This window comes from Parashewanella sp. 2304DJ23-3, from assembly GCF_056591695.1.
In genome coordinates, this window is sequence record NZ_JBWQOH010000003.1 from 1 (window position 1) to 57,549 (window position 57,549).

Sequence of the window (57,549 nt, forward strand, 5' to 3'; positions counted from 1 at the left end):
GCTATTAACTGGACAAATACTGGTTGGCCTTTGCCGCTGTGCTTCGGATTATAGCCAATCAGCATTTGCCTGTTAAGCAGGCGTTATATTTTTAGGTGTATACGGATATGTCATTTATCAGATTATTTTTTTTATTATTAATTATTGGATTAAGTGGTTGTAGTTCCAAGCCTGACAACAAGTTACCTAGTTGTGATCCTAATGGTCCAGGGGCGATCTTATGTCTAGCTTCAGTCATAGCTACAGGTGTTGATACCAACTCTTCTCAAAAATGTTCCGATATGACAGGAAAGAAAAGAAAATCCTGTGAAGCGCAGGTAGAATCTTTAAAAAAACATATAAATGATGCAAGTCAAAAATAAATATAACAAGAGACTATGGCGTCAAGGGTGAATAATAATTTTATTTTCATCCCATTTTATTCCGCCTCTCGACATTGAATTTAGTATCACCACCATCTTTCTCAGACATGCCAATGAAATTGCTCATATCGTCACTATTGTTATTACCTTTTACTTTCGATGCTTATGCATTATGTGATGACACGATAGATCAGGTTGGATATAGAATTTGCCAGTCCCCAAAAGCGGAAAGTTCACAAAAAAAAGTAGAGGCAAAACGAGCTGAGCTTCTAATGAAAATTAAGTCTTGGGATCAGGAGCCAGAATTCAGAGATGAAACTATCAAGTTGTTTGAAAATGCAGCTAAATCATTTGAATCATACAAGCAACATCAATGTAATTACGAATGGTCTGCCGCAGCAGGTGGAAATGGGTCAAGCTCTATGGCTTTTCACTGCATAATTAAGCTTAATAGCGAGTATATTAATTCATTAGAGACTCAGCTGAATTGGTATGAACCTTACTAATAGTTAAAGGTATACTTAGTATATGAATCGGCTTATGGAGATAATTATTTGTATGACAATCGATAACCCCTTTAAGCTCAAAGGTGTAAAGTAGAAACATGAAACAAGCAATAGTGGGGTACCACCAAGATGAAGAACAACACTGGGTCGCTGAGCTAGCATGCGGTCATTTTCAACACGTTCGGCACAAACCACCTTTTATCAATCGACCTTGGGTGACATCCATTGAAGGGCGTGACGATTATCTGGGGTTCGAGCTAAAGTGCAAGAAATGTGATTTTGGCGCTCCTAAAGATCATGTGCATATTTGTTCTAAATAAAGTTTATTGTTACGACATTAACTATGAGATAGCAAATACAAAACCTGTTAACTAAAGCGTTACAAACTGATATTTGGATATGTGCGAAAGTTAAAAACGATGACGGATTTCAAAATAAGAAAAATTGAAAACTCGGATTGGCAAACCTATAAAAATCTCCGCTTGCGATCACTTGAAGAGTCTCCTAATGCATTCGGTGCAACTTATTCGACAGAAATTACTCTGTCCGATGATGATTGGAAAATACGTTGCCAATTACAACATCTTCATGCTCTAAGTTACCCGTTAATAGCCGAGTTTAATGGCCAGCCGTGTGGATTAGCTTGGTCAGTATTACATTGCACTACAGACGAAGCTGCATGCATATATCAAATGTGGGTTGCACCTGAAAAGCGTGGTTATGGCATTGCTCGTAAGATGATAGAAGCAATTCTCTATTGGGCAAAGGAGAACAAAATATACCAATTACACCTCTCTGTATCAACAAGCAATACTGCGGCAATAGCTCTCTATCAGTCTCTTGGTTTTTTCATCTATGGAGAACCTGTACCACTTCGTTCGGGATCCAATTTAACCATGCAGCCAATGCGTAGAATAGTAAACTGAACTAAGTCAACACCATTCCTTCTGCTAAATAACAACTTTTTAGGCTGTTAAAGTATTTATAAAATAGAACTGAATCGACCTTAAAGATATCGATGATTATGATAGGGTTTATGACAGTAAGTACTCAAATCCAAGATTAATAAGTTCATGTATGATTGAGTACTCAATATGCAAACTACATTGAATGATTAATGAAAGATTTCGTTTGTTTTAAGGGTCTTTATTACTCAGCGAATTTTTACGAGCTCACAATGAATTTAAAATATGCGAATAACTTAGTAATCTTTTTATTAACGCTAAGCTTATTAACACTAGGGTTGTCGTTTGTTTTAGGTGCGAATCCTAATACATTAACTGCTACATATAGTTTTTATGGTCTTGATACCGCTCTAAGTCTTAGCACATTAGGAGTGCTGACTGGATCAGTAATGATTGCTTTAGTGCTTGCAACATTAGCCACTTACCTAAAATTGATGAAACCAACAGTTGCACTATTCCTTGCTGTATTAGTAAGCATAGTACCTTTGTTAACTCTATTTGCTAGCAATCGATGGGTTGAACAGCTTGGTGGCTTCCCTATTATTGGTAGCGGACAGGGCATTATTAAGTACTTTGCTATTGTTCCTCTTTATCTGTTTTTATTCTATAAAAGTAAGTTTACCGATAAACAACATGTAATTTTCAACTTTATCCCTGTTGCAATGGTTTTATTGTGGATTGGCGGCATGAAGTTTTATGAATTCGAAGCTAAAGCTATTGTAGGACTTGTTGAGACATCTCCTTTCATGTCTTGGTTATATGCGTTATTCAGTGTACAGGGTGCATCAAATGTAATTGGTGGATTCGACGTATTATTTGCAGTGTTGTTAGGTGCAGGCATTTTGATGAATAACAAGAAGTTGATCATTGTCAGTGGGTTAGCTTGTCTTAGCGTTTTTCTAATGACTCAGACATTCTTATTTACAACACAAATTGCTTTCAGTTCAACGACCTTGTTTCAACGCTTAGGTCAGTTTGTCATTAAAGATTTGTGGTACGTCGCTAATTTAGTGGTAATTGCAACGTTAATGGTTGTTCAGCCTGCAAAGTCGAAATAAATAGCGAATTCAAATTACTATTTCAATGAACTAGATATATAAAACAAAACTACTTCTCATACGGAAGGCTAGTTTTGTTTTAATATCTCTAATCTTGTTAAATAACAATTAATTAGCATGGGTATCAATCAACCAATTCAATTCCTAAACTCTCTAGTAAATTTATGGCCTCTGCACGTGAGAATTTAGCTCCTTTGATATTATTTTCAAGCACATCAATAATATAATCTTCTGATTCACTAAAGTTGACACCTTGCAGATTGGTTCTCATAAATAGTGCATTTCTAAATTCACAGAAGAGCATTGAAGAATTCGTAAAATCACCTTCACGAAAGTCAGCATCATGTAATTTACATTCATTAAAGGTTAATTCATGAAGAGTGAGCCCAAAAAACGAGGAGTCGTTCAAAATGCAGCGAGTAAAACAAAGATCAAAATCTAGGTGATAAACAGGCCACTCAGCTTTGGTCCAATCGACTCCTGTAATTTTGCAATCTTCAAAGTTAAGTTCAAGTAACTTTGAACCTGAAAAGTTTACTAAACTCAGGTTGCAGTTTTCAAATATGCAATTGATAAATTTACAATTTTTAAAGATAACTTCTGAAAAGTCACAGTCCCTAAACTGGCAATCTTCAAACTCAGTGTTGCTGCATTGCTCGTGAGAAAAAGAAAGTTTTGTAAAGGAGGTATCAAAGTATTGTTCATTATTTTTCAATGTGTTCATTAGTGTTTTATCGATTCTTTATTAGTTTCTTACTCAGCGTTCAGAGATGTTGAGAGTTGGTGATAGGGCTCAAGTAATGTTTCAGTACCTTATTCTCACATCAGCGGTGATAACCTTTTGAACATAAAAAGTCTTACCTAGCGTTTATAGCATCTCATAAATAAACTCATTTTGTATCAAATTTAAACCTTTGGTCAAAAAAGGGAGTAGTGATTCTATGTTTGTACCTCTCATAGGCCATATATTGTTGATATACGTGTTGTAGCCTGATTACCTCAATTATCCATGTCATTAAGGTTTAAAAAGTTTCTATGGTCATGGCCCTTTTTAAGTATGCATTAACTTAATGCAGTAACTTCCTTCTAATTATGAGCCAAAGTCACATTTAGCAATGCAGACACTGTTCGATACGCCTAGAAACTGCGAGGATCCATAAAATGCGTTTAACAACATACTGAATATCGGTAGATAGTAATGAAAAATAAAAGGTTGTGGTGGTTATTGTATGTGTTTACAGCATTTGTGCTGTATTGTTTAGGTTTTGATGTAGATGAATCTCTATCTGGAAGCATAAGAGAAGCTATCAGCATCGGAATAACAATGATGGTATATGTTCTGTGTCTGATGTATATATTCAAATTAGAAAAATTTCTGAATTTTCGTTTTTGTTTATTATTCCTGTTTGTTGCTTTATTTGATGAGTTCTACGAATATTTCGAGTCATTTCATTTTGATATTTCCGACTTAATCACTGCTTTACTGGTTATCCCAAGTTTTATCATCCTTGGACTCTTATGCGCTGCAATAAAAACGCAGAAACCGAAGAGGTTGTTCTATTAGACGTTATTTATTTCAAAATTAACTAATTTCGCCTTGCTTTATTAACGGTAGGAAGTTTAAAAGACGTATTTAAATCCCTAATTTAGCCATTCTGTTCTTACTGTTGTGCTTGTACAATGCGTTGTAAACATTGAAACGTGGCCATGTTTTGCTGCAAAAGCACCATCAAGACTATTTGGCACCTTTCTGGAATATTATTTAATACTTTTAGCGACAACAGTGATTCCTAATGATGAAATATCGTGAAATGTATCGCCGGTTAATGGCCACACATAGTGAACATTTTAATACATGCTTTTATTGCGGCTGCATTGCGACAGAATATGATCTTGTCCCGCCAGTAAAACTTGCAGAGTTTTACTTAACAACAGGTGAAGAAGCAGATTTCTATGAAGTTCCATCCTGTAAAGAATGCTTTGATTTTTTAAAGGCAGACAAGTCCTCATTATTAGGTCAGCGAGTTGATGTTGCTAAAGCAAAATTGTCAAAAAAATACGCTAAAGCGATTAGAGTATTCCAGTTGTGGGATCCCGACGAGTTTACCGAGTTTGATTACAACCTTCGAACAAGTTTGAACGCAGGAATTCAACTAGGTGAAGAATCCTATACTCGCGTTAAATATAAAAACTTCACGTTCGAAGTTGATGGACAAAAACGTCATGCCAATTACGTGAAGGCAGAAAAACTCAGTGTATTTGGTGAAGAGTTTGAACACTTCCCAGAAGCATTGGCCCACGCAAGTAAAGCGTATCGAATTCCTAAGGCAAAAATGAGAGACTTGTTTGCTGAGCACGGGAATGATTTCGATAACGCCATTAAAGCATTTCATGCCGAGGTAGAAGAAAAAGCGATTGAAAAGCAATGCCGTGACTTCTCGAAGCAACATAAGCTGAATTTGGGTTTCATAATTCGGATTGCAAAATTGTATATGAAGCAAGATGATGAGCTCACGCTCGAAGCTGCATTGGGTAAGCTGTATGAGAATTATATCAAAAAATCATGATGTTTCTTTTGACATTAAAACTGTCAGCACCACGCCAAATGTTTGATTAAATGCGTATTAATGTAATCTGAATTTTGTATGTAGGAGAGGTTTATTATGGTTAATAAACTGAAGGAAAGACATGCCAATACGGTTGTTGTGTTGGATTTTGAAACCACTGGTTTATCTCCAAATATGGGTGAACGTGGTATCGAAATCGGAGCCGTGTTAATTGAAAATGGCAAGATAACAGACAGTTTTCAAAAACTAATGAATCCGAACCGAAGAATAGATTCATTTATTGAAAGCTACACAGGTATTACTAATAACATGATAAGAACTGCCGAGCCATGTGCTGTAGTCATGCGAGAGTTCGCTGAATTTATTAACGGGCACAATCTGGTGGCTCATAATGCATCGTTTGATAAGAAATTTCTTGATGCTGAGTTTAAATACGCTAATGCAGAGTATAAAGGCGCTTTTGCATGTTCAATGCTACTGGCAAGAAGATTATATCCACTTTCTCACAATCATAAATTGGGGACGCTAGTCAAATATAAGCAATTACCCACGGACGGAGTGTTTCACCGAGCGCTAGCGGATGCACTAATGACAGCGCATTTGTGGCTAGCAATGTTGGAAGACTTGAAGGATGACTATGCTTTAGAAAATGTGCCATTTTCGTTTATGAAAACGCTTTCTCGCATGAAAACGAGTGAAGTACCTAATTACTTAATAAAGCAAAACAAGTAATTATCTTCCGAACAATTATTAGAAATAAAACATCAAACCACTAACCTTGAGAGAATTAAGCTGACTTTCTATTGATTTCTTTGAATGAGTGGAATTATCAAATTACAGAAGCTACTTGCACAAGATGAAGAGTGAATAGTCATACTTAAAAATAGAAAATTACTAAGCTGAACATGTTTGGCTTTTGCTTTTAAAGCACTGTTCAGCCAAACAGTGCATGTGTATTTGCTGAAGAGTTAATCTTTACCGCAACACTTCTTAAATTTTTTTCCGCTTTTGCAGGCACATAGTTCATTTCTGTTTTGCTTTGCTACAACCTTTACCGATGTCGGTTTATTTAATATCTCATTGAGTTCCAGTAGGTACTCAGACTCAGCGATTGTAATATTAATAGCAATATCATGCTCAGCAGCAATAGCCTGAATTTCTGAGCGTCGCGCTTCAGATTTAACTGTGACATTGATAGGTAATGAGGCAGTACCTGGCTTGATCACGCGCTTGGTATTATAACCGCTCATACCATATGCAGGTTTTGGCGTTTTGCGGCCTTTAAAAAAAAATTTGTCAGACATAAGACTACTACTGATTGAATTGAGATTGTGGGTGCAGCTTATACAGCAAAAGACACGATGAGGGTATAGCTTAACAACAAAATATCTATTCTTTGTAAATTAGATGTGTAATGAAGAGTTATGAACGTAGCGGTGGAAATGAATCGACTTACACAAATGACTTTTTTGATTGAAACTTAACTTAGACAAGGGTCAAGAAGGAAACATAAGTAAATCTAGAGAATATGAAATTGTTTCTTGTTCGCTAAAATTAAAAATATAACTAGGGATGATATTGAAATCGAACAAAAATTGGTACAACCGAGTGGATTCGAACCACCGACCCCTACCATGTCAATACGTTACTACTATCATATCACAAATAGATAACAATTGCTAATAAATCTCTGAAAGCCTTTAATAGCAAGGGATGTGGAGACGCATCCCTTGCTATTATTTTGTGTAATTGCGTTTATTTGGCGATAACGTCTAAATTTATGGTCACTAAATGGGCACAAGTTCAAAATTCCAAATTTGACCACTTTTTAATATAAAATTATATGCTTATCTCTGCGGTAAACTAACTAAATTCGATTAAAACGTGAGGTAAAGTTCTATCGTTTTAGTATGAGAGTAGGGAAGAACGGTTAGGCTAGTTCAGTTCATTGTTAGCTAACCTTTATCGTGGTTATTCTGAGTACAGACAAATCAGTTAAAGGATCAACACTAGTCAATCCGGCTGCATAGAAACTGGTAGCTGTACATCAAATTGACGAAGGCAATAAAGCATATAGAAGCATCTTAGTAGTGCAAAATCATCTTCTTGTTTGAGTTGGTGAGCTAATTGATATAAGCCGTATTGTTCTAGTCGGTTTTTCCACTGTATTAGTTTACTTGGTTCAATGTGAGGGTAAGAGCTAAGCCAGATACTCAATTCAGAAAGTAAGTGTTGAAGATGAGTCACTTCTTTAGTCGAGAGCGCTTTTTCTGTTGAGATAAGCTTAGACAGCCATTGCTTAAATTTTGATGACTCAGGCTGCTTCATTCTTTCAAAATATAGAGAGTGCCACTTATTTTCTTCATCTTGAAATGTAAATGGCCTCAGTTGAATTTGATTTTGCTCTCGCACTATTTGACAAGATATCATGCTTATTTTCAAATGTTCTAAGACAGCTAGATTCTCCATCAGAATTGGTTGTAACTCATCATATGGGATGGAAAAAAGTACTCGATTATTAGCTTTATCATTGTACTCAATAAAAAATGTTTGCAGTGCCTGATTAAACGAGAAACGATGGAACGACTTAGGCTTGAGAATGACGTAGTCATTATCGAACCAATTGATCTCATCAAAATTATCATAAACTCGATAAGGCGCAGCAGAAGCAATGTTTGTAATTGAAATAGATTGCTTACGGCTGATACGCTGATATTCATTTAGCTCTAACTCATTGAACGACAAATTTTTCCCGATCATATCCATGGCCGGAAGAGCATTGTTCCAAAAGCATTCATGCCATGCCGTTCGAGACACGGAGAGTTCTTGCTTTGAAGATGATCTGGCTTCTGAAGCTGTGAGGTATGATCCATTCGACGTTTGGAAAATAATCGATAAGCCATATGCGCCGCCTATAGAACGCCATGGTAGAGGACCTAAACAGAATAATGTCGAATTTGACTGAGTGGAGTCCTGCACGGCTTTGTTTGAAGTACCTTCAAGTAGGGCGAGTAATTTGGCGAGTTCTAGCAACACAATTTGCTCATCTCGAATACCTACGCCACTTATGTAACGCTGATAACAGTCAATTATTCGTTTAGCCGATAAACTATGAGTTTTCAGTCCAGCTTTTGCCAAAGGCACGACGAGTAGTTGAAGATCAAGAAGATGCAGATGTCTCACTTGAGGAATACCAGTCCACCATAATGCAGATAAAGCAGAGCGTAACTCAGATAACAAATGCTGAGTGTTTTCTTCACTATTTTGCTTTTGCTCTGAGTGTTCGTCGAGTAACCACTGAGGCCATGACCATATGTCTTGTTGGTGACAGTATTTGTAGAAGCCCCAAAGTTTATTCAGTGTCGTCATATCGGAATTAATAAAGTCATCGATATGCTGTGCCTGCATAAAGCTATACGTTTGCCCGTTGACTTCTATATGCTGTACTTGCCCATCACAGTGATGATTAAAGTCAACGTCAAGTGAATGCAACTGATACAGTTGGCGGACAGTTTTACGCCCGGCACTCATTAGAACTGCAGCAAGGTTTATTTGTAATTCATCCTGTGATGGAAGATCGTTAGTATCAAGTAAGAATAGAGCGGCTGCGATTATATGTTTACAAAGTGAAGTTGAGCTGCAATCACAAACGCTCGCTTGTGGATTTTTAGGATTCAGCAGACCTTGTTGTTGCTCAAAAGAAAACGTCCACCCATTTTGATGTTGCTCCAACATAGGCACTGATTTACTGAGTGATTTTCGCACTCGTCGAAGTAATCCTGTACTGGTTAATTGCTCTAATAGCGCTTCGTTCATTTCATCAGCCCCATTGTTTTTGCTAACCATTCAGAGAATTGATCTGGACTAAGTGCCGCTATATCCATCCCGAGGCTAGCAAGACGCTTGGTTGCGAAACTATCATAAAATGGACATCCAGACTCATCCATTGCCGTCATGCCGATCATTCTTATGCCACTGGATATCATTGAGTTCGCTTGAGCAAAAAGTTGTTGATTAGAGCCGCCTTCACAAAAGTCTGATACTGTAGCAATGACAGTGCGGTGAGGCTCAGAGACCATTTGTTCTGCGACTTGCCAAGCTTTTGTTATCATGGTGCCGCCGCCGAGCTGTGTAGACAATAATACTTGAACGGGATCATTGGCTTCATGAGTCAAGTTGACAACTTGAGTATCAAACACCAGTAAGGTTAAAGATATTGATGGCAGGCCATGTAATATACCCGCGATCACGGCTGAATAAATTATGGACTCAGCCATTGAGCCAGACTGATCAATACAAATCACAACATGCCAAGGTAAGCTTCGTTGATGACGACTATTAAAATAAATTTTCTGAAAATAGAGCTGTTGTTGCTCTACACTGTAATGTTTTAAATTCGCCTTAATGGTTTTTTGCCAATCTAAATTGGCAAGTTGGCGGCGCCCATTCTGAGAAAACCGATTTAATCTTCCGTTAAGTTTCTGCTCAAAGATTGGGCGTAGTTTCTTCAGCATTTCCGATACGACAGATTCGATAATTCGTTGAACTTGTGCTCTGATCTTTGGGTTTTTATGATGCCCTAAGCTAAGGAGGTGTTTGAGTAGATTTTTACTCGGCTCCATTTTTTCCAGTATTTGAGGTTGCTGTAATAATTGATTAAGCCCAAAATCTTCAATTGCCTGTTGCTGCATCTGTTGGTAAACCGATTTGGGAAACAGTTTTTCAATATCATTTAACCATTCAAGAGCTTGAGGGTTACTTTTGTCTAACCCCGCATCAAGTTTATGACCACGCCGCTCAAGCCCATGTTGATAGAGTTGGGTCAAACGTAGATCTTGTTGTTGTTGACGGTCCGAAAGATCAGAAGTCAACGAATCTTCAGCATAACGTCCCAAGGCTAATCGCCAACGTTGTTTTAATTGGTTAGCCATTGAGATAATCCTTGTTTCTTGATGTGCTGCATCATTGCTTTCTGTAAAACGCACGCTTGCTCAACACTAACTTTAGAAATACCGGTAGGTTGCCAATTCACACCTTCTTGCCACTGGTTTATTTCTTTAATGCGTTGCGAAATCACATCAATTTCTTTGCTATCAAGCATACAAAAGAGTTTGCGCAAAGCAGCGATATGCTGCTCGAATTGTTCATCGCTTAGCTCATTTAGCCAATGATTCAATAACTCCAATATTACGGGTTGTTGATTCAACCAATGAGGCATCAGTTTAGATATCACTTCAATTGCCTCAAACGTTGCGTGTGGATCTCGCACATATTGAAGTTTTAATTCATTGAGTAATATTTCTGGTGTATTTTCAAAGTCAGCAACAATAGCGCTGAGTGCAAAATATAACCATGTCTTGTGTGGATTTTGATTGATAAGAGAGTGTACTCTTTCATGCCATGACTGCGAAAGCTGAGTGTTATAGCGTTGAGCTAACGCTTGTAACGAGAGTAGTAATTCAATTGCAGGATCAGATTCGATGCTATTGAGCTGAGGTAATTGAACTCCGATCTGATACCAGATCTTTTCCCCAATTTTTTTAAGTAACAAAGCATCACTTTTAAATAACGGATGCCCAGCTAAAGATAAAATGTGAGTAAGCGCTGAAATCAATTCAGTTAGCGACGTTTGTTGCTGCAATATTACATGATATTGACTAAAGTGCTGTTTAATCCAAGCACCTTGACCGCTTTGTACTGCATCAGCAATCGCGCTAATGACTAGTGAAAAGTCATCTGACAATAACTGTTGTTCTAAATGAAGTTGCACCAATGCGACTAACTCATCGCCTTTTGTAGCGAGCTCAATCAATGCCACTTCCATTTGAGGAGACCAGTGATACTGCCAATATTCATGTTGACGATCTAAATCTTGACCGTGAGAAAAATTTGGTCCGGCGATGCATTGAGAAAAAGGTAAGCTTAATAAACGGCAACTGAATAAAAATTGGCGGCGCCGTTGAGCCGTTTTAGTTGGATTAAAAATATCAATACGTGCTTGTTTACTATCGGTGAAATCTAAACTTAGGCGGTGTTGCTGAGCTTGTTTACGGACATGATCTATTAAAGGTAATAGCGGCAAACCTGTCGGTACTTGTCCTATGACATTCCCGCACCACTGCTCCTGTATTTGTTGTAAATTAAACGCGGCTTGCCCGCCTTCTAACCAACAACTGCTGATACTGTCACTGAGATCGTAACAACTCGGCTGCTCAAGGCTCCGTAAACTCAATAATTGCAATAAATGTGTAGTCGCTTTAATTTTATCCGCTACAGATAAACCGGGTGGACTACTGAATTGCAGGAACTTACGGGTAATTTCATCACTGTGACTCAATTGTTTTTGCTTCAAGTTGAACCAGTATTGAGTCAATGAAGGGTAAGGCATTCCAGAATGGTAACCCAATAGTGCGTCTAATTGAGGTTCACTGTATCTGATTAAATAACTTTGCTCTGAAGTCAGTGGGGGAGACTGGTTATCTTCATTGAAACTGAATAATGCAGGCATATGAAATCCGCCAGTGATGACCACCATATTCGTGCTTTGTTGAGAGATTTCACTGATACAGTGTCGCATATAGCGCTCACGCTTAAGATCTCTTTGTTGCTCTAGTTTATCCTCGGTATAGCAACGACGACTGGCGGCGCAAAATGAAAGAATATCGAGGAAAAACTGATGGTGAGTATCGAACCCTCGCTGCTCAAAAAGGCGCATCCATAATTCGTCAGCATCACGGCAATGATAATGACGTTGCAGTTCCATACTGTATTCTGAACTCTTCAGCCAAGAGTCATCCCAGCTTAATTGAGTTTGCTCAGCATCATCATAAGGTAAATCAATACAATGCAGCTTTTTACCATTTCGCTTAGCCCAACAAATGGCTTGATATTCGGGACTATTTTCAGCTAATGGAAAATAACTACCTGTTTGATAAATTGCGATAGGAGGAACAGTCTGGCTCGATGCGATGTGCTCAAGGTGCTCATGGTAATTCGCGGGAGCTTCAATTAATACGTCATCAGGCTGAAATTCATCGAGCAGTTTTAATAAATGATAACTACAAGCGGGGCTGTGATGCCGGATAGGCACCCAACGAATTCGATCATTAGCTAAAAACTGTTTACTGACGTCCTTTAAATGCTGCTCTAACTCATCCACAAGGTTTTTCCAGCATTAAAGAAATCTTGCCAATGAGCGTGCTTTTTAGCACGTTCTCTTACAATCATATCCAGATAACTGGCCAACTTTTTCATGTCATCCTGATTATCTTTAATCAAACTACCATGCATTTGTTGCGCAAGTTGGGCTGTTGTCATTGGTTCTTGCATATAGTGACTATGTAATGCGCAGGAATGAACAATATTAACGGCTTCAGCTGTAGATAAAACTGCGTCCATCTGCTGGAGTTGGCTCTGACCGTTTTTACGTAGGTCATGAAATACTTGAACTAAAACGTTTACCAACTCAGGTTCAATCTTAATTGATAAAGTTTGTTGCTCAAGTTGTTGTTCAACTTGCGACTTAATTAATGATTGTTCTAGTTGCAGATCTTGTATTACTGGTACTGTTTCAAAATTAAACCGGCGTTTTAAGGCACTAGACATGTCATTCACACCGCGATCGGATAAGTTTGCAGTACCAATAAGGTTAAATCCTGGTTTAGCTTGAATACTAATCCCTAATTCAGGCACCGTAAGTTGTTTTTCTGACATTATAGAAATTAATGCATCCTGAATTTCTTGAGGACAGCGTGTAATTTCTTCAATCCGTGCAATTTTACCTTGCTCCATCGCCAAATAAATTGGGCTTTTTATTAACGCTTCTAAGCTGGGGCCTTGAGATAATAATTGTGCAAAGTTCCAGCTATATTTTAACTGTTCTTCACTTGTACCAGCAGTTCCTTGTATTAATAGTTCACTTGTACCACTAACAGCACAAGCTAAGAGTTCAGAAAGCATAGACTTTGCCGTCCCGGGTGGGCCAACTAGCATTAAGCCCTGATTTCCCATGAGACTGACGATTGCACGCTCAACCAGTGCTGTTTCACCAAAATATTTTTGACTTATATCTAGTGACTTATCACCGATAATAAACTGCCTAACAGCGGGCGCAGAGAGAGACCACCCTAATGGTTTTGGTGCGGAATCATGCTCGCTAAGACGCTGAATTTCATCTTGGAATTTTTGTTCAGCACGCTGACGTAAAGGAGTTACCATGGCAATTTGCTCTCCCATTGTTCATCATAGGAGCATTTTGCTGCTATCTGTTCATAATCTAAGGTCATTGCATTGAATAAACTTGGAGTGAGTTTTTTTAATGGAATATAATCTTTATCAGACCACCACTTCTTATTTAATGAAACTACACCAACATGATAAATTGCTGCTGTAAGGTTCTCTTCTGGTAGATAACTTCCTGAGAATTCAAAAACAAGCCTGTATCCTAGAGATTGAAATTCTTTATGGTAATAAAAGAAGCTTCCACCATCTTCTGCTTCGCCACGTTTATAACCTCTTTTAGTTAACAAACCTCTTAAGGTAAAAGTATCAGTAATGTGCCCTCGATAGTGATCTATCACCAAAGCTTTTGGCTCAATTTTATTAATTGCAAACTCAGCGGTTGCTAACTGTTCAAATAACGGTTTAACCTTGTAATCTTTAAAATGTTGGCGCCACGCAGTTGTCTCTTCGATTGACAAATAGCACCCATTGGCTAAACGTACTTGTGAGATATCTTCCGGCGTTAGTTCGTCATCGTCTAAGTCAAGTAGGGCACCATCATCACTTGGACGGGCAGTAAGCCATTGTTCATCAATTTTAAACTGCCACAACAAACGTTGTAATAGGTAGTTCATCAAAGGGTGCTGCCATAAATATTGTTGCCAATCATCCATGCTCCAAATACGATCGCAACACATAGCTTCAAACAAACGATTGGCTTGCTGTTCTTCTACTTGTTTGAGTTCTTTTTTATTGGCGGTAAATTGTTTTTTAGCTGCACTTACAAGCTCTCTATCATCATTCTGTCTTGCTTGAGGCAGTGATTTGAGTGTTTTACCTTGCTCGTTCAAAATTGAAATTTTTAGTTCGGAGCTTAACCGAAGAGTTAAGTTACGGCCACCATACAAAAGAGTTTGAGGTTGACCAACTTCTTCAAATCCAGCGGATGGTATAGTTCGGTCAGCAAGTTCATCAGGACTCCAACCATTTCGGTCTGCTATCAAAGTAACTAATTCTTTAGCACACTCTTGAACCGAGCGAGTTCGATGTCTGCGTGCGGTGCTTAATAAAAGTTGAATGATGGCCATATCGTCACTGTTAGCCAAACTCAGCATTATTGCTTCGATTTGATGTCGTCGCATATAGTGGTCTTTCATGTAGCGACTTAATATTGCGACGGCCTCTGAGCCGATCATTCCACTGATCAGACAAAGCATGCCTTTTTCTTTGATAGCTGTACTTAAATAAATAGATTTATGCTCAGCGAACAAAGCGTTGTAGGCATCGTTAATATTCTTATTTTTGTATGATTCGCCCCAATCATATTGTTGCCATTGTTTCCAATTGTTTAATGTATTGTTCTTATGAGCTTCGGCATATTCATGCGCCTGTTTATCAGTAGGGTTGCTGGTATCGTGTGCAATAAAACAGGATAAAATAAACTTCCCTAGCTCTTGTTGGCTTTTTATGTCGAGTAGTTGCAAGTATTGACTCAACAATGGGTTGGAAGAGGGGGACTTTAGTTTAACGGCTAAGATTACCCACCACTCAATAATCTCAGTAGCAACAGGTTTACCATTATTGAACTTGAGTTTGGGTAATAAGGTTAGAGGAACCCAGGCCATCGATTTAGGTGGTGATTTTTTTAACCCCTGCTTCGCTTCTAGAAGAAGCTTTTCTGGCGTGAGGTATTCTGAAATATCTTTGCCAAGAGATGCTAATGCCGCTAAACCTTCTGCCTTAACTGCTTCACGCTTTTCTTTGATAACCATCTTTTCTAAAGGTTGAATGCTATTTTTCGCATCAATACTTGCTAGCCAACGTGCAGCTTGTAGGCGTTGCTCTTGCTTACTTGATTCTAGAGCTTGTTCAAGTCGTTTTTCATTAACACCAAAGTGGCTTAATGTGGCTTGTGCAATCGGTCGATAGGTCTTAGATTCACTGAATGCAGTGTCGTATAGTTGAACCTGATACTTTTGTGGAAGTTGAGGTAAAAACCTCAGTAAATACATATTACGGCAATAGATACCACCTGATTGGTAATCTCCATTTTGACCTTCACTGAACAAGTATTTTTCTAGAAGTGGTTGCTGTTCAATCAAAAACGGCCACAGTTCAATTTTAGTGAAGGCTTCTGGAAGTTCATCATATTCATCTATCCAAGACGGACAGAAAATGAACTGAGCTAGCTTTTCACTATCAAAAGATTTCCGGTGGTAATATTCTGATATTTGACGAAAATCAGAAAAAACAGGCTTGCTTTGCTCGGCAAGACGAGTAAATGCTTCATGGCTGAATAAATAATGAGTATTTCTGCGATGAACACACTCGATGAAGTTAATTAAATGGATTAAATGAACATTCTCATTGTTGAAAATGCCAGCCTGTACAAAAACGTCAAGTAATTTTGAATGAGGTTTACCTTTACCTTCTTCGATCGCTAAAAGACCTTGTTTGATTTCTTTTACTGATATTGATTTTAATGTTTTAAGCTTAGTCTGAGACCAATGGTATTCTGTTTTATTGAGTTTGTTTTGCTTTATCTCTCGAGCTGCACTTTGTTCTTGGCGTTCGATCATTAACTCCAATGTCGCAATACAATCGTCAAAACATTTCGTCGGAAGAGAGAGTGAATCCGGGAATGGAGTGAAGCTAGGAAGGGAAATGTTTAACTCCGAAGCAGACTCTTCAGTTTCAGTGGCTAAGAAGTTTTGCAGTGACTTTTCTATTTCATTTGCTACGGCTTTTGCTGACTCTGAAGACTGCCAATCAAGAAGAATTAATTTTGCGTCGGAAAAATACTTGGCTACTAGAGCTGGCAAGTATTTCCGCTCTGCAGCTTTAAAATCAGAATAATGTTTAACTATATGATCACGTAGTAAGGAATTATCTACTTTGCTTAGCAGTAAATTGGTCTCACCCCGTAGGCTTTTCGCAGAATGTACGCTGAACCGTACAATCATTGGAAGGAGTTCATTAAGCTCATTACTCTCGCTCAATCCCTTTACTAGTTCAACTTTTGCGTCAGAATTAAGTTCGTGAACAATTGAAGCGAATTCTGGATACAAGCATAAAGCTTTGTAGTCCATCTCATATAAACATTTTATGACGAAAGGGTTATATCTAGAGCCCCAACCAGCTTTTGATTCAAGTAAATAAGCCCATACATGTTTGGAAGTTAAATCATTTTCTTGGGCTAATTGCATTAACCACTCAATTGAGATGTATAAGTATGAATTGTTTAGATCACTGTTTTTGTCAGAGCGTCTATGAATTTGGTCTATCTGATATAAGATTGATTTAAACCAATCAGGAAAAGAGGTTTTACAAGTAAATGAGTAGCCATCACCTAAAAGGCCAAAAGTGGCTAGAACATTCGCAAAACGTCTTGCTATATCAGTGTCTGATAATGAGTTACCGGTAACAAATTCAACAAAATTTTTCCAACGTTTTTCAGCAAGCTTGATGTCGCTACTATTTTGATAGTAACTAATGCGATTGCCAACAGCTAAAGCTGAACGTTGGTGTTGTGGTAATTGTTGTAATGTGGAAAGCGCAGTTAATGGCTCTGCTGTAAGCACGTAACTAGCAAGCTGTTCTGCTAGTCCAGCTTGGTGTTGGTTTACATCATCAAATGCTAGAGTGAGTTGAGTGTGAGCATTATTTATAAACTTAGGTAGCACTTTATCCATTAACTTGGACAGCATGACGATAGTCCTTTATTCGTTATTATATTTAAGCTTGTTTTTTTAGTGATTCGATGAAAATTTTTAGGGTATCGAATTTAACCCAAATGTTATCAAGAAAATGGGGCAATTTTGAAAGAATATTTAAAAAGCAATAAAATGAGTGTAGATTTTATATTTCTCATTGCATGTGTGCAAATCTTGCAAACAAGTTAGGTCACATAAATGAGTAAAAGTTAACTCAAGGATTGCTCATATCAGTAAGTACTATATAAAGAATTTGGCTAGATATCTTTCAATCGTGTTGAGTTATTTACTTGTTCTTTTTGTTTTTGATTAACCTGAACCATAAATACGTTTTGAAATCATAGCCCTCATAATCAAAGTATTAAACGGTACCATAATGCTAGAAATATCTATACGAAGTGAAGAGTTGAAAGATATAGAGGCTATTGAAATGGTGATCTCTAATGCCTTTAAAGATCATCCTCATAGTAATCATCAAGAGGCAAATATTGTTGAGAAGCTGAGACATGACTCAGCTTTATCGATCTCCTTAGTTGCAGAATTTCAAAATGAAATTGTTGGGCATATTGCATTTTCAGAAGTGAGCTTCAGCGATGGAACTTCAAATTGGTATGGTTTAGGGCCTGTATCTGTTAAACCCGAATATCAAGGGTTAGGAGTGGGATCTGGTTTGATTGAAACCGGATTAAAGCTTTTAAAGGAAAGGGACGTTGCAGGTTGTGTTGTACTAGGAGAGCCAGAGTATTATCAACGATTCGGTTTTCAGCATATAGAAGACGTTCGCTTGCTTGATGTTCCTCCTGAATACTTTCTTTGTTTTAGCTTTAATGATACTTACCCTAATGGGAATGTCAGTTATCATAAAGTTTTCAGCTAGTCAGTTGTAGATTATCAAGGATAGGGAATGGAAAATTCAGATAAGATATTTCAGCACCTTAGAAGTATTCTACTTAAATATTCAAATCATTTGATTGTCGATAGTGATATTGGAGGCAACTATTACCTTAATACTCACCATGTGATGAAGAATAAAAAGCCTTTATTCTTTGCTGCGACAAAAGTTTGTAAGCGATACGTGAGTTTTCACTTGATGCCGGTGTATGTTTCCCCGGAATTGCTAAGTAATATTTCTCCCGAGTTAAGAAAGAAGATGCAGGGTAAATCTTGCTTTAATTTTAAAAGCGTCGATGAAGCATTATTTGATGAGTTAGCCGAACTGACTCAAGCTGGGTTTAATTTTTACAAGGAAGAAGGGTATATTTGAGTCTCAAAATGAATGGGAAACTTAAATTAGAGTAAGGATGAGTTGTAACTTAGCCAGTTACTTTTAAGGGAATAAATGAAAGCGTTAAGAATACTACTGTTACTTCCATGCTTCTTATGTATTGCAAGTGACAATGATTATTACGATTCTATTGAAAAAATCGTAGTAAATTCGGGGTTCAACGGCTCAATTGTAGTCAGTAAACAGAACTCAATAATAATTGATAAACACATAGGCTTTGCTGATTTAGAGAAGAAAGTGTCGCTTACCTCTAAGCATACTTATAATCCTGGCTCGGTGGCAAAAGAGTTCACTACGGTTTCCTTAATGCAATTAGTTGCGCAAGGAAAGTTAAACTATCAAGATAAGATTATTAATTTTGTTAATGATCTACCCGCTGGCTCTGAAGCCGTAACCATTGAACATATTCTTAGCCATACTTCTGGCTTTCCAAAAATAAAATGGAAAAGGCACATAGAGACTACCGATGCCCTCAATCAGCTAAGGGAAAGTGAGCTAGCTTTTACACCTGGTGCAGGCTACTTATATTCAAATCAAAATGATTATTAAGAGCATTAATTGTAGAAAAGATTACAGGTAAGCCTTATGAGAGCTTTCTTCAAAAAAATATATTTGATGTTGCATCTATGGAGAATTCTTATGTTCAAGTTTCTGCAAATGAAAACAGAGCTGATAAGGTAGTAGGGGATTTCCCAGGATATTTGTCAGGCGTCTTTATGTACGTAACACCTATGGATTTAATGAAATTCGAAATAGCATTATCGAGTGGTAAATTAGTAGACATGAATAAAGTTAAACAGGTTTTATCAGGAGATAAATTCTCAGGACAACATCATAGAGCCTATTTCGATTTTGGATTCTTTCACTTTGATAGCACCGGTGAACTCATGCATTGGGAGCATGATGGATCTAACCCTAGTCATCATACGCTTAAGTATCATGATTTTGTAAATAATAACATTATCATTTTGATGTCTAGTGATGGCAATAAATCGACACTTTATCGGCTAAGGGATGATATTAGGCAAAAGCTATAATTTAAGATAAGCATTCATTACTTAAATGTATCTCTTTTAGATTTGATCGGTATAAGGCTGAAGGAGGCACAAACTTATACCGATTTAGGTAAGCTCCAATTGTTTTGAGTTTTAATTGTACCAATCATCAGCCAATGACAGTAAGGTGAGCATTACTGCTCATTACTTCTAATTCAGCAGATACATTAAAAATTAAGCTGCCAGCATTTATTTTATTTCCACCTATCAAGACATTACCTGTTGCAATATAAATCAGTTCGTCATGGCTTACTGAGAGCTTTGTATTCTGTTCGAATAATCCTATTTTAATCAAAGTAGGGCTATCAAAAGTTTCATCTTGGTTAGGTTCTCCACCGTAAATAGTTTTGAGTTGATTGATAGCAAGATCGTATACCTTATAGGCTGCATTACCATGATTGTGAGGAGGGACAGCCCAAATTTGCAATATATGGGTTCTCGAAGCGTTTGGATTAATTTCGTTATGAGAAAATTCTTCGCTCCCAGAGCGTTGAACTTGGATTTGTCGATTATGCAGTGATTTACCATGATGCAAGGAGCCCTCGTGATGTAGCTCTCCATCCAATAAAACGGTAATGACGTCTATATTTCGATGTGAGTGCATTTTTGACTCACCAAAAGGCAAATATAAGGCGTCGGCTAAATACACAAAGTTGTTTAAACCATCTAAAGTTTGGTTGTTACCGCCAATCCTTTTGTCATAAACAAACCGTGTTTCTTCAATACCGTTAAATCCACTTCGCTTTAAATCGTCAATCTTGGTTATCTGCATTTTATATCTCGCTTTGAAAATTAAAATGCTAGTTTAGAAAAGGTGTGTAGAGTAGCTGTAAAATTTTACAGGTTAAGATAATTGACTCAGAGAAGACTCAGTGAAAGTGCCTTAACAACCGCAGAAACTCTATTATTTGTATCCAACTTTTTTATAGCATTATCTAAATGAAAATTTACAGTGCGCTCGGAGATATTGAGTATGATCGAAGTTTCATAAGACGTTTTGCCGTCTCCACACCAGCGTAAAACTTCTTTTTCTCGTTCAGTAAGTTCTGGTATATGTGCATTCTTATTGTTTGATAATAGTTGTTGCTCAATCGTAGTATTGAACAAGTTGGTAAATGAAATTAATTGAAAATAATGTCGACCAGGTTGAGCAGAGCCTGATTTAGAGTTCACGAACGACAACATTGAGATACCATTAATACTTCGTGTTGATTGACTCCAACCTGTTCTTAAACCCAAATCCATTAATGGCTCTTTAAATACTGGATTTTGGCTAAAAGTCTGTTCTGCCGTCCAAGATATTGGGGAAGTCGAATTAATCACGTGTTCAACTGTTAGATCTTGTTTATAAAGCTGAAGGTTTTGATAAGTGTCATGCCATTCAGAAGGATAATTGTTGAACATAATGGGTTTGTTATTCAGTGGCGTGTTAGAGCTGTATCCATAAGCCCAGAATGGATAACCCAAAGCTTGACCAAATTCATTAGCAACCTTCATTAACTCACTGACAGAACTTGCTTCATTGATCTTATCAAAATGAGTTTCTAGAAGTGTACGTTCCATGAAACTTTCCAAAATCATTGCCTTAAATAAACAAATAGTTATGTTATTGTATTCAATTGATTAAATCTAATGATTTAACTATTTACATTGAACATGCATTAAATACTAAGAACAAGGAAATAAGATGAATAAGGGATTTTTGCTACTCCTTATACTTTTCGCACCAATTTGTGCTGCCGAGCAGAGCACACCAAAAGAAGCTGAGAAAGAGATACGCCAAGTAGTCGAAAGCTTCAGAGTTAGTATCATCAATAAAGATAGAGCTACCTTTAAGAGTCTATTTTACAGTGACAACATTCCTTTTATAGCCGTGTTTAGCCCTAAGATGCTATTTGAAGCTAGAAAGCGTAAGCCAAACTATCCTAGCTCTGTAGATTTTGGGAAATTTGGTTCTCCCGTTGAGCGTATGATTTCTGATAAAGAAGATTTGGAAGAAAAAATCTGGAATGTGCGTGTAGAAATCAACGGGCAACTTGGAAGTGTTCATTTTGATTACAGTGATCATGTAAATGGAAAGCAACGAGCTTTTGGCGAAGAATCTTGGAGTCTTATAAAAGTCGATAGAGCTTGGAAGATTACCTCTGTACAATTTACCGTTACAGAGCCTGATAGATTTAAATAGTGCTGTGACAATGCCAACTGTCAAAATAAAAAGAATTCAAAGTTCCGATTGGAGGACTTATAGAAATATTCGATTACAGTCACTAAAGGGCTCATTCAGTAGAAAGTAAATGGCTTGATGATGTTTGGCAGTTGCGCTGCGATACAGAGAAACGATTTAATTTAGCGTATCCGTTCTATTCTATATATGAGGGGACACCTTGTGGTCTGGCTTGGTCAATTGTGCATGAGGCAAAGTCGAACACTGCTCACATTTATCAAATGTGGGTTTCGCCTGAAGTTCGTGGTAATGGAATAGCAAGTCAGATGATTGATAAAATCATTCAATGGTCAAAGAACAATAACCTTGAAAATTTAGAGCTTGAAGTAACAACTATTGAAAAAAGAAGGCTTTTAGCAGCCTCTTTTGCATGCTGGTAACGATCGAAGAATGCTTTTATATCTCGTTTAAATGAATCTGGCTGTTTAATGTATGGTTTACGCTTTTCAAATAAGGCCATACAGAGATACAGGAGTAAATCCTCAATTCTATTAGACACTGCCAGTTGATATTTCTCGTACTCTTCAAAAGGGTAGGTTTCTCGTAATAGCTCAAAGACCTTTTTGTTTGAGCCTATCAACCCTTTAATTTCATAGGAGCCATCAAACTCATCATTAGCAGGCACACGCCCTAACTCCAAACACTTATTCCAGAAATTTTGAAATAGAGTCTCATTTTGGGCAATCACTAGTTGAAGTTTCTCTTTAGAATCTAGTTTTATTGGAGATGTGCGTTGCTCCCATTTATGATGACGCTTATATTTGTTTTGCAGGTATTGTTGTTCTTCGATTTTATCTTTGAAAATATAAAAAATACCAGGAGCAATTGCGATAGGTTCTTCTTGCAATGTTCGCTCTAGATAGCCTTTGATTTCTGCTTGCGCATAGTATTTTTGAAAGGTATTGATTGATGTAATTATGCCGTCTTTATATGGCTTAAATTGTCCAATATATTCGTCGTTCGCAATCATGACTGATACGACAAGCAGCTTTTGGGTCAAATCCCAAGCACCTATAAGTGCCTCAAGTCTTTCCTCTTGATCTTCTATTACATTGAGCACAAAACCAAGGTTAACAATGTCAGATTCACATTTATCGCTATCTGGTGCAAAGTTTGGATCCCAGCCAGTTGCATCAAGACCATGAGCATCTAACTCTGTTAAGTCATCTTGTCGTCCACAACCGTAGTCAAAGATAGAGTGTTCACCATTTAAGTAACCATGTTTTGACAACAACTTCATAGGAGCAGAAAGTCCATAACGCACTATGGCTGTTTTATGTCTATCGATGCTATCGCTTTCTTGTGGTTTGATTACTGCTGAGTTTCTAAAAAGTCTGCCGTCAACAAGGGTAAAACCTTTGTTTTTAATTAACGTTTCCCAGTTTCTTTTAAATCCAATGGTGCGTGTATTTTCATACAGACCTGCATTTTCGCCTTCTTGGGTGATATCAACAAACTCTTGGTAATGTGGGTCATCTGACAACACCATTGTTTCTTTTCGATGCAATATCGGTGGATTGTCTGTTTGTTCGTATGATGTAACTTTGTGCTTTAGCTTGCTGAGATCAACATTCGTACTTTGATGAAGCGCAGGATAAGAGTCTTGATAGAATGTAGGGTAAGACAATAATGATATGCGAAAGTCTTTTTTGAACAGTTTAACTAAATCCCAGTTTTCATCATCTAAAGATACAGCCTTTGCTACTGCAGGAATAAATGAACGTAACTGTTCAGGTAAAGCAGAAAAAGCGTCTTTATGTAGATAGATAGCTTCAGGTAAATGTTTGCCATTTTTAATTTTTGAAACGAGTTCTGCAAAGAGTAGAGCATTCATTGATTCAGCTCATAGCTTAAGTATGGGTCTGGAAATTGTTCTTCTACTTTCTTTATGTCTTTAACAAGTTGCTCCATTTTTGCGTAGGAGTTTATGCCATTAGCACTGCCGAAAAATGGCACTACGTATACTCTGGTTTTACCATTATTTGTAGTGGAAAATTTGATATTACCTTTTTCGATTATCTCAGTTTCACAGCTAAACATGCTGAAAAACTCTTCCCACGAAGTTTTACCAGTGCAAACAATTACCTTCGGATTATGCTTTTTGATCTCTTGCTGAAAGAATGAACCACGATGATTAATACACCAGACACGATAATCAAAAAAGCTGATAAGCCCTGTTTTATCAACTAAATCTTTGTTCCAACTGGTTGAGTTACGATCTTTGAATGAAATAGGAAAAGCGTTGAGTTTTAAACCAATACCATCTTTGAAAAATAATTTGTTTTCGATGGCTTGTTCTTGATATTTATTGATATCCCAACCTAAATAGTAAGCGTAAAACCATGCAAGCTTTTGGTTGAAGCCCATTCCTTGACCATACATAATCAATCTAACTTCGGTTTCGTTCCATGAAAGTAATTTTTCGTTTTCAGGTGAAAATGTATCTTCAGGAATAATGTTGCCTTCAAAGCCGCCACCCCATTCAAGACCGCACATCCAAAGTTTTGAGGCTGGATTGCCTCCATCACAACCATAATAGGAACAAGCTAATTTTTTAAATTTTTTGGTTACCATTTATTATTTTTACTCTTTGCGAGAAATGAGATAGAAGTAAGCCCTGCCGACTTTCTTGAACTGCAATTTGCCAGATTCTCGAAGGTGCATCAACTGGCAACCTGATATTTTCAATGCTCTTTGTGTTTCTTTACTGCTTAACCACTGCTTTTCATTATCCGATTGACTCATTTTCACTATCTCGTAATTGCTTTTTATTTGCTCAGTTGTTTGTTGGCTATCTAGTAAACATACTGAGGTTTGATAATATAAATTTCAATGTGTTATGGATAGCACCAAGTACAAATGGAGTGTATTTTGAAGTTTATTTTTGTTGATGCTGAGAATGTTGGCCTAAACGCTGTTGCAGAGGTTAAAGCTTCTCTTTCGGACAAGACTTTTGTGTTTTCAAAGAATACACAAATTATTGAGCTTTGTGAACGTAAGCTATTTCAAGTGTTTTCTAGTTATCCAACAGGGGCTAATCAAGCCGATTTTTATATTATTGGAAATCTTGTCGGCGTACTGGCATCGTTAAATGATGAGCAAAAGAAACAATGTCAGTTTGTTTTATTCAGCCAAGATAATTCATTAATTATGGCGTTTAAGTATCAATGCCACCTGCATCGTGTTGCTTGTGCCATACCTTTACAATCAAAAAGCCAAGCGCTCGTTCAGACTAAGTCAGGCTTATCTACACATCAGCTAATTATGCAGCAACTTCAACACCCGAAATCTACTGAAGACGTTAGAAAAAACTTGAGCATACCAAAATCAGACTTTACCCGTACGTTGAATGAACTTATTAAAGAAAAAAGGATCAAGCGGGTGCCTGAGAGTCAGAAAAAATGGATGAGAGTAGGGTAATCCATTTTTAGCGTCTTGGTTAACATTGCCATTTTATTTTCATAGAATCTAGTTTTTGAAGAAGTTCACGATAGGTAAGAAGATGTCAAAAAATCGTGATTTGTACCGTCGTATTATGGCGATGGAAAGTCGACATTTTAATATGTGCTTCTATTGCGGCTGTTTCGCAACCGAGTATGATTTCGTTGACTGCTTTTTACAAAGCTCATGAGCGATTCTTGCAACTTCTGGTGCAGCAGCAGTTCCGGGCCGCCACCCATGCCTAAAAGCAGAAATATTAGATCAGCATGTTCAATAGCAGCTTTAATCTCAGTCTCTGACTCAATGGCTGATTGCTTACCAACTTCAGGAATAGAACCAGCGCCTTTTCCTTTGGTGAACTCTTAGCCTATTTGAACTGAGCTTACTGAACGCTTCAATGCACGGGTGTCGGTGTTTATAGCAAGGTATTCGCAACAACTATCTTCATTGGTGAGCTAGAGTTTTCTTAAAGCTGCACCGCCACAACCACCAACACCGACGATCAAAATTTTAGGTGAAGCTTCTAAAAATTGCTCTTTACTTGAAATGACTTCTAGCATTTTTAACCCCTTAATTAAGTCTATGGAAATAGCTTAAAGGGTGGTTCGACAAATCGTGTCGCATGATTTGCATTGATATAAATTTTCTTTAAGGCATAATCCGCACCTTGATTTTCAGTCGCAATGACTGAGTTGTAACTATATGGATGTAAAATGAAAAAACGTATTCTTTTCTTATCGGTATTGGCCTCTATCACTTCTTTTGTTTCTCAGGCTCAGGATTCAAGCTCAGCATTTAGCTACGATAACGTTAGCTTAGGATATAAGACTTTGAGCATTGATGGTATGGATGGCAACTTTAAAGGCTTATCGCTTAAAGCCAACAAGTCATTTGGCAATTCTGGTGTGTTTGCTTTAGGTGAATATTTTGCTGTTGAGAATTCGGACTCAGTAACTCTAGATGATGGAAAGGCTGAATTCGAAAGCGATGTTAAACAGTATGAACTTGGTTTAGGCTATAAATACTCAATTTCTGATAAATCAGATTTATTCGCTGAGTTGGCTTTTGGTAACTCTGAAATAAAAGGGGAAGAAAGATTCACTGATAATTCAGATCATAATTTTGATTTTGTATCTGAGTTGAAAGCTGATGATGATTTTTATCGTTTGGGCGTTGGCGGTCGTTCTCAAATTTATGATCAGTTTGAGGTGTTTGCTAGAGTCGATGCAATTAAATATTCAGAAGGTAACTCTACTGAAATCGGCTGGACGGTTGGCGGTCGTTACAACATTACTAAGAAATTTGATGCCGAAGTATCAGTGTTTAACTATGAAGATCTAACAAGCTGGTTTGTCGGTGGAAATTATCGATTCTAAGATATTTTTGTGACCATTAATTTTTGCAATAGTGGTCAAACTATTTGATTCGAGTTTTTATACTGTGCCTGAAGTTTGGGCACAGTTGGTCACAAAGTTACCAAGTAGTTAAATTTAGAATATCTGAGTTGGGTTTAATCACATTTAGATAAAAGGTATTTTTAACTCTTTATACATATAGATATACATATTGCTGTAATGAGTACGATTTATAAATTCAAAAAAATCATATTGTTATAGCTAAATCTAATAAAACTGTTTTTATGATTTTAAATTTTTGAAAAAATTTAAAGCTTAAAGAAATGGTACAACCGAGTGGATTCGAACCACCGACCCCTACCATGTCAAGGTAGTGCTCTAACCAACTGAGCTACGGTTGTATATTTTGAAGTGTTCGTTTGAACGATTTGAATATTATGTTGTCATTTGTTGTGATGCAAGTAAAAATGACGTAAATCGTTTTAGTTGCTGTTTTCATAACCTAAAAGGCACTTTTAGTTTGTTTTTTGTTCGTTTGATTCAATTGGCTTGAATCTTTATTAGATTGCGGATTTACTTGTGATCCAGATCAAAAGAAGGCTGTCGATTTAACTGTTAAAATTGTTTTATTGACTGTTTTCTCATTCGACCTTAATTTGGAGTAAAGGAGTATCCGTGGAAGCTTTAGGTAAGCTTTTCAAATCTATGTTGGGTAGTGTACGAGATCTCGTGCCTATCATCTTAGTCATTATATTCTTTGAAGCTTTTGTGCTTCATCAAACCCCTGATGATTTAATTGGCATTTGTGTCGGCTTACTTTTCATCATTCTAGGTTTAACCTTCTTTATTTTCGGTTTAGAGATGGGCTTATTTCCGATAGGGGAATCGTTAGCTCAAGCTTTAGCGAGAAAGGGGAGTGTATTTTGGCTAGTAATCTTTTCGTTTGCACTCGGTTTTGGGACCACGATTGCTGAACCAGCGTTAACCGCAGTGGCAGGTGAGGCTGCACAGGTTGCCGCTCAAGCAAATGCGATTGCACAAACAGAGGCTGCTAAAGCATCTTATGCGATGGGGTTAAGAATTACAGTTGCGATATCTGTAGGGATTGCCATTTTAGTTGGTGTAATCCGAATTCTGAAAGGTTGGCCAATGCACTATATGATCATTGGTGGGTACGTCATTGTGATGATTTTGACGAGCTTTGCTCCTGAAAGCATTATTGGTGTCGCTTACGATAGCGGTGGTGTAACAACATCTACTATTACAGTGCCTTTGGTTACTGCTTTGGGGGTGGGGTTATCAAGCGTGATTAAAGGCAGAAACCCTATGATTGATGGTTTTGGTTTAATCGCTTTTGCAAGTCTAACTCCAATGATATTTGTGCTTTGTTATGGAATGGTGGTGTTGTAATGAATGTTTTAATGTCATTTTTAGAAACGTTTTTATTAACAGTACGAGACGTTGTACCTATTGCTATCATTTTGTTCGGATTTCAAATCGGTGTGCTTAAACGTCCAGTTGCAAATCCAAAAAGCGTCGCACTCGGTTTTCTGTACGTTATCCTTGGTTTGAGTCTATTTTTAGTCGGATTAGAGAAAGCATTATTTCCTCTCGGGGAAACAATGGCTGAGCAGTTAACGTCACCTGAATTTCTTGGAATAGTGCCAGGCGCAATAGTAAAACCTAGCGATTACTTTTGGGTTTATGTATTCGCTTTTGCTATTGGATTCAGTACCACAATTGCAGAACCTTCTTTAATTGCTGTTGCCATCAAAGCCAACCAAGTTTCAGGTGGGACAATTGGCGTTCAAGGTTTACGCTTTGCTGTTGCGCTTGGTGTAGCTATTGGGATCAGTTTAGGTTGCTACCGAATTGTTAAAGGTGATCCAATTCATTACTACATTATGGCGGGTTATATTTTAGTTGTTATTCAAACATTCTTTGCACCTAAAATGATTATCCCATTGGCCTATGACTCTGGTGGCGTTACAACCTCAACAGTTACGGTTCCGTTGGTTGCAGCATTAGGTTTAGGGTTAGCGACCAATGTACCAGGTCGCAATCCATTAATTGACGGTTTTGGTTTAATTGCATTTGCCAGTTTGTTTCCAATGATTACGGTCATGGCGTATGCAAAGTTAGTTGAATTTATGAGTTCTAAAAATACAGATAAGGAGTCGTCTGATGCGATTTAAGCTAATTGTGGCATTCGTAGATGATGCTTGCACAAATAATATTCTCGATGCTGCACGTAATGCTGGAGCAACAGGTGCTACAGTAATTAACCACGCTCGTGGCGAAGGTATTGAGCAGAAAAAAACGTTTATGGGCTTAACACTGAATGTTCAGCGAGATGTGATTCTATTATTAGTAGAAGAGCATTTAAGTCGTAAAATTCTTGAAACAATCAGTGCTGCTGGTGAATTTGAAGAAAAGCCTGGGCAAGGAATTGCAATTCAAATTGATGTCGAAGATGCGGTTGGCGTAGCTCACCAAGTGGAAGAATTAACGAAAGAACTCGGAGATAAACTCGTATGAGTGATTCAATAGTAAAAAATGAAGATGTAATGACCCAAGATTTTGCGATTGTTGATGGGCTGTTGACCGTTGCTGAAGCCATTGAAGTTGCTTTAGAAAAAAACGTTGAAGTTCTTTTCGTGAATAAGCGAAATGAAAATGATGAGTACGGTCTTGTTTTAATGAGCGATATCGCTAAGAAAGTACTTGCTAAAGATCGTGCTCCTGAGCGGGTAAATGTATACGAGATTATGACCAAACCTGCGGTTTCAGTGCATGACTATATGGATGTACGTTATACCGCTCGTTTATTTGATAACTTAGGCATTACACGAGCGCCTGTTATTGCAGATAAAGAGATTTTAGGATTAGTTAGCTATAACGATATTGTAATGAAAGGAATGCTGAAGCGCTAAGAACAACCTTTTGCTGATTATTCCATCACTTGAACTTGAAAAGTGAAATAAGGGTTTACAGCATCAGTCAATATTAGTACATTACGCACCGCACGGAGGGGTGGCAGAGTGGTCGAATGCACCGGTCTTGAAAACCGGCAACGGTTTATCCCGTTCCAGGGTTCAAATCCCTGCTCCTCCGCCATCATTTAAAAAAGTCGCTCATTAGAGCGGCTTTTTGCTTTCTAGACTTTCTATATTTATCGTTCTATAAACAAAGTAACACTTGGTTATTCACTTCGAGTTTTCAATGAAATTTCTGGTACCAGAAACGCTAGAAACTGAAAGATTAATTCTGCGACGATTTACTGAAAATGATTTAGTCGATATTCATCAGTATTTTTCGGACTCGATGGCAACAAAGTTTACGGTTGGAAAGAGTTTTAGTCTCCTTGAATCTTGGAAAGCGATCTGTGTGATGATAGCTCATTGGGAAATGAAAGGTTATGGCCCGTATGCAATGGTTGAGAAGACAACAAACAAAGTTATTGGAATATCTGGGTATTGGTTTCCATACGATTGGCCAGAAGCTGAAATAAAATGGGCATTGATACGAAGCTATTGGAAAAAAGGCTATGCGACTGAAGCTTCAAAAGTGGTTCAACAAGTTGGACTTGAGTATTTACCAGAAATTAATCTAATGAGCTTCATTCATCCTGATAATAAAATGTCGATCGATTTAGCAATAAGAATAGGGTGTAAATTAGAAAGTAAGACACCTTTTAGAGACAATATTTGGCATATTTATCGACACCCTAAATAGTCACATATGAAAAAACAAAAATGCCAGCATAAAGCTGGCATTTACTGAAACTGATTTTGATTCTTAGAAAGAAGATGTATCTTGGAAAATACCAACTTTCAAATCTGTAGCTGAGTAGATTTCACGTCCGTCAACTTCTAATGTTGCGTCAGCCATACCCATAACGAGTTTTCGATTAATCTTACGTTTTATGTCTAATTTATATGTGACTTTCTTGGCTTCTGGTAATACTTGGCCAGTAAATTTAACTTCACCTACACCAAGAGCACGACCTTTACCTTTAGCGCCTTCCCAACCAAGGAAGAAACCAACAAGTTGCCACATAGCATCTAGTCCCAAGCAACCAGGCATTACAGGGTCTGTTACAAAGTGGCAATCAAAGAACCAAAGATCGGGTGTGATATCGAGTTCGGCAATAATTTCACCTTTACCATATTTACCGCCATCATCGCTAATCTTAACGACGCGATCAATCATCAACATATTTTTCACTGGTAAACGTGGAGAGTCTGCACCAAATAAATCACCATGACCACAGGCGATAAGCTCATCCTTTGTAAAACTACTAACTTTTGACATGTTATCTTTCTATTATTGCCGAATGTGGTGCAAGATTAGCGAACACGTGTACGCTAAACAACTCCGATCAGCTAAGAATGTTCTGATAACTTGATTTTAATCACTTCTTAAACCAATTTTTGCTAATGTTCTCTGAATGAACGTAGGCTCAGGCTCGTATTCACCTGCTAATTCGTTCAAACGCTGTTGGACTTTCCAGTAAAGTGAATCTTTAGGGAACGTATTGTTTTCATTCGGGCTGCCGGCTGGTGTACCCAATAACAGTTCGATTACTTGGTCAATATGATCTACCTGAAAAATACTGAACTTACCTTGTTCAACTGCTGTGATTATTTCTTGAGGCAAATTGAGCTGTAATGCGTTTGATGCAGGAATGATGACACCCTGAGTACCTGTTAGCTTGCGCTTTTGGCATAGGTTAAAAAAGCCAGTGATTTTTTCATTTACACCGCCAATAGCTTGTACATTACCAAATTGATCTAATGCACCTGTAACAGCAATGCTTTGCTCTATAGGGGTTTCGCTGATTGCAGATAGCAAACAACAATACTCAGCAACAGATGCACTATCTCCGTCGATTTCTTGATAAGACTGTTCGAAAACAATATTTGCATCTAAATGAAGTGGGGCATCACGTCCAAAAATACGATACAAGCACGAAGATAAAATCATCATGCCTTTTGCGTGGATGTTGCCAGCCAATTCAGACTTTCGCTCAATATCAGCAACTTCGCCATCACCGTAATGTGCAGTACATGTAATGCGAGCTGGCTCGCCATAGCTGTAATCGCCAGTGTCTATAACAGTTAATCCATTAATTTGACCGACCATTTGACCTTCTGTTTGCAGGGAGATAAATTTGTCTTCAAAATTCTGTAATGAATACTCCTCAGAAGTATTATGCCTTTGTTGTTTAAGGTTTATTGCTTCTAGTACATAATCCGCAGAAATCCGTTTTGCTTTTGAAAGTGCAGCTGCTTGAGCTAACAGGTGTACCATGTCAACAAAATCTAATGCGAGTCTGTGCTGATGTTCGACAAGTGAAGATGAATAGCTCAATAATATTGGATATGCATCCAGTTCAACAATTGACCCCGTTGGTTTTAATTGCTCAAGCCATGATAGGTACTCTAATTCTGAGTACTTATATATATCCAGTTCAGAAACCATTTCTGCGAGTAGTGGAAAGTACTGGTTGAACGTCTCATCATGATACTTTAATTGAGTGAATAGGCTTGCACTGCCAACTAATACGATTTTACAGTTTAATGGTACATGCGAAAGGCTTGAGTTAACTCTATAAGAACCAGAGTTAATCGTATCCAACAGCATTGACCATAAAGTAGGTTTATTTAATAATGCATCTGTACTGATAAAAACGATGTTTGAACGTGCTAGGGCGCCAGCTATGTATTCAGCGATACCATCTTTATTGTGCGTTCTGCCAAATAAATCAATCTTAGAAATGTTGCCTGTTAAATACTCATATGTGTTTTGTTTGGTTGTGATGATGCCAGTGTTACTTGGAGCAGGCGAATCGAACCACTCTAATACAATACTATTTGCAGTTTTTGAAGCTGATAGATATTGTTCTGAAAATGAAGAATAAGTTGAAACTAGTGCATCAATGAATTTTGCCCGATCAACACCGGGGTAATCTGCTAAATATAAGTGTTGCTGATCGAGTTTTGAAAAAAGCTTATAAGCAGAAGTCACTCTGTCTTGGCCTAAAAGAAGTGAAAACGGGCTAGATTTGCTTTCGAGTGAAGGTGGGAAGTTAAATTGTGGTGTTAATTTTGATGCTGCAATTAGTTTTGGCTTCATAGTTCGTTATGTTTTATTTCAATAAAAGAATTCTATCACAGTCTTTATAACCAGTAGTCGGCAAATTTCTGATAAAAAAGATCATAATTTCAACGTTGTGGTTGTTCGTTGAGCGTTCAACATATTTTATTAAAATAATTATTTACAGCCACAATGGTTTTGACTATTATCAGCGGCGTTCGGAGGGGTGGCAGAGTGGTCGAATGCACCGGTCTTGAAAACCGGCAACGGTTTATCCCGTTCCAGGGTTCAAATCCCTGCTCCTCCGCCATCATTCAGAAAAGCCGCTCATTAGAGCGGCTTTTTGCTTTCTATCATTTTGAAATGAATGTAATTGGTCGCTTTACTATCTAAGTTCAAAGGTAAAGTCTTTTCACAAATTTACCAATCCAGCAATATCATTTCTATCTTCATTCATCGATAATACACTGTTTACTTCGGCTGTTTTTAATTGAAGTTTCAGCCTACATTTTTGTTCTTAAAAAATTTACTCGCCTTTACTGGGTATTTAGTTTTCTATGAATGCATTTGCATGCAGCCTTCTTATTTGACTGATAAATCAACTGATACAGCATTGTTGGTGGTAAAGTATTCACTTGATCAAATATTTCATTTTTTTTGTTTACAACGCAAAGCTAAATCAGTATCTTTGTCGGCGTTCGGAGGGGTGGCAGAGTGGTCGAATGCACCGGTCTTGAAAACCGGCAACGGTTTATCCCGTTCCAGGGTTCAAATCCCTGCTCCTCCGCCATCATTTAGAAAAGCCGCTCAATAGAGCGGCTTTTTGCTCTCTGATGTTCATCCAATACCTCTCTTTCTTCTTTCGTTTCCCTTGTGCTGCTGTTTTTTATCAGATCAAACCTTTGAGTTAAAACCTGTGTTAATTAATGTTAATTCAACCTTAATTTTTATGGTTGTTAGTAACTATTATCTATTATAACAATGAGTTATTAATGCTTTTTGAGTATTTCTTAATTAAGGTGAACACCTGAGTGACTTTCATTTATGGATAAAGCTCATTTGCTTGCTACCTTTAAATAAACGGATAAATTAAATAGACAGGCAGGTCGCAAACTTATGATGATGATTTTAAATATAGAGGTAGCAACATGCCAGAAATCCAAATGCGAGCCGCATCTAATACTGATTGGCCTTTCGTAAACCTTCTTTGCTCTAAAGACTTAAAAAATTACCTTAATGCTACCTGGCCTTATCAACCTGAAAAGTCACAATTCTTCAAACTCAAGCGCAGCAAATTCTTGCAAGGCAGAACAACCGTTATTAATTACGACGGGGTAGATATTGGAGTAGTGAGCATCAAACAAGGTGTTAATGAAGTTATTATTGAAGATATTTCTTTATGGTTTGATACGGATGAAAATGAAATTGCACAGATCATCATTAACGATATTATCGACAACAAATTAGATAAGGGCTCTTTGGCGAAATGCTCATTGCAACATAACAGCTCTCTTATTGAAGTTTATAAAAATTCAGGGTTTAGCTACGACTTCGAGACTGATCATAGAATCTACCTACGATATATAAAATAGAAAAACGAGAGTCAACTTCTGTGATCACCTATAGAGTCCTTGCTTAGCGTTAGGACTTTATCTTATTAAATAATTTAAATTCATTAGTTAAATATTCTTGATTTTCAGAGTATCAGTTTTGTGTAATTTCATCAGTCAAAATGTCTCCAAATGATGTGATCCAAATAATCAAAAGCTTCTCAGTTAGACAGTTTTTCAAATTATATCCAGAAGTAAAGAGAAGATATTTCTGGTGAGGAAAGCTTTGGACTCAGAGCTATTTTGTTGAAACTATAGGGAGCGCAACTGAAGAAATAATCAAAAAATATGTTCAAGATCAATTGGCAGAATTAGACAAAAAAGAGAAAAGTGCAGCTCAGCTTGGATTGTTCAAATAAAACTCGGTTGTTTCGGCCGAGTTTCTTTGTAAAGCCTTGTTCATTAGTTATTCAGTTACTTGTGATTATATATGCACTGAGTTACCTGTTTAAAAGTATTTTAAACTAACAAGCTGAGGTCATTATGAACAACGCAGACCATTATCCTTATTTTGAACTTAAAAAATTTAATATCAATCAGCTCGACGAAAAGAGCAATCACAATTCTATAGCAGAAGCTTTTATTTCAGATGGCATTATTTCAATAAAAATGGAGCGTACAAAATTCTTGGCAAATCGTAAGGATTTGCTGCATTCATTGGATCTGATAGATACTAATTACCTCATTGATGTTTGTCAGAAGAAGTTGAAAAAGGGTGGATGTGTTGGAACTGCAAAGTCATTTAATGGGGCTTCAGATCGTTTATTTGTTTCAACAAAAAACATTTTTGAAACGTATAGAACTTCGCCAAAATTTCTAAAAAAAAGATATAACCTATCTCACTCTCCAAACTCAAAATGTATACAATATGATAGTTCAGTATATACATCCTCTGAAGATGATTTAAAATCGCTGTTAAGGTCAAATACGGAAGGTTTCGATAATTCGGGCAAAGTTAAGAATACAGTAGGGTATTCAGCTTTTGAGAATGCTGTAGAAATGAGTATATATGATGTACTTTCCCCAATTGACAGTTTTAATAACAATGTAGCTAGTGCAGATAGTGGTTGGAGAGCATCTTATCTCGAAAATGCCACGATTCAGCAGGAGCAAAATGAACTGATTCAGTTGTCTTCTAGAATCTCAGTCGAGTTATTAAGAATATCTCATAAGTTACTTAAAATTATTGATACCTGCTTACTAACTGATAAGTATAAAACTCTTCCCCAAGCTCTCGAGCGGTATGTCGGTGGAAAGGGAAACAAAGTAACTCTTGCCATTTACCCCATAAGCAAAGCTGATTCTATCTTGTCATTAAAACACACCGATCCCACAATGATTTCGTTTCTTACAAAACCTATTTTCGTTGATGAAAATACAGGAAAGACTGTTACTACTATTGAGGATTCAGGGCTAAATATTATTAATGAAAGGAATGAGGCTATGCCATGTGCTTATGAAGATAACGAGATCTTATGTTTCGCTGGTGAGTTATGTCAAATGGCCACAAATAATATGATACCTGCGGTAGAGCATTTTGTTGTGTCGCCATCTCAAGAAACCTTGTTAACATTGAAAAAACAAAATATCAAATTGAAAAGGCTTCAATATGTCTTTTCTGTTATTCCAGATGAAGGCATGTTGACAAATGACTTAAAAAATTGCGAAGAACAGTTTGCATATACATGTAAAAATTACCATGTCGTTAATGCTGGAGGAAACAGAGTTTTATCAGCGACATTAAGTAATGATTGAAAATGTGAAAATCATTATTTACTTATAAAAATTTGAAAAAAACTTATGTTAATGCTTTATTCGGTGCTTCTAAGTTATTGCAGAATATGAAGTTGCAACCCAAATGATTTTGGTGTATCAATTTGTAGGAATTCTGAATCATAGATTCAAATAAAAAATTCTCACATTTGTACTTTTAAAAAAGGAGCCTAAGCTCCTTTTTTAAATTTAACTTCTATTAACCAGCAAAGTTTTGGTTAACGAAGTCCCAGTTTACTAGCTGCCAGAAACCATTCATGTACTCAGGACGAACGTTTCTATAATCGATATAGTAAGCATGCTCCCATAAGTCTACTGTTAGTAGAACAGTAACAGAATCATCTGTTAATGGAGTTGCTGCATTACTTGTATTAACGATGGCTAGGCTACCGTCAGCTTTCTTAACTAACCAAGTCCAGCTGCTACCAAAGTTATTTACTGCTGAATTAGTAAATTCAGTCTTGAATTCTTCAAACGAGCCAAAGCTAGCACTGATTGCATCAGCGATCGCACCAGTTGGAGCACCGCCAGCATTTGGTGCTAAACAGTTCCAGTAAAATGTGTGGTTCCAAATTTGTGCTGCGTTATTGAAAACACCACCAGTTGAAGTTTTAACCACTTCTTCAAGTGACTTACCTTCAAATTCAGTACCTTCAACTAAACCGTTTAACTTAACAACGTAAGTGTTATGATGCTTACCATAATGATACTCAATCGTTTCTTGAGAGATATGTGGCTCAAGTGCGTTTTTTGCGTATGGTAAAGGAGGTAATTCAAAAGCCATTAGTTTTGTCTCCATAGACTTGTTTATATTGCTCACAGCTGTGTATTGTACTGAATAATTCTGTGATGTGAATCATTGATTGTCTAATTAATTTAGTTGACATCAAAAATATTTCAACTTGCTAAACCCGTACAAATAATAGGATTTTGTTCTTTATCATTGTGGCGTACAATAGATGTAAATGATGTTGTGTGAACAGGATATAAAATGGAAACTGTTGAAAAAATTAAACAGCAAATTAGTGAAAACCCAATCATTGTTTATATGAAAGGTTCTCCAAAGTTGCCAAGTTGTGGCTTTTCTTCTCAAGTTGCTCAAATAATGATTAATTGTGGTGAGCAATTTGCTTTCGTCGATATCTTACAACACCCAGATATTCGTTCGGAACTGCCTAAGTTTGCGAATTGGCCAACATTTCCACAGCTGTGGGTTGAAGGCGAATTGATTGGTGGCTGTGATATCGTTGTTGAAATGTTCCAAAAAGGTGAGCTTCAACCAATTATCAAAGAAACCGCTGATAAATATCGCTCTGAAGCCGAAGACTAGTCTTTCTAGTATCTCTATTTAAAGCCGCTTTTGCGGCTTTTTTGTTTTCTAATACTTCCCTTATGATAAACTCTGCTTTTATTTTGAAAATGAATAGGATTTTATTTTGAAATCAGCCGTTCGGATACTCATTGCATCGCTTTTAGTACTATTTCCACAAGTTAGTTTTTCGGTAACGGTTGAGCACCTTTCTGATGTTAATGTGCCAGTAAAAAGTCAATCTTATGCTCAAAGACAAGGTGCGATTAAAGCCGGATTGAGACAAGTCATTTTCAAGCATGTTGGTGACGTTGCGGTTTTCAAAAATGATCTTGTAAATGCTGCTTTAAAAAGTCCGTCAAATCTGATGAATCAATACTCTTACTTCGAGAAAGAGGACGAGCTTTACTTAAAAGTTCAGTTTTCTGAACAAAAAGTTATTGAATTGCTTCGTAATGCACAAGTACCAATTTGGGGTAAGAACCGTCCTTTGACTATTGCTTGGGTTGCGTACGATGATGGTGTTTCAAACTCAATTATCAGCGATTCTTCACATAATGAGTTCATCAAGAATTTAAAAATTGAATCAGAAGATATTGGGTTACCAACAGTTTTGCCTATTCTTGATTTTGATGAAGTAACAAATATTTCAGTTTCAGATATTAAAGGCTCTTTCGTTAATCAGCTTCATGGTTTTAACGATAGATATGGTGTTGAGTATTACACGCTCATAACCTTAAATAAAACACCCCAAGGTTTTACTTACCAGGTAAAATTATACCCTCAACAACAAGAGGGGATTTTGAGGGCGGTTTATGATTTTTCTGGTAAGGCGGAGAATAATGTCGATGCGGCTCAACAAATATTGAAACCGTTAGCGAGCTTTTTTTCGAAGGAATATTCAGTAACAGCGACCAATGACAATTCATCTACAATATTAGAGTTTGTGAACGTTGACAGCTTGCACAAAGCAATCCAAATTGAACGATATTTAAATGCTTTTTCTACTGTGAAATCGGCACACATCAAATCAATCAAAAATAGTTTGCTTGGCATTGAAGTTAATTTGTACGGCAATGAGTCAGATATGTTTAAAACTTTGAGACTTGACCCTAAAATCACCCAGGTTAAACAAGATTCGACAGAAGAAAGTGTAATAAACCATCGATATATCTGGAAGTAGGACGATCTGGATAGATTTTCCAAATTGCCATGTTACAATGCAATTAATTCTAAAGAATTGAGATTTTTTGAGTGACACAAAACTCACCATTACAACTTTCATTACCCGTATATTTGCCTGATGATGAGACTTTCAATAGTTATTATCCAGCAGCAGGCAATGATGAGTTAATTCGTGAGCTTCATGCTTTTGCAACAGGTGCAAAAAAATCTTCTATTTATTTATGGGGACCTGAAAAATCAGGTCGTACACATCTTTTACATGCGGCCTGTGCTCACGCAAATGAAAATGACCGAACCAGTTTTTATATACCGCTCGGTATTCACGCCAGTATTTCTCCTGCATTACTTGAAAGTCTAGAAACAGTTAACTTGATTTGTATCGATGATATAGATGCGATTGCAGGAAACCCAATTTGGGAAGAGGCCGTGTTCGATTTATTTAATCGTATTGCAGACTCATCAAACTCTAGCCTAATTGTAAGTTCGTGTCAGAATGCTAAAGATGTGAAGTTTATGCTTCCAGATTTAACGTCACGTATGCAGTGGGGCCTAAGCTATCAACTCCAGCCTATGGCAGATGAAGATAAACTTGCAGCATTGCAAAGGCGTGCTTCAATGAGAGGGTTACAGCTTCCTGAAGATGTTGGACGATTCTTATTAAATCGACTACAACGAGATTTAAGAACTCTATTTGATGTTTTGGATAAGTTAGATAAAGCCTCAATGGTTCATCAGAGAAAGCTGACTATTCCTTTTATCAAAGAAATGCTTCATTTATGATAATACGGTTAACCGACCAGTTAACCTCCTACTAAAACCGTAGGCCACCCTAAAATTATTGTCCCACCATGTGCTGTCATATCCCCCATACGCACGGATGGCATATTGCTTATCAACACGGTTGCACTTCCTTTGATTACGCTATCTGGCGGCCCCACACAAATACAGGGCTGACCCATTACCGCTGCAGGTAAATTGCCAATTAACACCGTACTTGGTAATGGAAGCAAAGGACCACCAACATGTGGGATCGGAACGATCGCAGGTGTTTGCATCGGACATACATGCATATCTGTGGCTCTTGCAGCTGGTAGCATAGCTATTCTCCTTCTATATCGCCATTACCACCTTGAGCAAGGTCGAGTCCAATTTTTAAAAAAAGCTCATACCTTTCTTCTGCTTTAGCACCATCGGGCAATACTGCGGTTAAATTTATGCAACCAGCAACGGCCTGAGCGTATAGGTAGGGTGGTGGAGGAACTATTGGTGCACTTGGTTCAGTCATACTGCCACCACTCCAAAAAGCAGCCTGTGCAGCCCAACCAGCTCCAGTACTTAACGTTGATAACTTCGCCATCTCTTCAGCGTGTCGACGAGTGGTTTCATCCGGGGAGTGAACCCATGACTTGGCTGCCGTTACAGCATCTCTTTCATATTCATTCCAGTCATCACGTTTATCTGCACACACTGAAGCCCACCATATAGATTCTCGTATAGGTAATCCGTGTGCTAGGAATGTCACAGCATCAGCATAGAAATGATGTGCAATTGCTTTTTGGATCAGTTCAAAAGGGGAGCCAACACCATCGGATAATTCGATGATATCGGGTGTTGGTTCGTAAAAAGCAAAAACCTCTTTTGGGTTGTCATGTGGAACTTTTAGTAACTTCATCTAATTTAACTTTGCTATTGCGCCCTGAATTTGTACCATTGCCCCTGCTTTTATTTCTGTCATTGCACTACCTTGAACAGATACAAGCGCACCTTTTACATCCGTTTTTCCTTGCCCTTCAATGGCGACCATTGCTGCCTTTACATCTACTTTTGCTTGGCCACTAACTTCCACTTGTGGCGCATCAATTTTTATACCACTAGGACCAATTTCAATTTTACTGCCACCAACTTTAAGTTCGATTTTTGTCTTACCTGAGATCTCTATCGATTGGCCATCAATTTTAATCGACGATTTTGCGGTTAAACTTGCTGATGAACCAGCCTCTAAAGAGACTTCTTTATCAGAGGTTCCTGATAAATTTCCTTTACTGGTCATTGAAAGATCTTTGTCAGAGTTAGCTGAAAAATTTTCAGCACTTTTGACTGAGTATTCTTTTTCAGTTGAATATGACATATTTTCTTTGCTTGTCACTTCAAGTGTTTTTTCAACTAATGTTGACTTCAAGCCTCTGATTTCTGTTTTAGAATCGTTATTAATATCAGCTAAGAAATCCTTCTCTGCATGAAGAAAAATTTCTTCTTTATCTTCTTGGTCTTCAAATCTCAGTTCATTACCTTGGCTTGAACTGCCGTTCGGTGTGGTACGAGTTTTAAGACCAGTTTGTGTTGCGGTTTCATAAGGTGGAGGATTAGCCCCATTATAAATCGACCCAACGACAACAGGTTGATCAGGATCACCATTTATATACTGTACAAGTACTTCATCGCCGATTCTTGGCAAAGCATGTAAACCAAAGCTTTGACTTGCCAGCCCTTGTGATACTGGTAACCAACATGAAGTGTTTTCATCATTCTTACCTTCAGTATCCCAGTGAAACTGTACTTTAATCCGACCTTTTTTATCAGTGTATACTTCATCACCGCTTGGCCCAGTAACTGTAGCGCAATGTAAACCTTTCACTGATGGCTTATCGATTGAATGCGGGCGAAATTGAACAGATTTCGGAATGGCGTGAAACTTATTTTGATATTGTACGTTTCTTCCTGATTCAGATTGTTCAATATTGTGAACCACATGAGTGAGAATGTATTCCTGATTGATTTCTGAAACAGGGTGTTTTGAAAGTGAAAATCTAGTACCGGACGCTAATACACATATTTGAGAATGCCCGCTTGATATTTGTCGTTCACAGTCTAATGCTTCCATTTGTAATTTAGCACTTTGCCTAAGCTCATTCTTATCAATAGCGCCTGTACCAAAAAAATATGAAGATAAAGATTGTAGGTTTGAATCATTTGTACTCTTTCGCTCGTCGCTCTGAAAAACTTCTGCAAGATCTTGAGTATGATCAGCGATTAATAATTTCGCTGTGCCTAATTGTGCTTTTGCTTGAAATCGCGTAATTATTCTATCACTATCGACTGAGCCATCTTTATAATAAACAGTCGATTGTTCGATATCATTAAACGATTGATTAGTGTCAGAAATAATTACCTTTGGCTTTGAATTTGAGTGTTCAACATAGTAAAACCACCCCTCATTAGACATTATTCTTTTTGCAAAATCTAAATCTGTTTCATTTAATTGAATACAGTATTCATGATCTTTTCCGCTGTTCGAAAGCGAAAAAGAAATATAATTATTAATCCCAGCATCTTCGAATATTTGCTCTAAAATTCTTTGTGACGATTGATTTTGAAATATTTTTTGATTCTGTTTGTATTTTAGTAAAGCAATAGGATCTAAGCATTCAACTTGATATAAAAAAATTCCTTTTTCAGAACTGTATTCTATTAATTCAATGCTTGTTGTTATAGCTGAAAAATATTTCTCTTCATCACCTTTCTTGAACTCAGCAATGGCAGTTTTACCTAAAAGAGAATTTGGGAGCACTTCGCTCGATATTACTGATAATAATAATTTACAACCAGAGAATAACTTTTCATTACAGGTCAGCTTAGTGCCAATCAATGGTGAACCACCATCGAAAGAAACGGTTAGCGGTCTTGGTGTAGATGAATACTGACTATTTGCCATGTTTGTTAACTTAATATGTTACGCATGATTCCATAATGAATAAGTATTCGAGCAATCATTTTTTATAGCGTACTTATGAATTGATACTTTATTTTTATTATTACTCATTAATTTAGCGTTATAGTCAAGCTAATTATATTTTATCGCATATGGTTAGAGGTCTGTCCATTAGAAAATAAAAGCAATATATAATTTCGTTGCTTGACCCCTTGATTTTAATAGATGTAGTATCAGCGTAAGTTAGTATTTGTATATAAGTTAAATATATAACAAATAACTAACTACTCTTAATTTTCATTTAAAAAGTGCTGATTGCTCAAGTTTTAATTTAAAAGCTGAGTATAAAGTCTAAATGTAGTATTTGCTCTAATAAATCAGCAAGTAATTAAATGTATTTATGAAATAAAAGTGAAAAAATGTAGGTCTTTAGATATAGCTGTTTCACGTCGCTATTTTATTTTAAAGCTTTTTTTGTAACTGTACAAAACGTTTATTAGTGAACGCTAAATTAATTCAGTGAAACGTATTATTAATATATTTGCTAACTCTTATATATGTACAACCTGAGACAGTTCGAGAAAAAGCGAATGCAATGACGATAATGTAATTCGGTTAACGTTTTTACAATAGATTAGGTGATTAAATTTAAATGCTTTTTACTCAAGAACAAAAACTTAAGTTAACTGATCCTATATCTGCTGATGCATTTTGTGGGGTCTATTTGAAATCAGATAGAGCCGCATTCAGGCCGTTAAGAAATGCATTTAATGTTGCACAGACATCATTAAGAAAATTAAGCCAAAACCCAGACGGAAACGAACTTGAGCAGCTGCAAATTGACAATCAAAGCAATTGGGAGAGCTTATCAGACGAGTTAGGTTCTGTATTTAACACTACAAGTAGAGATATTGAACTGATTGGGTGGTTCACCAGTTCTCAGCTTTTTACAAATTATTCCGGCGAAGGTTTCGCTAACGCATTTGAATGGTTATCAACCTTAGTGACTGAACACTGGAATGAGCTTAATCCTGTTCTACCAGAGAGCAAATTAAAAAAGGATTCTCAGGAAGAACAGGAAGGTGAACAAGCTGAAGCAAAGTTTAAAGCATTTGCACAATTAATTGGTGATAGTGACGAAAGTAGCCTGCTTTATGCGCCTTTCTTAATGCACCCATTGATCAGCGATATTACATATTTTGATTATCAAAGTGCTGAGCGCAAAGGTGAACTAGCTGAATTAAAAAGTGTTGCGGTTGGTTTAATCGCTCAAGAGCGAGACGTGGTCGAGGCAAGGCTAGAAAACTTCGAACGAGCATTAGAGAGCATTGAAGTTATCCAAAATCAGTTAAATGTATTAGGTCAACAATATGGCCTTACTGCACCCAGTTTTAGTTTCATAAATCATTTGATTAATGGTGTATGTAAAGCTATGACCTTTCTGACCGGAGTGAACGTTCAGTCTACACAATCGGTTATTGAGCAAGTACAACCCGAGGTTGACAGCTCTGCAATGCAAGCGAGTGACGCAACAGTACAAATAGGTTCAGCACAAGCAGGAGAGAAGATAGCGATGCATGCGACAACATTATCTTCTTCGATGCAAGACTTATCACAAACAGCGGCGATGAATAGCATGAATCGAAATATTGCTTTTCATCAGTTGCGTGAAATTGCCAATTATTTTAGGGAAAGTGAACCCCACAGCCCAGTGTCTTTTTTATTAGAAAAAGCCATACGCTGGGGCAACATGTCTCTTCCTGAATTATTAACTGAAATGGTTACAGAACCAGATGGCGATTTACTGAATAGAATTTTTAACACTACTGGCCTCGATAATGGAGAGCAAGTCTCACTTCCTAAAATCATTAAGCCTGTGAGTAGTGTTAAGCCTGTTTCAGGAGTTTCGAAACCGGTGTCATCGACATCGAAGGTTACTACTGAAACGCCAGTGTCAGATGTTAATTCAACTGATACGAATTTAAATCCAAAACCAAAGATAGAAGCCTCTACTGGTAGTACGGCACTTAGTTGGTAGAGAAAGCATTCATTTAAGAAGTAAGGAATTTTTATGGCTAGTATCTATATGCGAATTGATGGTGTAGACGTTAAAGGTGGCGCTACAGTTGAAGGTCTTGAAGGTACAGGTTGGTTCGCTGTTCGCTCATATAATTGGGGCGGCGTTCGTAATGTAGCTATGGACATCGGTAATGGCAATAATGCAGATTCAGGCATGGTTGCTATGACAGAAGTTAACTTAACCAAACAAGTTGATGGTGCGTCTGAAGATCTGTTGTCTTATCTATTTAATCCTGGAAAAGAAGGTAAAACAGTAGAAATCGCATTCACGAAACCTGAAGCAGATGGCTCAGGTGCGAAACTGTATTTCCAAGTTAAATTAACAAATGCTCGTTTAGTTTCATACAACGTTAACGGTTCTGATGGTTCACAACCATATGAAAGTGTTTCTCTTTCATATGTTGAGATTTCTCAGAAGCATAACTACGAGCTTGAAGGTGGTGAAGTTAAAGAGGGCGGTATCGTTACTTATAACTTACCACAAGGCAAACTACTTTCTGGTGCTAAATAACTAGAAAACAGTTAGAGGGCTCAGCAATGAGCCCCTCATTTTGTAACTTCGAACGTTAGGGCATAGTCATGGCACTTAATTCACAACATAAACGAGTAAGTAAAAACCGCGTCAGCATTACTTATGATGTAGAAACAAACGGCGCAGTAGAAACAAAGGAACTACCGTTTGTTGTCGGAGTCATTGGTGATTTCTCTGGTCACAAACCAGAAAGCGAGAAAGTTGAGCTTGAAGAGCGTGAGTTTACCGGCATTGATAAAGATAACTTTGACTCAGTAATGGGACAAATTAATCCATCTCTTTCTTACAAAGTTTCTAACAAATTGGCAAAGGACGATTCAGAGTTTGAAGTAAACCTTGAGTTTAGCTCAATGAAAGATTTCCACCCTGAAAAGCTCGTTGAACAAATTGACCCTTTGAAAAAACTAGTTGAAACAAGAAATCAACTCAAAGTATTGCTCAGCAAAGCTGATCGTTCACGTGATTTAGAAAAGTTACTTAAAGAAGTTCTACAAAGCACTGAAGCAATCCAAGGTTTAGCAGAAGAATTAGGCGTTGAAAAAGGAGGGGATGAGTAATGTCTCAAGAACAACAAGCAACTCAAGAAGCAGCTGGTGCAGTTGAAGAAGCGGGTAGCATCCTTGACAGAGCCATCTCTGCGACGGTTCAAACTCCTGCTGATACTACTAAAGAACTTCTTTCTATCATGACAGCTGAAGCCCTAGACGGCACAGTTACATGGGATAAAAACTTAACTCTTACAATTCAGAAAGCTATTTCTGCAATTGATAGTAAGATTTCTGAGCAGTTATCCGATGTAATGAAAAACTCAGACTTTCAAAAATTGGAAGGCACTTGGTTAGGTTTACAAAAACTGATTAAGAATAGTGAGCTAGGCCCACAACTAAAGATTAAATTAGCTGACTACACTAAAGATGAATTACTAGAACAGTTTGAAGATGCTCCTGCGATTGATCGTAGTCGTTTCTTTACCATGGTTTACCAAGAAGAGTTTGGTACTGCCGGTGGCCAACCATATGGCGCTCTTATTGGTGACTATGAGTTTGGTTACGGTGATGAAGATGTGGCTTTATTGCGTTATATGGGCGAAGTTGCTGCTGCATCGCATGCTCCGTTTGTTGCTGCGGCGAATGCCAATATGTTCGACTTCAATTCATTCAGCACATTCAATGATGGCAAGCCAGTAGCGGCAGGCTTCGATTCTCCAGCTTATGCAAGCTGGAATGCATTTAGAGCGAGTGACGACTCTCGTTATGTCGCTTTGACATTACCTAAAACAATTGCAAGATTACCGTACGGTTCGGCAACTGTACCTGTTAAATCGTTTGAGTATGAAGAGATGAAGACTCGAGCTGATGGTAGTCAAATTGTTGAGTCTGATGACGATTTTGTTTGGAGTAATGCTGCCTATGATTACGGCTTATTGCTCACTCAAGCATTCACGCAATATGGCTGGTGTACAGCGATACGCGGTACGGATAATGGCGGTAAAGTAGAAAACTTACCAAACTTCACTTATTACTCTGATGCTGGTGACTTATTGCAGCAATGCCCAACTGAAGTGAACTTTACCGATGAACGTGAAAAAGAGCTCAGTGACTTAGGTTTCTTACCTTTAGTGCATTATAAGAATACTAATTATGCAGTATTCATGGGTGCGCAAACAACGCATAAACCAAAAACTTATACCGATCCGGATGCTACGGCGAATGCTGCAATTTCAGCTCGCTTACCATACACAATGGCAAGTAGCAGAATTGCACAATACTTGAAAGTTATGGGTCGTGACCGTATTGGTTCAAATCTTGAAGCAAGTGATGTTGAAAAAGAGTTAGACACTTGGATCCATCAGTACGTGAACCCAAATGCTATAGGCAATGAAGCTAAAGCTCGACATCCATTAGTTGAAGCTAAGGTTACAGTAGAGGAACAAGCAGGTAGACCTGGAGCATACTCTGCCGTGGCCTATCTTCGCCCTTGGTTGCAAATGGAAGAGCTTACAACCTCATTAAGAATGGTTGCTAGAATTCCTGGCTAATCAATATTCGGGGTTTCGACCCCGTCTCTTAATATCGTTTCTATAACTTATTAGTTAATTCATGATTCAATCAAATCAGTCAACTAAACAATTTGATAATGGCACAAGTCAATTGTGGCAAGAGCTTGGTGCAGCCCTAGCTCAAAGAAGTAATGACCAAATCACCATTATTTTAGCTAAATTAGTGGCTCATTTAGATGCAATTATCAGTGAACAAATCTCTGAGATTATCCAGAACCCAAAGTTTAAACAATTGGAATCCAGCTGGACAAATTTACAAAGACTCATTGAATTGCCTGTCTCACAGAGAAGAGTGAAGTTAAAACTACTCGATAATAGTTGGGAGCAACTTTCAACTGACTTAAATCTTGCATTTGATATGCGACAAACATCGCTTTATAAGAAAATCTATTCAAATGAACTTGATACTGCCGGTGGAACTCCGTTCGGTTTAGTGGTTATTGATCATAAGATCAGTCCTGATTATGTCGATGATAGTAATTATGACGATTTATATACAATGCAACTTTTGTCTGAAGTCGCAGAACGTTCATTGTGCCCGTTTGTTTTATCTGTCGATGATGATTTCTTCGGTGATGAACCAAGTAGGCAACTTCATGACTCAAATCGAATAAACCGAATACTTGAAAGCAGTGATTTTCATTCGTGGAGCTTATTACGTGAAAATATTGCATCACGTTTCCTTCACCTTACGTTACCTGATTACTTATTGAGAGAACCATATCAACACCATCAGGCTGGGTTTATTTTCAGCGAAGTACAGCATCAGGATTATGCGCTTTGGGGAAATAGCGCTTATTTGCTTGCAACAAACGTCATACGTGAATTTGACCGTATTAGCTGGTTTGGTTTTTTACGCTCTTATGATTCAGGTGGTGATCACGGTGCAATTATAAACAAGGTGAATCAAAAACCAATCCAAACAAAAGTAGACATTTTCGGTGAGGAAGATGGGTTTTGGGGGGAAAATGGTTTTGTGCCGCTCACGAGCTTATATCTTTCAGATCAGAAAGGCTTTTTTAGCAACCAGTCTGTGTGGCATCCATCAACAGATGAAGATCAAGTGTTAGGCATGCTTCAAACAAATTTAATGGCTTGCCGCTTTGGGCATTACATTAAAGCCCAAACCCGTGACCAAATTGGTGGTTATGATAGCGTAGAAGATTGCAAACGTAGTCTAGAACGCTGGTTACAGAAATACATTAGTGAATTGGACTATGGTGAAGACTCTGTAATGGCCCGTTACCCTTTAAAATCAAGCGAAGTGATCATAACACCAGATCCAAATGACAGCACTAGATACCACTGTCAAATAAGTCTTCAACCACAATATCAGTATGAATTAATTGACGTGCAAGTTGTGCTGAGTACTTCGTTGTCTAATTCAGTAGTGGGAGAAAGTGCATGAGCATCATCGCCAAACTCACACAAACATGGGAAGAAGACATTGACGCATTGAGAGACTCAATTATCGATAACGTTTGTGCTTTAGTCTCAAGTAGAGCTCCACTTTGGGATGAAGAATTTCAAGATATGAATTTAAATGGAACCATTGCCAATTACGGCGTTCGCTACGTCGCTCGTTCACAAAGTAAAACAAATATTCATGTGATTTTGTCAGATATTCGAACACTAATCCAAAGCTTTGAACCAAGGCTATCACAAGTATCAATTGAGTTAAGTGATGAAGGTAAAAGACTTAACACACTTCAATTTAATATTTCTGCGGTAATGCATTCACCTTATGGCGCAGAAAGCATGGTGTTTGATTCTGTATTGGATTTGAGCTCTAACAAACTGGACGTAAGGAAGTCGAATTTTGTCTGATTCATTATTATCATACTTCGAGCAAGAGCTTCGCTTTATTCGTAAAGAAGGGGCTTTGTTTGCGTTACAACACCCCAATTCTGCGAGTGCGCTTGGCATCAGCAAAGATGGAATCGACGATCCACAGATATCTAGATTGATTGAGAGTGTTGCTTTACTTAATGGTAAACTACACAAAAGATTGGACGAAACATTTCCTGAGTTTACAGAAAGTCTAGTCAGACTGTTGTTCCCACACTTCTTAAGGCCAATTCCATCTTACAGTTTATTAAACTTTGATATTAATGATGCTGCCAATGCTAAACACCATGTGCCTGCAGGTACAGAGTTTGATGTGAGTGGTTCTACCAACGAAAACTTTATATTTCGTACTACAGAACCAGTCAATTTATTTCCAATCAAAATTACAAATGTTTGCGCAGAATTTGCTCCATTTACAGATGAAAAACCTGAAGGTGCTGAACAGTCTAAGGCCTTGATCGAAATCGAGATAAGCAGTATTGATGACGGGCTGGTTATTAGTGAGTTTGATATTGGGACCCTTAAACTTCATATAAAAGGTGAAACAAACTTTGCCTTACGTTTATACGATCTTTTTGCACTCTCTAAAGTAAAAGTATGTATTTCAGATGGCGAAAACTCATGGAGTTTAGGAAAAGATGATGTAACGCCTGTAGGGTTTGAAGTTCAAGATACGGTCTTGCCATATCAAGCTTCAAGTTTTGGTGGGTTCAAGCTTCTTACTGAATTCTTTATGTTTTCAGAACGCTTTCATGCATATAGCTTCAATCTTGCCAGTGTCATCAAAAATATAAAATCTAGCCGCTTTAAAATTCAAATTTATCTTGATGAAATGAGCGTTGATTTAGCGAGAAATGTTTCTGAACAGAACTTCAGTTTATTTTGTGCACCAATCGTAAATTTACACAAGGTCACAGCAGAACCTCTAGAAGTAGATTTCCACAAAAAAGAATACCCAATCCTATTGGAGTCAATGCAAGGGAATCATTTAGAGTTATTTTCTGTTGATAAAGTTACAGACATATCTGACGAACAGTTATTGAAAGTGCCGCAGGTGTATCACGAAAAGTACAAAAAATCGGGCACTCATTTGCGTTGGCAGTTGGTACAAAACTATCACGAAGATGGGCACTTAACGAGCGCATTAAAAGTCGCAGATCTCGATCATATTAGTGCAAGAAGCGATAAACGTACTTGGATTATTAAAGCGACGGTAACGAATTCTGCACGAGTCAGTCATTTGCCACTTACCAGTAAGTTAAAGTGTCGTGATTCGATTACTATTCCTGCTTACCTCAAATTAATGAGAAGACCTTCATTACCTATCAGGAATAGGGATATCCAACAAAGTGTTTGGACCTTGTTGAGCCATCTGCATTTTAATTACCACAGTATATTAGGGGCAGAAGATCCAAAAGCGGCACTGAAGAGTGTGTTGCACCTCTACAACTTAAATCACAATCAACTCAATGCATCATACATTGAATCGATCATTAATATTGAGCAAGAACAAGTTGTGGCTCCAATACGAGTAGCTGGAAGAGGCTGCTTTGCTTACGGAACCAGAATCATCATTACTCTTGAGCAATCTCAGCTAAGCAGTGGAGCAACATTGTTTGGTTGTTTGTTAGATAAGTTTTTCGCATTCTTTGCAGGTTTTAACAGCTTTACTCAGCTTGATATCCGCATCGAAGGGCAGGATGGATTGTTTATGCATTTCCCGAGGAGATCTGGATGCAAAAACTTACTTTAACAAAATTAGTAGAATCCGCTGATGGTTCAGAGTTAGCCAAAACATGGCAATTACTCAGGCATCATGCTGAGTATACAAATTCACACCTCAAAGTGCGCTTTAGCAGTGAAGTGTTACCTGCGTATCATCACAGTGAAGTCACAAAGGTATATCAGCATCCGAGAGCCGGTTGGATAGTTAAGACAGGGTTGCCGGCATTAACTGGTTCAAAAGGTTCGATGGTTAGACCCTTGTATAGGCAGCTACTTAACGCACAATTTAATCTTGGTGATTACGCTCCTATCGATTTTTTTGATAGCTTTAACCATCGTTTTTATTCATTTTATTGTCGAGTTGAGCAAAAGCACGACCTATTATCATTGCTCGAAGAAGAACGTTTTAAATCTCACAATGCGGAATATGCGATAAGTTCATTGTTGGTGAATTTGTCGGGCGCAGAAAAGAATTCGAACATCATTCCTAAAGAGCATCTTATCCAGTATTCGAGCTTAATAGGTTTGAGAATCACTTGTATCAGTGTATTGAAAAAAATTCTAGAAGATTACTTTGAAACGTGTTTTGAAGTAGAAAACTCGGATCTTGAATACCAACCTTTAACAATGTGTTCTTTAACCGCCATTGGTAAAAATGGACAAAATGCCCAATTAGGTACTAATGCATTAGTTGGCACCTCTGCGCCAGTTGTTGGACAACGCCTTAGGATTAAGATTTGTCCTGAAAATTACCTCGAATATATCGAAATACACAGTGATCCAAAATTAGTTAAAACAATTGATTATATCGTTCGCTCGTTTATGGGCGTTAACATCAAATACAAATTGTATATGAAAGCAGATAGCCACTATTTGCCACGAATTAAACTTTCAAAAAGCACAGAAGGTTTCAGCAAAATTGGTGAATCAGCTTGGATGGATAGCCGAGCAAGTTCACAGCAATACGTTGAATTACCCTTGAGTGCGGGCTAGGAATTTCAAATGATTAATATAGAACTACAAAATTTAATTAAAAGGCTAACCCCTCAATTGAAATTTAGTTTGGAAGAGTCAGCAGGTGAGTGCCTATCTCGGCAACACTTCTCAATTGAGCTGGATCATTGGTTTTACCGATTATTTCAAAATCAGGAACTTGGATGGATTAAAGCTGTTGAGTTTTCAAAAGTCGATCGTGAAGTATTAGTTGAGCGTCTGAACTCAGCTATGGCTCGTTATTCAAAAGGCAATGATAAAACGCCATCATTATCGCCACAGCTTGTTGATCTCCTTAAAGACGCCTGGTTATTAGCGACACTGAACCATGAACAAGCAAATATCAATGAGTTTCATTTATTGCTAGTGCTGAAGCAAAGAACGGCGTTAGGGAGTTATGCTGGTGCTTTAAGTGACTGGGTCAATAACCTTTCAACTGAGTGGTTGAAACAGCAAGCCAAAAAGATACAGTCTGCTGCGATTAAAGGAACAGATTCTTCAGCTCCGGTTCTTGAAGGTTCAGGTGAAACACCTGCGCTCGATAAATATGCAAAAAACATCACTGAAGCAGCGAGAAACGGTGAATTAGACCAAATCTCAGGCCGAAATATCGAGATTCGAAAATCAATTGATATTCTTTGTCGTCGTAGACAAAATAGCCCGATTTTAGTAGGAGACCCTGGTGTTGGTAAAACAGCGATTGTAGAAGGACTTGCTCAACAAATCGTAGATGGCAGTGTGCCACCAGCTCTGAGTAATGTTGAACTTTATAGTCTTGATCTCTCGCTATTGCAGGCTGGGGCAAGCATAAAAGGCGAATTTGAAAACCGCCTTAAAGACATTATCAATGAAATCAAGCATTCAGCCATTCCGATTATTATCTTTATTGATGAAGCCCATACACTCATTGGAGCAGGCGGTGCAGCAGGCCAAAATGATGCTGCTAATATCTTAAAACCTGCTTTAGCGAGAGGTGAGTTTAGATCGATTGCTGCAACAACCTGGGCAGAATATAAACAGTTCTTTGAAACTGATGCAGCTTTGACTCGTCGATTCCAAAAAGTAGCGATTGATGAACCTGATGAACAAAATGCAATTCATATGCTATCAGGGGTAAAAAGTAGCCTTGAAAAGCACCATAACGTGACAGTGTTACAAGAAGCTATTGACGCAGCAGTGTCATTATCCATACGTTATTTACCAGAGCGCAAATTACCTGATAAAGCGATCAGTTTATTGGATACTGCCTGTTCAAGAATCGCATTAAGTCAAAGTGCGATGCCTCAGCAGATGGAATACCTTGCAGAGCAAATCCGTTATGTCGAGAATGAGATCAAAACGCTTAATCACGAATCGGCAGTATTCTCTATTGATTCATCTAAATTGGCTGATACTGAGAGTCGTTTGAGCGCTCTCAAACAAGAACACCTAGAGATCTCTGAAAATTGGGAGCAGGAAAAAACGTTAGTAGCAGAAGTCATTCAGTTACAAGACGAACTTGATAAGTTATACCTCGATGGTTCAGACATCAAATCACATGAATCTCGCAGCAAACTTGCAGAAACAATGGCAAGTTTACGTGAACTACAAGGTGATCTTCCTCTTGTAGTGCCTCAAGTAAACAAGCAAATTATTGCAGATGTCATTGCCTTATGGACGGGTATTCCCGCAGGCAATATGTTGAAACAAGAAGTCGAACGAATTGCACATTTAGAAGCTCACATCGCTAAGCGAGTCATTGGTCAAGAAGCTCCTATTGCTGAAATTTCACAAGCAATTCGTTTATCTCGTGCAGGACTGCAAGACCCTCGTAAACCAATTGGCATTTTCTTGATGTGTGGCCCAAGTGGTGTTGGTAAAACAGAAACAGCCTTGGCATTAACTGATGAACTATATGGCGGTGAGCATAATGCCATCACCATCAATATGACTGAGTTCAAGGAAGAACATAAAATATCGATGCTACTAGGCGCACCAGCCGGATACGTTGGTTACGGGAAAGGTGGCGTGTTAACTGAAGCTGTTCGTAAGAATCCTTACTCAGTTTTGCTGTTGGATGAGATGGAAAAAGCTCACCCAGGCGTGCATGATATTTTTTATCAAATATTCGATAAAGGATCGATTTCAGATAGTGAGGGACGAAAGGTCGATTTTAAGAATACCATCATCATTATGACTTCAAATGCGGCTGACAGCGCAGTTGTTAATGCGTGTAGTCAGGGCACACCTGAAGTGTCAAAAGTAACGGAAGCCATTTTCCCTGAACTGAAAAAATTCTTTAAACCCGCTTTCCTAGGTCGAACTACGATTGTGCCATATTTTCCGCTTACTGATGACGAGCTAGCGAAAATTGCAGAGCTTTCATTAAAGCGTATCGAAAAGCGCATTAAAGAACACTATGGTGCAACTTTTAGTTATCACGACACATTAACGGCCAGCTTAGTTGCCAGAACGAACTCTCCTGAAACTGGTGCAAGGGCAATTGAGCAAGCGATTAACCGAAGCTTAATGCCTGATGTTGCAAATGAATGTATCGATAGAATGAGTAAAGGTTTGGATGTTAATCACATTAATATCAGTGTGGATGATGGAAAAGTAATCGTAGAGATAAATTAGAGCGCTTTAATCGCTTATAAAACTTAAATTATGACAAAGCAAGAGATTAAGTATACATGTCACTATCAATAAGAATCATATGCTCTCCTGATGGAGAAAGCATTTCTGAATGGACGAAGTTATTTCCTGCTAATGGTGGTGAAATAGGGCGTGCCTATGGTTCAACAATGCAGTTAAGTGACTCATCGAGAACCATTTCTAGTACGCATGCCATTATTAGGAAGTCCGCTCGTGGGTACCAAATATTAGATAACAGCACCAATGGTTTGTTTATCAATGGCGCTGATAAGCCTTTGGGCAAGAATAATCAGACTGCACTTAATGATGGTGATGTATTAAGTATAGGTAAATATCGGTTATTAGTGTCTTGCTTTTTGCCAGCAACAGCTAAGGCTTCTTCTGAAGCTGAAGTGCAACCTGACTCTTCTTTAGGCAATGATCCGTTTTCAAGTGTTGCTCAATTAGACATAGAAACACCATTAATGGATATGGAAGAACCGACACAAGAACTGGATCAGCCTGGTAATGAAGTTCTCGAAGATGACCCATTTTTAATCGACACCGAGAAAAGTACGACAAAACAGAAATCGTTTTCTACAAGCTTTGCTGAAGTAGATGAAGACCCTTTAAAAGAAACGACTTTAGATTTCAATCTAAATACGATCAATCAAGACAGGATTGATCCAGTATTCAACGACCCTCAACCGAATGTTGAGCCACCGGTAGGAGAGCAGCTATTCGAACCGTCAGCAGAAGATAAGCAGCCGACTCATGAAGAAGTTAAGTATTCTGTTGCACAATATAAATCAAAAGAAGAAAGGTTTAATCAATACACCGAACAAGCGATTGATTATGCCATTACTAAAATTCTAGCCGAGATGTCACCAGAAAATATGGAAAGCATGTTTACTGACCTAGTTCCTAAGTCGTTTTGGTCTAAAAAGCCAGATTTCTGGTCAATGTATAAACGCTATTTTGAAAGACAAATGAACAATAAAGATTGGCAAATAAAGTTTCATGCTTACTTTCAAGAAGGCATTCGTTTGCAAAGAAATATTGGAGAGCATAGCTAAATGAAGAAGGTACTAATTTGTTTTATTGCGCTGTTTACTCTCAATGGTTGCAGCACCATCAGCAGTTTATGGTCAGGCGAACCCGTTGCACCAAGATTAATTGTGAAAATCACAGCGAACAAAAACATTAATCCAAATCTCAAAGGTGAGGCATCACCCGTAGCTTTGACCATCTATCAATTAGCGGATAGCGAAGCGTTTAAACAGGCAAGTTTTATCCAAATATTTTCTAATGAGCAAAATGTACTGAAAGCAGGCATGTTATCTACTCGCCATTTGCAAAGTATTTTGCCTGGTGAGACACGACAACAAACTTTTGTATTGAATCCCGAAACTAAGTTCATCGGCGTGTTAGCCAACTTTGCAGACTATAGAAAAGCAAAAAACAAAGTAATAATTCAGCCTTTAACAATTAGTGGCGCTGTAATTAACATCCATTTAGATGGAATAAACCTAACGGTAACCGGGGAAGAGAGCTGATATGGATACTAAGAAAATCGTATGGAGTGAGGGAATGTTTTTATGTCCTCAGCATTTCCAGCAACAAGAGCGTTACTTAGAAAATTATATCCGTGAATTTGCTTTCCAAGTGGCACCTAATTGTTTTGGGTTGTCTTTGCTTGAGCTTGATATGGCACTGTTAAATATTGGCAAGATAGGCGTTCGAACTGCGAAGGGTATCTTTCCTGATGGCACTCCATTCACGATCAGACAGAGTCTAGTATTAGAGATCCCCGAGGGTACGGTAAATAAACGCGTATATTTGGCACTCCCCATTGCACGCTCTGGTGTCATTAATGTTGGTGAAGATGAACGAGTTAGGTATTCGATGCTAGAGCATCAGGTTTTTGATACCAGCCGTGAACAAAGCGATGCTTTGCAAATCGAAGTGGCTGAACCTAATGTTATGTTAAAACTCGAAGGTGATGAGCTCCAAGACTATACGCTAATTCCAATCGCATATATTGCTGATTTTAAGCCTGAGGGTGGCATTTCATTAAATCAGGCCTTTGTTCCTCTGTGTCTGCAATTTGGGGTATCTTCTTATCTTAAAGATAACGTACAAGATATCTATTCGCAGATGTTGTATCGAGCCAAGACGATTTCAACTCGATTACAGGCCGAAAAAGGCAGTAAAAGCTATCAGACCTTAATGCGAGATTATTTATGGCTACAAGCATTGGGTGGTTGGCTGCCAAAGTTCAAGCAGATTTGTGATGACCAATTGATGTTCACGCGGCATTTATACCTTGAATGTTTGTCGGTAGTAGGTCAAATGTATGGGCTCGAAGGTAAAATGCCGAAAGAGTTCCCTGCTTGGAATCAACATGATTTATTCGGTATTTTTTCTTCAATCTTTTCAGAATTATTAACTCTGCTTAGAGAGATTCAAATTGAAAATGTTCATACACTGAAGTGGGATCAGAGCTTATTCAAGTCAAGACGCCTACTGAGAACCATTGTTCAAGACAGAAGCTTTTTCAATGAAGGTCAATTTGTGCTCGTAGTGACATCTGATATTGGTTCATCAAAACTCAGTTCAGAGTTTCAAAAGGCAGCAAAACTGGCAGGAAATAGTGCTATTGCTGACTTGGTGAGAAATGCGATTTCAGGGGTACCTTTGCGGAACTTACCTTATGCACCATCTGAACTCAAGTCTAGAACCGATGCGGCTTATTTTGAAGTCGATACACAATCAGAACTATGGGTTTCGATGATAAAGAAAGATGAGCCAATCGCTCTGCATATTGATGAGCGCATTGAGAATGTCAATGTTGAATTCCATGTGATCAGGTAAAGCTTATGAATGGCATCTTTAACGAAGAGTCTACTGTAGTCGTTCGTAGAGCGGCGGCAGTAAAAGTTGAAAAATCGTCGACGCAAAGCGAATTAACCGTCGACCTGGAAGGTTCTGATACCTTAATCAATAACCTGGTTATCTATGGCAGTCCACTGCTCAATGCAGCGTCTGATTTATTAGGTATTTTGGTAACTATACCTAGGCAATCAGAACCAGAAAATGTCGATAGGTTTAGGCAAAACCTGTTAGAAGGTATCGCCCGTTTTAGACAAAACGGCATTCATTTAGAATACCATCCGAGTATCATTGAAAAAAGTTGTTTTATATTGTGTGCCGCTTTCGATGAAGCGATTTTGTACACTCATTGGGGAGAAAAAGTACGTTGGG

Annotated in this window: 56 protein-coding genes, 5 tRNA genes and 1 pseudogene (1 of these 62 only partly in view); 42 read left to right on the plus strand and 20 right to left on the minus strand. The window is 37.8% G+C overall.

Annotation, left to right across the window (positions count from 1 at the left end; translation table 11 throughout):
- Nucleotides 1-107 precede the first annotated feature (107 nt).
- From AC1EU2_RS07935 to AC1EU2_RS07955, 5 genes are all read left to right on the plus strand, one after another.
- Nucleotides 108-362, plus strand: a complete 255-nt coding sequence (locus AC1EU2_RS07935) for a hypothetical protein (protein ID WP_480297641.1) — start codon at nucleotides 108-110, stop codon at nucleotides 360-362.
- A gap of 113 nt (nucleotides 363-475) precedes the next feature.
- Entirely contained in the window at nucleotides 476-868 is a 393-nt protein-coding gene (locus AC1EU2_RS07940) for a hypothetical protein (RefSeq protein ID WP_480297643.1), read from the plus strand.
- A 98-nt stretch (nucleotides 869-966) separates the two neighbouring features.
- Nucleotides 967-1,188, plus strand: coding sequence for a DUF3565 domain-containing protein (locus tag AC1EU2_RS07945; RefSeq protein ID WP_480297644.1), 222 nt, complete (start codon nucleotides 967-969; stop codon nucleotides 1,186-1,188).
- Between the two features lie 99 nt (nucleotides 1,189-1,287).
- Nucleotides 1,288-1,794, plus strand: coding sequence for a GNAT family N-acetyltransferase (locus AC1EU2_RS07950; RefSeq protein WP_480297646.1), 507 nt, complete (start codon nucleotides 1,288-1,290; stop codon nucleotides 1,792-1,794).
- Nucleotides 1,795-2,045: 251 nt separating this feature from the next.
- On the plus strand, nucleotides 2,046-2,891 hold the full coding sequence (locus AC1EU2_RS07955) for a DUF417 family protein (RefSeq protein ID WP_480297648.1): 846 nt from the start codon (nucleotides 2,046-2,048) through the stop codon (nucleotides 2,889-2,891).
- Nucleotides 2,892-3,015: 124 nt separating this feature from the next.
- Here AC1EU2_RS07955 and AC1EU2_RS07960 read toward each other — a convergent pair whose 3' ends face one another.
- Nucleotides 3,016-3,615, minus strand: a complete 600-nt coding sequence (locus AC1EU2_RS07960; RefSeq protein WP_480297649.1) for a pentapeptide repeat-containing protein — start codon at nucleotides 3,613-3,615, stop codon at nucleotides 3,016-3,018.
- Between the two features lie 1,069 nt (nucleotides 3,616-4,684).
- Here AC1EU2_RS07960 and AC1EU2_RS07965 point away from each other — a divergent pair.
- Both AC1EU2_RS07965 and AC1EU2_RS07970 read left to right on the plus strand, forming a co-directional pair.
- The gene (locus AC1EU2_RS07965) at nucleotides 4,685-5,458 is read left to right on the plus strand and encodes a hypothetical protein (RefSeq protein ID WP_480297650.1); all 774 of its coding nucleotides are present in this window, start codon (nucleotides 4,685-4,687) and stop codon (nucleotides 5,456-5,458) included.
- A 96-nt stretch (nucleotides 5,459-5,554) separates the two neighbouring features.
- A complete protein-coding gene (locus tag AC1EU2_RS07970; RefSeq protein ID WP_480297651.1) occupies nucleotides 5,555-6,190 on the plus strand; it encodes a 3'-5' exonuclease in 636 nt (211 codons plus the stop codon).
- Between the two features lie 236 nt (nucleotides 6,191-6,426).
- Here AC1EU2_RS07970 and AC1EU2_RS07975 read toward each other — a convergent pair whose 3' ends face one another.
- From AC1EU2_RS07975 to AC1EU2_RS08005, 7 genes are all read right to left on the minus strand, one after another.
- Nucleotides 6,427-6,762 (minus strand): PBPRA1643 family SWIM/SEC-C metal-binding motif protein, encoded by a 336-nt coding sequence (locus tag AC1EU2_RS07975; RefSeq protein WP_480297653.1) that lies wholly within the window; start codon nucleotides 6,760-6,762, stop codon nucleotides 6,427-6,429.
- 292 nt (nucleotides 6,763-7,054) lie between these two features.
- Nucleotides 7,055-7,138 (minus strand) — tRNA-OTHER (locus AC1EU2_RS07980).
- Nucleotides 7,139-7,471: 333 nt separating this feature from the next.
- Complete coding sequence (locus tag AC1EU2_RS07985; protein WP_480297654.1) at nucleotides 7,472-9,274, minus strand: hypothetical protein; 1,803 nt, start codon at nucleotides 9,272-9,274, stop codon at nucleotides 7,472-7,474.
- Entirely contained in the window at nucleotides 9,271-10,389 is a 1,119-nt protein-coding gene (locus AC1EU2_RS07990) for a VWA domain-containing protein (protein WP_480297656.1), read from the minus strand. The genes AC1EU2_RS07985 and AC1EU2_RS07990 overlap by 4 nt, the downstream gene beginning before the upstream one ends.
- Complete coding sequence (locus AC1EU2_RS07995) at nucleotides 10,374-12,617, minus strand: DUF5682 family protein (RefSeq protein WP_480297657.1); 2,244 nt, start codon at nucleotides 12,615-12,617, stop codon at nucleotides 10,374-10,376. Before AC1EU2_RS07995 ends, AC1EU2_RS07990 begins: the two co-directional genes overlap by 16 nt.
- The gene (locus AC1EU2_RS08000) at nucleotides 12,605-13,693 is read right to left on the minus strand and encodes an ATP-binding protein (RefSeq protein WP_480297659.1); all 1,089 of its coding nucleotides are present in this window, start codon (nucleotides 13,691-13,693) and stop codon (nucleotides 12,605-12,607) included. Before AC1EU2_RS08000 ends, AC1EU2_RS07995 begins: the two co-directional genes overlap by 13 nt.
- On the minus strand, nucleotides 13,669-17,385 hold the full coding sequence (locus AC1EU2_RS08005) for a DUF4132 domain-containing protein (protein WP_480297660.1): 3,717 nt from the start codon (nucleotides 17,383-17,385) through the stop codon (nucleotides 13,669-13,671). The genes AC1EU2_RS08000 and AC1EU2_RS08005 overlap by 25 nt, the downstream gene beginning before the upstream one ends.
- A gap of 382 nt (nucleotides 17,386-17,767) precedes the next feature.
- Here AC1EU2_RS08005 and AC1EU2_RS08010 point away from each other — a divergent pair, with 382 nt between their 5' ends.
- The 4 genes from AC1EU2_RS08010 to AC1EU2_RS08025 all read left to right on the plus strand — a co-directional run bounded on the left by AC1EU2_RS08010 (nucleotide 17,768) and on the right by AC1EU2_RS08025 (nucleotide 19,713).
- Nucleotides 17,768-18,268 (plus strand): GNAT family N-acetyltransferase, encoded by a 501-nt coding sequence (locus tag AC1EU2_RS08010; protein WP_480297661.1) that lies wholly within the window; start codon nucleotides 17,768-17,770, stop codon nucleotides 18,266-18,268.
- A gap of 27 nt (nucleotides 18,269-18,295) precedes the next feature.
- On the plus strand, nucleotides 18,296-18,655 hold the full coding sequence (locus tag AC1EU2_RS08015) for a hypothetical protein (protein ID WP_480297662.1): 360 nt from the start codon (nucleotides 18,296-18,298) through the stop codon (nucleotides 18,653-18,655).
- Nucleotides 18,656-18,730: 75 nt separating this feature from the next.
- Complete coding sequence (locus tag AC1EU2_RS08020) at nucleotides 18,731-19,225, plus strand: serine hydrolase domain-containing protein (RefSeq protein WP_480297663.1); 495 nt, start codon at nucleotides 18,731-18,733, stop codon at nucleotides 19,223-19,225.
- 8 nt (nucleotides 19,226-19,233) lie between these two features.
- The gene (locus AC1EU2_RS08025; protein ID WP_480298121.1) at nucleotides 19,234-19,713 is read left to right on the plus strand and encodes a serine hydrolase; all 480 of its coding nucleotides are present in this window, start codon (nucleotides 19,234-19,236) and stop codon (nucleotides 19,711-19,713) included.
- A gap of 127 nt (nucleotides 19,714-19,840) precedes the next feature.
- On the opposite strand, the gene AC1EU2_RS08030 is transcribed toward AC1EU2_RS08025, so the two are convergent.
- Together AC1EU2_RS08030 and AC1EU2_RS08035 are read right to left on the minus strand one after the other, a co-directional pair.
- Nucleotides 19,841-20,503 carry a pirin family protein gene (locus AC1EU2_RS08030; RefSeq protein ID WP_480297665.1) on the minus strand — a complete coding sequence of 221 codons (663 nt, stop codon included), beginning with the start codon at nucleotides 20,501-20,503 and terminating at the stop codon, nucleotides 19,841-19,843.
- An 86-nt stretch (nucleotides 20,504-20,589) separates the two neighbouring features.
- Nucleotides 20,590-21,294, minus strand: a complete 705-nt coding sequence (locus AC1EU2_RS08035) for a LuxR C-terminal-related transcriptional regulator (RefSeq protein WP_480297666.1) — start codon at nucleotides 21,292-21,294, stop codon at nucleotides 20,590-20,592.
- A gap of 124 nt (nucleotides 21,295-21,418) precedes the next feature.
- Here AC1EU2_RS08035 and AC1EU2_RS08040 point away from each other — a divergent pair, with 124 nt between their 5' ends.
- Together AC1EU2_RS08040 and AC1EU2_RS08045 are read left to right on the plus strand one after the other, a co-directional pair.
- Entirely contained in the window at nucleotides 21,419-21,916 is a 498-nt protein-coding gene (locus AC1EU2_RS08040; RefSeq protein WP_480297667.1) for a hypothetical protein, read from the plus strand.
- A 131-nt stretch (nucleotides 21,917-22,047) separates the two neighbouring features.
- Nucleotides 22,048-22,335 carry a GNAT family N-acetyltransferase gene (locus AC1EU2_RS08045; protein WP_480297669.1) on the plus strand — a complete coding sequence of 96 codons (288 nt, stop codon included), beginning with the start codon at nucleotides 22,048-22,050 and terminating at the stop codon, nucleotides 22,333-22,335.
- Here the strand turns inward: AC1EU2_RS08045 and AC1EU2_RS08050 are convergent.
- Genes AC1EU2_RS08050 through AC1EU2_RS08060 form a run of 3 tightly spaced genes read right to left on the minus strand, consistent with a single transcriptional unit; the run spans nucleotide 22,239 to nucleotide 24,700 of the window.
- The gene (locus AC1EU2_RS08050) at nucleotides 22,239-23,789 is read right to left on the minus strand and encodes a DNA phosphorothioation-associated putative methyltransferase (RefSeq protein WP_480297671.1); all 1,551 of its coding nucleotides are present in this window, start codon (nucleotides 23,787-23,789) and stop codon (nucleotides 22,239-22,241) included. The two genes, AC1EU2_RS08045 and AC1EU2_RS08050, sit on opposite strands and share 97 nt — an antisense overlap.
- Entirely contained in the window at nucleotides 23,786-24,529 is a 744-nt protein-coding gene (locus AC1EU2_RS08055) for a hypothetical protein (RefSeq protein WP_480297672.1), read from the minus strand. The genes AC1EU2_RS08050 and AC1EU2_RS08055 overlap by 4 nt, the downstream gene beginning before the upstream one ends.
- Nucleotides 24,530-24,538: 9 nt before the next feature.
- Nucleotides 24,539-24,700 (minus strand): hypothetical protein, encoded by a 162-nt coding sequence (locus AC1EU2_RS08060; RefSeq protein ID WP_480297674.1) that lies wholly within the window; start codon nucleotides 24,698-24,700, stop codon nucleotides 24,539-24,541.
- Between the two features lie 126 nt (nucleotides 24,701-24,826).
- On the opposite strand from AC1EU2_RS08060, the gene AC1EU2_RS08065 reads away from it, so the two are divergent.
- Nucleotides 24,827-25,375 carry a hypothetical protein gene (locus AC1EU2_RS08065; RefSeq protein ID WP_480297675.1) on the plus strand — a complete coding sequence of 183 codons (549 nt, stop codon included), beginning with the start codon at nucleotides 24,827-24,829 and terminating at the stop codon, nucleotides 25,373-25,375.
- A 734-nt stretch (nucleotides 25,376-26,109) separates the two neighbouring features.
- On the plus strand, nucleotides 26,110-26,772 hold the full coding sequence (locus AC1EU2_RS08070; protein ID WP_480297677.1) for a hypothetical protein: 663 nt from the start codon (nucleotides 26,110-26,112) through the stop codon (nucleotides 26,770-26,772).
- A gap of 303 nt (nucleotides 26,773-27,075) precedes the next feature.
- Here the strand turns inward: AC1EU2_RS08070 and AC1EU2_RS08075 are convergent.
- Nucleotides 27,076-27,152, minus strand: a tRNA-Val gene (locus AC1EU2_RS08075).
- 274 nt (nucleotides 27,153-27,426) lie between these two features.
- On the opposite strand from AC1EU2_RS08075, the gene AC1EU2_RS08080 reads away from it, so the two are divergent.
- The 6 genes from AC1EU2_RS08080 (at nucleotide 27,427) to AC1EU2_RS08105 (ending at nucleotide 30,486) form a co-directional block, all read left to right on the plus strand.
- A complete protein-coding gene (locus AC1EU2_RS08080; RefSeq protein ID WP_480297679.1) occupies nucleotides 27,427-28,161 on the plus strand; it encodes a DUF1538 family protein in 735 nt (244 codons plus the stop codon).
- Complete coding sequence (locus AC1EU2_RS08085) at nucleotides 28,161-28,946, plus strand: DUF1538 domain-containing protein (protein ID WP_480297681.1); 786 nt, start codon at nucleotides 28,161-28,163, stop codon at nucleotides 28,944-28,946. Before AC1EU2_RS08080 ends, AC1EU2_RS08085 begins: the two co-directional genes overlap by 1 nt.
- Nucleotides 28,936-29,289 (plus strand): P-II family nitrogen regulator, encoded by a 354-nt coding sequence (locus AC1EU2_RS08090; RefSeq protein ID WP_480297682.1) that lies wholly within the window; start codon nucleotides 28,936-28,938, stop codon nucleotides 29,287-29,289. Before AC1EU2_RS08085 ends, AC1EU2_RS08090 begins: the two co-directional genes overlap by 11 nt.
- On the plus strand, nucleotides 29,286-29,684 hold the full coding sequence (locus tag AC1EU2_RS08095) for a CBS domain-containing protein (protein ID WP_480297684.1): 399 nt from the start codon (nucleotides 29,286-29,288) through the stop codon (nucleotides 29,682-29,684). The genes AC1EU2_RS08090 and AC1EU2_RS08095 overlap by 4 nt, the downstream gene beginning before the upstream one ends.
- A gap of 94 nt (nucleotides 29,685-29,778) precedes the next feature.
- A tRNA-Ser gene (locus tag AC1EU2_RS08100) sits at nucleotides 29,779-29,868 on the plus strand.
- Nucleotides 29,869-29,973: 105 nt separating this feature from the next.
- Nucleotides 29,974-30,486 (plus strand): GNAT family N-acetyltransferase, encoded by a 513-nt coding sequence (locus tag AC1EU2_RS08105; protein ID WP_480297685.1) that lies wholly within the window; start codon nucleotides 29,974-29,976, stop codon nucleotides 30,484-30,486.
- 63 nt (nucleotides 30,487-30,549) lie between these two features.
- On the opposite strand, the gene fabA is transcribed toward AC1EU2_RS08105, so the two are convergent.
- Nucleotides 30,550-31,065, minus strand: a complete 516-nt coding sequence (gene fabA / locus AC1EU2_RS08110) for a bifunctional 3-hydroxydecanoyl-ACP dehydratase/trans-2-decenoyl-ACP isomerase (protein ID WP_129947471.1) — start codon at nucleotides 31,063-31,065, stop codon at nucleotides 30,550-30,552.
- Nucleotides 31,066-31,161: 96 nt separating this feature from the next.
- Nucleotides 31,162-32,889 carry a S16 family serine protease gene (locus AC1EU2_RS08115; RefSeq protein WP_480297686.1) on the minus strand — a complete coding sequence of 576 codons (1,728 nt, stop codon included), beginning with the start codon at nucleotides 32,887-32,889 and terminating at the stop codon, nucleotides 31,162-31,164.
- Between the two features lie 181 nt (nucleotides 32,890-33,070).
- On the opposite strand from AC1EU2_RS08115, the gene AC1EU2_RS08120 reads away from it, so the two are divergent.
- The 5 genes and pseudogenes from AC1EU2_RS08120 to AC1EU2_RS08140 all read left to right on the plus strand — a co-directional run bounded on the left by AC1EU2_RS08120 (nucleotide 33,071) and on the right by AC1EU2_RS08140 (nucleotide 36,215).
- Nucleotides 33,071-33,160 (plus strand) — tRNA-Ser (locus tag AC1EU2_RS08120).
- A 390-nt stretch (nucleotides 33,161-33,550) separates the two neighbouring features.
- Nucleotides 33,551-33,640, plus strand: a tRNA-Ser gene (locus tag AC1EU2_RS08125).
- A 358-nt stretch (nucleotides 33,641-33,998) separates the two neighbouring features.
- A complete protein-coding gene (locus AC1EU2_RS08130; protein ID WP_480297688.1) occupies nucleotides 33,999-34,442 on the plus strand; it encodes a hypothetical protein in 444 nt (147 codons plus the stop codon).
- Between the two features lie 251 nt (nucleotides 34,443-34,693).
- Nucleotides 34,694-34,819 (plus strand): annotated as a pseudogene (locus AC1EU2_RS08135) (IS200/IS605 family transposase); the annotation flags it as partial.
- 124 nt (nucleotides 34,820-34,943) lie between these two features.
- On the plus strand, nucleotides 34,944-36,215 hold the full coding sequence (locus AC1EU2_RS08140) for a hypothetical protein (RefSeq protein WP_480297689.1): 1,272 nt from the start codon (nucleotides 34,944-34,946) through the stop codon (nucleotides 36,213-36,215).
- 217 nt (nucleotides 36,216-36,432) lie between these two features.
- Here AC1EU2_RS08140 and sodB read toward each other — a convergent pair whose 3' ends face one another.
- Entirely contained in the window at nucleotides 36,433-37,017 is a 585-nt protein-coding gene (sodB, locus tag AC1EU2_RS08145) for a superoxide dismutase [Fe] (protein ID WP_480297690.1), read from the minus strand.
- Nucleotides 37,018-37,224: 207 nt separating this feature from the next.
- Between sodB and AC1EU2_RS08150 the strand changes: the two genes are divergently transcribed.
- The 3 genes from AC1EU2_RS08150 (at nucleotide 37,225) to hda (ending at nucleotide 39,507) form a co-directional block, all read left to right on the plus strand.
- Nucleotides 37,225-37,563 (plus strand): Grx4 family monothiol glutaredoxin, encoded by a 339-nt coding sequence (locus tag AC1EU2_RS08150; protein WP_480297692.1) that lies wholly within the window; start codon nucleotides 37,225-37,227, stop codon nucleotides 37,561-37,563.
- Nucleotides 37,564-37,669: 106 nt separating this feature from the next.
- Nucleotides 37,670-38,725: a DUF2066 domain-containing protein gene (locus AC1EU2_RS08155; protein WP_480297694.1), complete on the plus strand. Its 1,056-nt coding sequence runs from the start codon at nucleotides 37,670-37,672 to the stop codon at nucleotides 38,723-38,725.
- A 71-nt stretch (nucleotides 38,726-38,796) separates the two neighbouring features.
- Nucleotides 38,797-39,507: a DnaA inactivator Hda gene (hda, locus tag AC1EU2_RS08160; RefSeq protein WP_480297695.1), complete on the plus strand. Its 711-nt coding sequence runs from the start codon at nucleotides 38,797-38,799 to the stop codon at nucleotides 39,505-39,507.
- Nucleotides 39,508-39,527: 20 nt separating this feature from the next.
- Here hda and AC1EU2_RS08165 read toward each other — a convergent pair whose 3' ends face one another.
- Genes AC1EU2_RS08165 through AC1EU2_RS08175 form a run of 3 tightly spaced genes read right to left on the minus strand, consistent with a single transcriptional unit; the run spans nucleotide 39,528 to nucleotide 42,439 of the window.
- Nucleotides 39,528-39,824: a PAAR domain-containing protein gene (locus tag AC1EU2_RS08165; protein WP_129947478.1), complete on the minus strand. Its 297-nt coding sequence runs from the start codon at nucleotides 39,822-39,824 to the stop codon at nucleotides 39,528-39,530.
- Between the two features lie 2 nt (nucleotides 39,825-39,826).
- The gene (locus AC1EU2_RS08170; RefSeq protein WP_480297697.1) at nucleotides 39,827-40,399 is read right to left on the minus strand and encodes a DUF6931 family protein; all 573 of its coding nucleotides are present in this window, start codon (nucleotides 40,397-40,399) and stop codon (nucleotides 39,827-39,829) included.
- Complete coding sequence (locus AC1EU2_RS08175) at nucleotides 40,400-42,439, minus strand: type VI secretion system Vgr family protein (RefSeq protein ID WP_480297698.1); 2,040 nt, start codon at nucleotides 42,437-42,439, stop codon at nucleotides 40,400-40,402. It abuts the gene before it with no gap.
- Between the two features lie 649 nt (nucleotides 42,440-43,088).
- Here AC1EU2_RS08175 and AC1EU2_RS08180 point away from each other — a divergent pair.
- The 13 genes from AC1EU2_RS08180 to icmH form a co-directional block, all read left to right on the plus strand.
- Nucleotides 43,089-44,474: a type VI secretion system protein TssA gene (locus AC1EU2_RS08180; RefSeq protein ID WP_480297699.1), complete on the plus strand. Its 1,386-nt coding sequence runs from the start codon at nucleotides 43,089-43,091 to the stop codon at nucleotides 44,472-44,474.
- Between the two features lie 33 nt (nucleotides 44,475-44,507).
- Nucleotides 44,508-45,026, plus strand: a complete 519-nt coding sequence (locus AC1EU2_RS08185) for an Hcp family type VI secretion system effector (protein WP_480297700.1) — start codon at nucleotides 44,508-44,510, stop codon at nucleotides 45,024-45,026.
- Between the two features lie 68 nt (nucleotides 45,027-45,094).
- Nucleotides 45,095-45,604 carry a type VI secretion system contractile sheath small subunit gene (tssB, locus tag AC1EU2_RS08190; RefSeq protein WP_480297702.1) on the plus strand — a complete coding sequence of 170 codons (510 nt, stop codon included), beginning with the start codon at nucleotides 45,095-45,097 and terminating at the stop codon, nucleotides 45,602-45,604.
- Nucleotides 45,604-47,085, plus strand: a complete 1,482-nt coding sequence (tssC, locus tag AC1EU2_RS08195; protein ID WP_480297704.1) for a type VI secretion system contractile sheath large subunit — start codon at nucleotides 45,604-45,606, stop codon at nucleotides 47,083-47,085. Before tssB ends, tssC (AC1EU2_RS08195) begins: the two co-directional genes overlap by 1 nt.
- A 61-nt stretch (nucleotides 47,086-47,146) precedes the next feature.
- Nucleotides 47,147-48,514 carry a type VI secretion system contractile sheath large subunit gene (tssC, locus tag AC1EU2_RS08200; protein ID WP_480297706.1) on the plus strand — a complete coding sequence of 456 codons (1,368 nt, stop codon included), beginning with the start codon at nucleotides 47,147-47,149 and terminating at the stop codon, nucleotides 48,512-48,514.
- Nucleotides 48,511-48,933: a type VI secretion system baseplate subunit TssE gene (gene tssE / locus AC1EU2_RS08205; RefSeq protein ID WP_480297708.1), complete on the plus strand. Its 423-nt coding sequence runs from the start codon at nucleotides 48,511-48,513 to the stop codon at nucleotides 48,931-48,933. Before tssC (AC1EU2_RS08200) ends, tssE begins: the two co-directional genes overlap by 4 nt.
- A complete protein-coding gene (gene tssF / locus AC1EU2_RS08210) occupies nucleotides 48,926-50,707 on the plus strand; it encodes a type VI secretion system baseplate subunit TssF (protein ID WP_480297710.1) in 1,782 nt (593 codons plus the stop codon). Before tssE ends, tssF begins: the two co-directional genes overlap by 8 nt.
- Entirely contained in the window at nucleotides 50,689-51,672 is a 984-nt protein-coding gene (locus tag AC1EU2_RS08215; protein WP_480297711.1) for a type VI secretion system baseplate subunit TssG, read from the plus strand. Before tssF ends, AC1EU2_RS08215 begins: the two co-directional genes overlap by 19 nt.
- Nucleotides 51,673-51,681: 9 nt before the next feature.
- Complete coding sequence (gene tssH / locus AC1EU2_RS08220; protein ID WP_480297713.1) at nucleotides 51,682-54,288, plus strand: type VI secretion system ATPase TssH; 2,607 nt, start codon at nucleotides 51,682-51,684, stop codon at nucleotides 54,286-54,288.
- 56 nt (nucleotides 54,289-54,344) lie between these two features.
- On the plus strand, nucleotides 54,345-55,361 hold the full coding sequence (locus AC1EU2_RS08225) for a type VI secretion system-associated FHA domain protein (RefSeq protein WP_480297714.1): 1,017 nt from the start codon (nucleotides 54,345-54,347) through the stop codon (nucleotides 55,359-55,361).
- On the plus strand, nucleotides 55,362-55,841 hold the full coding sequence (tssJ, locus tag AC1EU2_RS08230) for a type VI secretion system lipoprotein TssJ (RefSeq protein WP_480297716.1): 480 nt from the start codon (nucleotides 55,362-55,364) through the stop codon (nucleotides 55,839-55,841).
- Between the two features lies 1 nt (nucleotide 55,842).
- The gene (gene tssK, locus AC1EU2_RS08235) at nucleotides 55,843-57,159 is read left to right on the plus strand and encodes a type VI secretion system baseplate subunit TssK (RefSeq protein WP_480297717.1); all 1,317 of its coding nucleotides are present in this window, start codon (nucleotides 55,843-55,845) and stop codon (nucleotides 57,157-57,159) included.
- A 5-nt stretch (nucleotides 57,160-57,164) separates the two neighbouring features.
- Nucleotides 57,165-57,549, plus strand: the start of a protein-coding gene (icmH, locus tag AC1EU2_RS08240) for a type IVB secretion system protein IcmH/DotU (RefSeq protein WP_480297718.1). The gene runs 749 nt beyond the window's last position; the window shows 385 of its 1,134 coding nt (coding positions 1-385); it begins with the start codon at nucleotides 57,165-57,167; its stop codon lies beyond the right edge, outside the window.

Bases quoted from the DNA above. Each gene is read 5' to 3' on its own strand.
- AC1EU2_RS08005 (WP_480297660.1), bottom strand. From the start codon at position 17,385: ATGCTGTCCAAGTTAATGGATAAAGTGCTACCTAAGTTTATAAATAAT.
- AC1EU2_RS08175 (WP_480297698.1), bottom strand. From the start codon at position 42,439: ATGGCAAATAGTCAGTATTCATCTACACCAAGACCGCTAACCGTTTCT.
- AC1EU2_RS08010 (WP_480297661.1), top strand. From the start codon at position 17,768: ATGCTAGAAATATCTATACGAAGTGAAGAGTTGAAAGATATAGAGGCT.
- AC1EU2_RS08170 (WP_480297697.1), bottom strand. From the start codon at position 40,399: ATGAAGTTACTAAAAGTTCCACATGACAACCCAAAAGAGGTTTTTGCT.
- AC1EU2_RS08070 (WP_480297677.1), top strand. From the start codon at position 26,110: ATGAAAAAACGTATTCTTTTCTTATCGGTATTGGCCTCTATCACTTCT.
- AC1EU2_RS08015 (WP_480297662.1), top strand. From the start codon at position 18,296: ATGGAAAATTCAGATAAGATATTTCAGCACCTTAGAAGTATTCTACTT.
- AC1EU2_RS08055 (WP_480297672.1), bottom strand. From the start codon at position 24,529: ATGGTAACCAAAAAATTTAAAAAATTAGCTTGTTCCTATTATGGTTGT.
- AC1EU2_RS07990 (WP_480297656.1), bottom strand. From the start codon at position 10,389: ATGGCTAACCAATTAAAACAACGTTGGCGATTAGCCTTGGGACGTTAT.
- AC1EU2_RS08040 (WP_480297667.1), top strand. From the start codon at position 21,419: ATGAATAAGGGATTTTTGCTACTCCTTATACTTTTCGCACCAATTTGT.
- AC1EU2_RS07955 (WP_480297648.1), top strand. From the start codon at position 2,046: ATGAATTTAAAATATGCGAATAACTTAGTAATCTTTTTATTAACGCTA.
- tssB (WP_480297702.1), top strand. From the start codon at position 45,095: ATGGCACTTAATTCACAACATAAACGAGTAAGTAAAAACCGCGTCAGC.
- AC1EU2_RS08180 (WP_480297699.1), top strand. From the start codon at position 43,089: ATGCTTTTTACTCAAGAACAAAAACTTAAGTTAACTGATCCTATATCT.
- AC1EU2_RS08090 (WP_480297682.1), top strand. From the start codon at position 28,936: ATGCGATTTAAGCTAATTGTGGCATTCGTAGATGATGCTTGCACAAAT.
- AC1EU2_RS08085 (WP_480297681.1), top strand. From the start codon at position 28,161: ATGAATGTTTTAATGTCATTTTTAGAAACGTTTTTATTAACAGTACGA.
- AC1EU2_RS07970 (WP_480297651.1), top strand. From the start codon at position 5,555: ATGGTTAATAAACTGAAGGAAAGACATGCCAATACGGTTGTTGTGTTG.
- AC1EU2_RS08185 (WP_480297700.1), top strand. From the start codon at position 44,508: ATGGCTAGTATCTATATGCGAATTGATGGTGTAGACGTTAAAGGTGGC.
- sodB (WP_480297690.1), bottom strand. From the start codon at position 37,017: ATGGCTTTTGAATTACCTCCTTTACCATACGCAAAAAACGCACTTGAG.
- AC1EU2_RS08030 (WP_480297665.1), bottom strand. From the start codon at position 20,503: ATGCAGATAACCAAGATTGACGATTTAAAGCGAAGTGGATTTAACGGT.
- AC1EU2_RS08215 (WP_480297711.1), top strand. From the start codon at position 50,689: ATGCAAAAACTTACTTTAACAAAATTAGTAGAATCCGCTGATGGTTCA.
- AC1EU2_RS07950 (WP_480297646.1), top strand. From the start codon at position 1,288: ATGACGGATTTCAAAATAAGAAAAATTGAAAACTCGGATTGGCAAACC.
- AC1EU2_RS08225 (WP_480297714.1), top strand. From the start codon at position 54,345: ATGTCACTATCAATAAGAATCATATGCTCTCCTGATGGAGAAAGCATT.
- tssC (WP_480297704.1), top strand. From the start codon at position 45,604: ATGTCTCAAGAACAACAAGCAACTCAAGAAGCAGCTGGTGCAGTTGAA.
- AC1EU2_RS08020 (WP_480297663.1), top strand. From the start codon at position 18,731: ATGAAAGCGTTAAGAATACTACTGTTACTTCCATGCTTCTTATGTATT.
- AC1EU2_RS08115 (WP_480297686.1), bottom strand. From the start codon at position 32,889: ATGAAGCCAAAACTAATTGCAGCATCAAAATTAACACCACAATTTAAC.
- AC1EU2_RS07985 (WP_480297654.1), bottom strand. From the start codon at position 9,274: ATGAACGAAGCGCTATTAGAGCAATTAACCAGTACAGGATTACTTCGA.
- AC1EU2_RS07960 (WP_480297649.1), bottom strand. From the start codon at position 3,615: ATGAACACATTGAAAAATAATGAACAATACTTTGATACCTCCTTTACA.
- tssK (WP_480297717.1), top strand. From the start codon at position 55,843: ATGGATACTAAGAAAATCGTATGGAGTGAGGGAATGTTTTTATGTCCT.
- tssC (WP_480297706.1), top strand. From the start codon at position 47,147: ATGATTCAATCAAATCAGTCAACTAAACAATTTGATAATGGCACAAGT.
- AC1EU2_RS08060 (WP_480297674.1), bottom strand. From the start codon at position 24,700: ATGAGTCAATCGGATAATGAAAAGCAGTGGTTAAGCAGTAAAGAAACA.
- AC1EU2_RS08035 (WP_480297666.1), bottom strand. From the start codon at position 21,294: ATGGAACGTACACTTCTAGAAACTCATTTTGATAAGATCAATGAAGCA.
- tssH (WP_480297713.1), top strand. From the start codon at position 51,682: ATGATTAATATAGAACTACAAAATTTAATTAAAAGGCTAACCCCTCAA.
- AC1EU2_RS08000 (WP_480297659.1), bottom strand. From the start codon at position 13,693: ATGGGAGAGCAAATTGCCATGGTAACTCCTTTACGTCAGCGTGCTGAA.
- AC1EU2_RS07945 (WP_480297644.1), top strand. From the start codon at position 967: ATGAAACAAGCAATAGTGGGGTACCACCAAGATGAAGAACAACACTGG.
- AC1EU2_RS08140 (WP_480297689.1), top strand. From the start codon at position 34,944: ATGAACAACGCAGACCATTATCCTTATTTTGAACTTAAAAAATTTAAT.
- tssE (WP_480297708.1), top strand. From the start codon at position 48,511: ATGAGCATCATCGCCAAACTCACACAAACATGGGAAGAAGACATTGAC.
- AC1EU2_RS08095 (WP_480297684.1), top strand. From the start codon at position 29,286: ATGAGTGATTCAATAGTAAAAAATGAAGATGTAATGACCCAAGATTTT.
- AC1EU2_RS07965 (WP_480297650.1), top strand. From the start codon at position 4,685: ATGATGAAATATCGTGAAATGTATCGCCGGTTAATGGCCACACATAGT.
- AC1EU2_RS08105 (WP_480297685.1), top strand. From the start codon at position 29,974: ATGAAATTTCTGGTACCAGAAACGCTAGAAACTGAAAGATTAATTCTG.
- AC1EU2_RS08130 (WP_480297688.1), top strand. From the start codon at position 33,999: ATGCCAGAAATCCAAATGCGAGCCGCATCTAATACTGATTGGCCTTTC.
- tssJ (WP_480297716.1), top strand. From the start codon at position 55,362: ATGAAGAAGGTACTAATTTGTTTTATTGCGCTGTTTACTCTCAATGGT.
- AC1EU2_RS07940 (WP_480297643.1), top strand. From the start codon at position 476: ATGAAATTGCTCATATCGTCACTATTGTTATTACCTTTTACTTTCGAT.
- AC1EU2_RS07975 (WP_480297653.1), bottom strand. From the start codon at position 6,762: ATGTCTGACAAATTTTTTTTTAAAGGCCGCAAAACGCCAAAACCTGCA.
- AC1EU2_RS08150 (WP_480297692.1), top strand. From the start codon at position 37,225: ATGGAAACTGTTGAAAAAATTAAACAGCAAATTAGTGAAAACCCAATC.
- AC1EU2_RS07935 (WP_480297641.1), top strand. From the start codon at position 108: ATGTCATTTATCAGATTATTTTTTTTATTATTAATTATTGGATTAAGT.
- AC1EU2_RS08050 (WP_480297671.1), bottom strand. From the start codon at position 23,789: ATGAATGCTCTACTCTTTGCAGAACTCGTTTCAAAAATTAAAAATGGC.
- fabA (WP_129947471.1), bottom strand. From the start codon at position 31,065: ATGTCAAAAGTTAGTAGTTTTACAAAGGATGAGCTTATCGCCTGTGGT.
- AC1EU2_RS08165 (WP_129947478.1), bottom strand. From the start codon at position 39,824: ATGCTACCAGCTGCAAGAGCCACAGATATGCATGTATGTCCGATGCAA.